This window comes from Pelagerythrobacter rhizovicinus (assembly GCF_004135625.1).
GTDB classification, from domain to species: domain Bacteria; phylum Pseudomonadota; class Alphaproteobacteria; order Sphingomonadales; family Sphingomonadaceae; genus Pelagerythrobacter; species Pelagerythrobacter rhizovicinus.
On the sequence record NZ_SDPV01000001.1, the window covers coordinates 1,563,516 to 1,619,555 of the forward strand.

A 56,040-nucleotide genomic window follows, 5' to 3' on the forward strand; every position below is an offset into this window, starting at 1 on the left:
ATCTGGTCGTCGAAGATGATGCCCTGGCCGCGTTCGCCGGGGATCACGCGGACCTTGGCTTCACCGAACTGGCCCGAACCACCCGACTGCTTCTTGTGGGTGTAGGTGACCTCGACTTCCTTGGCGAGCGACTCGCGGTACGCCACCTGCGGCGCGCCGACGTTGGCCTCGACCTTGAACTCGCGCTTCATGCGGTCGACCAGGATGTCGAGGTGAAGCTCGCCCATGCCCTTGATGATCGTCTGGCCCGACTCGTGGTCGGTCGAGACGCGGAAGCTCGGATCCTCGGCGGCCAGGCGGTTGAGGGCGACGCCCATCTTCTCCTGGTCGGCCTTGGTCTTCGGCTCCACCGACAGCTCGATCACGGGCTCGGGGAACTCCATCCGCTCGAGGATGATCGGATGCGCCGGATCGCACAGCGTGTCGCCGGTGGTCGTGTCCTTCATGCCGGCGAGCGCGACGATGTCGCCCGCGAACGCCTCTTCGATGTCCTCGCGGTTGTTCGAGTGCATCAGCAGCATGCGGCCGATCTTCTCCTTCTTGTCCTTCACCGAGTTCAGGACCTGGCCCTTGGCCAGCTTGCCCGAATAGATGCGGGTGAAGGTAAGCGAGCCGACGAACGGATCGTTCATGATCTTGAACGCCAGCGCGGAGAACGGCGCGTCGTCGCTCGACGGACGCGTCTGCTCCTCGTCGCTGTCGGGCAGGACCCCCTTGATCGCCGGAACGTCGAGCGGCGACGGCATGTAGTCGACCACCGCGTCGAGCAGGGGCTGCACGCCCTTGTTCTTGAACGCCGAGCCGCACAGCACGGGCACGAAGGCGCGCGCCATCGTGCCCTTGCGGATCAGCCGCTTGAGCGTCGCCGCATCGGGCTCGTTACCCTCGAGGTACTGCTCCATCACGTCGTCGTCCTGTTCGACGGCGGTCTCGATCAGCTTCTCGCGGTATTCGGCGGCGCGGTCGGCCATGTCCTCGGGGATGTCGACGTAGTTGAACTTCGCGCCCAGGCTCTCGTCTTCCCAGACGATGCCGCGGTTGTTCACCAGGTCGACGACGCCCTTGAGGCTGCTCTCCATGCCGATCGGCAGGTAGAGCACCAGCGGCGTCGCGCCGAGACGGTCGATGATCGACTGGACGCAATAGTAGAAGTCGGCACCGGTGCGGTCGAGCTTGTTGATGAAGCACATCCGCGGCACGCCGTACTTGTCGGCCTGGCGCCATACGGTTTCCGACTGCGGCTCCACGCCGGCGACGCCGTCGAACACCGCAACCGCGCCGTCGAGGACGCGCAGGCTACGCTCGACTTCGATGGTGAAGTCGACGTGGCCGGGGGTGTCGATGATGTTGATCCGGTGCTTCGGGCCTTCGCCGTCTTCCGCCTGCCAGAACGTGGTCGTGGCGGCCGAGGTGATGGTGATCCCGCGCTCCTGCTCCTGCTCCATCCAGTCCATCGTCGCGGCACCGTCGTGGACTTCGCCGATCTTGTAGGACTTGCCGGTGTAGTAGAGGATACGCTCGGTCGTGGTGGTCTTGCCGGCATCGATGTGCGCCATGATGCCGATATTGCGATAGCGCTCCAGCGGATAGTCGCGGGCCATGTGGAATTCCTCGGGTTCGTGGGGGACGGCGAAAGTCGCGCCCCATATAGTTAACTATGTGACCGGTTGAAGTCCTTCGAGACGGGCTCTCGACTTCGGCCTGCGGCCTCCGCCCGATCCTTCGATGAGACGGGCGGAGGCAGTTCGGCAGCCGGTTTCCCGCCTTACCAGCGGTAGTGCGAGAACGCCCGGTTGGCGTCGGCCATGCGGTGCGTGTCTTCCCGCTTCTTGACCGCGTTGCCCCGGTTGTTCGCCGCGTCGAGCAACTCGCCCGACAGGCGCGCCGCCATGGTGGTTTCCGCACGCCCGCGGGCGGCGGTGATCAGCCAGCGGATCGCCAGCGCCTGGGCACGCTCGGGGCGAACCTCGACCGGCACCTGGTAGGTCGCACCGCCGACGCGGCGGCTGCGGACCTCGACCTGCGGCGCGACGTTGTTCAGCGCGTCGTGGAACAGCGCGATCGGATCGGTCTTGGCCTTCGCCTCGACGGTGTCGAGCGCGCCGTAGACGATACGCTCGGCGACGGACTTCTTTCCGTCGAGCATGAGGTTGTTCATGAACTTGGACAGCACCTGATCTCCGAACTTCGGATCAGGCAGGATCTCCCGCTTCTCGGGACGACGACGACGTGACATTGCACGAATTCCTTCTCTTGGAGCCTTCCCTTCCCTCCGCCGTCACCCTGAACTTGTTTCAGGGTCCATCTTGCGGTGTCGGACGGGGCTCTTAAGCTTCCTGGACCTGCGCTGGCGGAGCCATGGATCCTGAAACGAGTTCAGGATGACGGCCCGGGCGCAACGGCCGCGATTACTTCGGCCGCTTGGCGCCGTACTTCGAACGGCTCTGCTTGCGGTCCTTCACGCCCTGCGTGTCAAGCACGCCGCGCAGCACGTGGTAGCGCACGCCGGGAAGGTCGCGCACACGGCCGCCGCGGATCAGCACCACGGAGTGCTCCTGCAGGTTGTGCCCCTCGCCGGGGATGTAGGAGATGACTTCGCGCTGGTTGGTCAGGCGGACCTTGGCCACCTTGCGCAGAGCGGAGTTCGGCTTCTTCGGCGTCGTCGTGTAGACGCGGGTGCAGACGCCGCGCTTCTGCGGGTTCTGCTCCATCGCAGGGACCTTCGACTTGGTCTTCTGCAGGACGCGGCCCTTGCGGACCAGCTGGTTGATCGTCGGCATTGAGTTCTCTCTTCACCTACTTGTCCGAATGGGCGGTATTGCCCATTCGGGCCGACCCTTCCGGGCGGAAAAGTGGCGTCCACTTTTCCTGAAGGGATCGGATGTCGGTGCCACTGAGGCCAGGGTGGAGAGAAGGTTCGTGCGCTCTACCGTCATCCCCGCGAAAGCGGGGACCCAGCGAACAAGGACGCCCGCGAAGCGGACAACCAGCGCACGAGCCGAAAAACACTCCACCCGGGTCACGGACACCGGGTTACTTTGACGGCTGCCCCAATGATCCCCATGCGCGAGTCCCAGCGAAGGCTGGGACCTCAGGCCGCAGGCGGACCCTCAATAGAAAAGAGCCTCCAGCGCTCAGCACTAGGGCCCCCGGGACATGACCGGCAATGTTCAGCTCTATCTGACCGACGCGGAGCGCACCCCGTTTCGGATGAGCGCGCCCTTAGGGGGATTCGGGCTGGTGGTCAAGAACCGGCGCACCGCCGCCCTTCCCGGCGTCGGATCGCTGCGTTCTAGTCACTACATCGTTACACCCCGCCGTCATCCCAGCGAAAGCTGGGATCGCGCGCCGCGAAGTCGGACGGTGCCGACAGCGATCCCAGCTTTCGCCGGGATGACGAAGGGTAGTGAGGCGACGCCCGACAACCCCAAAAATGCCTCTTGCTTCACTTCTCACAATTCTATATTTCGACAATTATCGAATCATCGAAAGTGCCCATGGAAGCCATTGACACCATACGCGCGCTGTCCGCTCTCGCTCAGGAGCATCGCCTCGCCGCGTTTCGCCTGCTGGTGCAGGCCAGCGAGGAGGGAATGGCAGCCGGCGCGCTCGCCGACAGTCTCGACGTGCCGCCTTCGTCGATGAGCTTTCACCTCGCCCAGCTCGCCAACGCCGGCCTCGTGACCCAGCGGCGCGAAAGCCGGTCGATCATCTATTCGGCCGACTATGCCGCGATGAACGCGCTGATGAGCTACCTGACCGAGAATTGCTGCGGCGGCGTTCCCTGCGCCGACGACGCCTCCACCTGCCCTCCTCAAGCAACGAAAAGGACCGCGTGATGAAGCGCTTTCATGTTCATGTCGGCGTGACCGATCTCGACCGATCGATCGCCTTCTACAACGAGCTGTTCGGCGCCGAGCCGGCGGTGGTGAAGAGCGACTACGCCAAGTGGATGCTCGAGGACCCGCGGATCAACTTCGCCGTCTCGCTGCGCGAGGGTGCATCGAAGGGTATCGAGCACGTCGGACTGCAGGTGGAGAACGGCGACGAGCTCGCCGAAGTCTATGCCCGCCTCAAGGCGGCCGACCGCCCGGTGCTGGAGGAAGGCGCCACGACCTGCTGCTATGCGAAGTCGGAGAAGAGCTGGATCGCCGATCCCGATGGCGTGATGTGGGAAGCCTTCCTGACCGACGGCGAAAGCACGACCTACGGCGGCAACCCCGATCTTGCGCAGCTCGCCTCGGCGAATGCGGCTTCGGATGCCTGCTGCGCGCCGAAGGCGGCAGACGCCCCGGCTCCTTCCCCGTCTTGCTGCTGAGACCCACGATGCCGACCCAGCCGCTGAACGTGCTGTTCCTCTGCACGGGCAATTCCGCCCGCTCGATCCTGGCCGAGGCGATCCTCAACCGCGACGGAGGCGGCCGGTTCCGCGCCTTCAGCGCCGGCAGCAATTCGACGGGAACGGTCAACCCTTGGGCGATCCATACGCTCGACAAGCTGGGCTATCCGGCCGAGGGATACCGCTCCAAGAGCTGGGACGAGTTCGCCCAGGGGCCGCAGTTCGATCTGATCTTCACCGTCTGCGACAGCGCGGCGGCGGAAACCTGCCCGGTCTGGCCCGGTCGACCGGTCAGCGCCCACTGGGGCATTCCCGATCCCGCGGCGGTCGACGGAAGCGATACCGAGAAGGCCGCGGCTTTCCTCGATGCGTTCCGCATGCTCAAGCGGCGGATCGATCTGATGCTCGCCCTGCCAGCCGACAGCCTCGAGGATGTCGCGCTGCGCGAACAGTTGCACGCGATCGGGCAGGAGGCGGACGGACGATGAGCGCATCCGCTGCCAGTCCTGCCGCGCCCATCGACACCCGCGCCGCGGGTCTGGGCCTGTTCGAGAAATGGCTCTCGCTGTGGGTCGCCGGCGCGATCCTTTGCGGCCTTGCGCTCGGCAGTCTCGCGCCGGACGTCTTCGGCGCGCTCGCCGCGGTGGAATATGCCTCGGTCAATCTCGTCGTTGCGGTCCTGATCTGGGCGATGATCTTCCCGATGATGGTGGCGGTCGATTTCTCGGCCGTGCGCCGGGTCGGCGACAAGCCCAGGGGCCTCATTATCACGCTGGTGGTGAACTGGCTCGTCAAGCCCTTCACCATGGCGGCGCTCGGCGTGCTGTTCTTCGAAGTCGTCTTCGCCGATCTGATCGCGCCGGCCGACGCGAGGGAATACATCGCCGGGCTGATTCTGCTCGGCGCCGCGCCCTGCACCGCCATGGTGTTCGTCTGGTCGCAGCTTACCAAAGGCGATCCGGCCTACACGCTGGTGCAGGTGGCGGTGAACGATCTGGTGATGATCGTCGCCTTCGCGCCGATCGTCGCCATGCTGCTCGGAGTCGCCGATATCGCCGTACCGTGGGAGACGCTGCTTCTCTCGGTCGCGCTTTACGTCGTCGTGCCGCTTGCGGCGGGCGCGTTCGTCCGCCGCCGCCTCCTCGCCGCGCACCACGGCGATCCCGGTGCGGTGGAGCGCTTCACCGGCCGGCTCAAGCCGCTGTCGATTCTCGGGCTGCTCGTGACCGTGGCGCTATTGTTCGGCTTCCAGGCCGAAACCATTCTCGCGCGGCCGCTGCTCGTCGCGCTGATCGCCGTGCCGATCGTGATCCAGAGCTACGGTATCTTCCTCATCGCTTACGGCGCGGCCAAGGCCTGGCGGGTGCCGCATGCGATCGCCGCGCCCTGCGCGCTGATCGGCACTTCGAACTTCTTCGAGCTCGCCGTGGCGGTCGCGATCGGAATGTTCGGGCTCGGCAGCGGTGCGGCCCTGGCAACGGTGGTGGGCGTGCTGGTGGAAGTGCCGGTGATGCTCTCGCTGGTCGCGCTCGCCAACCGGACGCGCGGCGCATTCCCGTGAGCCCACGGGCGGCGGATCACGGCCCCGCAGAAAACATTTTCCTACATCGGATTTTTGTGCATTCTGTGGGCGGTCATGAACGACCGATCCTCCCCCGCGTCCGCCCGCCTTGCCGCACTCCTGCGCGAGTCTGCCCACCCTTATGAAGTTCGCCGCGCCGGCAAGGCTCACGCCGTCATGCCGGTCCCGGGTCGAGGCGCTCTCCCGGCGGCGCGGCGCACCAGGATGGAGGGCTCGCGGAGATGCCACAAGGTTACACATGACACGCAAGGTGACACTTGCCCCAAGCACCGTGTCACTCGTGTCAACACGCCCTCCGGCCGCCCGGCGATCGGGAACCCGCCCCGCCCGTTCGGCCGTTGGTGCAGCGAGGAGACGAGCGATGAGCGAACCCGAACGGGACGAGGCGATCCATATCGATGCGCGGGACGCGCGCGGGGCGGAGGTCATCCTGCGCAAGCGGCGCAACCGGATGATCTTCATCGCAGGGCTGGTGGCCTTCGCCGTGCTGGCGATCGCGCTGAGGCTGTTCGGTTGACGATGGCGGGCGCGGCGGAGGACGCGGGCGCGGCGCTCTACCTGCTGTGGATCGATCCGGCGGAGGAGGTTCCGGCCGCGCTCGACCTGCACGGCGACGGGCATCCGCTGGCCGACGGGTTGTGGCTGGTCCGCAGCGGGCTGACCCGCTCGCGGCTCTACCACCGGATCAAGTGGCAGCTCCCCGATGGCGCGCCGCTGCTCGTCGCGCCGCTCGCCGACACGCGCGACGGCTGGCCCAAGTTCAAGGGGATGGATGCCGGCGCGCTCGCCTGGCTGCGCGGCGGGGGCGGCTAGCCGGCGGTGAGGAAGGCGACCAGCGCCTTGACCTTCTTCTGCCGCCACTGGGGCAGCGGAGCGACCAGCCAGTACGCGCGGCGGCCTTCGTCCGGCCCTTCGAGCACGGTGAGGCGGCCGTCCTCCAGCGCGTCCTCCACCAGCAGGTAGGGGAGCACGGCCTTGCCCAGCCCGGCGATCGCGCTCGACAGGGCCTGGCCGGCGTTGCCGACCTCGACCGTCGGCTCGGCGCCTTCGGGCAGCGGGGCGCCGGGCCAGTCGATCCAGGCCTCGAGCACTTCCTCGGGCGCGTCCTTCGCCGCCACGACCACGCGGCGCGCCGGGGCGAGCTCGACGCCCTCCAGCTCGCCCGGGCCGTCGACCAGGCGCACGGCGACGTCGAGGTTGGTCTCGGTGAAGTCGGCATGCTCGTCGGCCACGAAGCGGAAGCGGATGCCGGGGTTCGCCTTGCGGAAGGCGGCGAGGCGCGGGGCGAGCCACTGGGCGTAGAATTCGCGCGGGGCGGCGATCGTGTAGCGGTCGCTCGCCTGCCCGGCCTGCATCGCCTGGACCGATTCCTCGAACCGCAGGAACCCTTCGCGCAACGCGTCGAGCCCGGCGAGCCCCTCCTCGGTCAGCTCGAGCCCCTTCGAGGTGCGGCGGAACAGCACGGTGCCGAGGTGATCCTCGAGCGCGCGTATCTGCTGGCCGACGGCGGCCGGCGTCACCGCCAGCTCGTCCGCGGCGCGGGTGAAGGAGAGGTGCCGCGCGGCGGCGTCGTAAACGCGCAGGGCGTTGAGGGGCAGGTGCGTGCGCTTCATCGTGCCGGTGCGGATAGCGGCAAGCTGCCGCTGCCGCAATCGGGGCCGCAATCGCGCACCGTGTCACACAAGCGTAACACGCGGCTTGCAAGTGGGTCTGCGAGGGCTTGGCACTTCCATGGACGTACTCACGCAAGGCGCGGCCGAGCGGGCCGATGGCGGCAGCGCGGCGCCCGCGGAGCGGTACGTCAACCGCGAGCTTTCATGGCTTTCGTTCAACCGGCGCGTGCTGGCGGAGGCGGAGAACGAGCGCTATCCGCTGCTCGAACGGCTACGCTTCCTGTCGATCTCGGCCAGCAATCTCGACGAGTTCACGATGATCCGGATCGCCGGGCTCGAGGGCCAGGCGACTCGCGGGATCGAGACCACCGCGATCGACGGGCTGGACCCGCGCCAGCAGCTCGCCGCGATCCGCGAGCAGGTGCTCGCGCTCGACAGCCGGCAGCAGCGCACGCTGGAAACGCTGCGCGGCCTGCTCGCCGAGCAGGGCATCCTGATCGCGGAGATCGACGAGCTGGACGAGTGCCAGCGCGACTGGCTGGAGACCTATTTCACCACCGACATTCTGCCGCTCATCACCCCGCAGGCGATCGATCCGTCGCACCCGTTCCCGTTCGTCGCCAACCTCGGCATGGGCGTGCTGTTCCGGCTCAAGCGCGGCAAGCGCCAGCCCGACCTGGTCGAGATGGTGCTGATCCCCAGCGGCGCACCGCGCTTCGTGCGGGTGCCGGGCGAGGAGGCGATCTACGTCGCGATCGAGAAGCTGATCGTGCGCTACGCCGACCAGCTCTTCCCCGGCTTCCGCATCCTGGGCGACGGGCTGTTCCGCGTGCTGCGCGACAGCGACATCGAGGTGGAGGAAGAAGCCGAGGACCTCGTCCGCCTGTTCCGCACCGCGATCCAGCGGCGGCGGCGCGGGCGCGCGGTGCTGCTGGAGCTCGACGAGGACTGCGACCCCGCGGCCGAGGCGCTGCTGCGCGAGCAGTTCGACGTCGACACGGCGATGGTCACCAAGACCGCGGGCATGCTCGGCCTGCGACACCTGAGCGCGATCTGCGCCGAGCCGCGCCCGGACCTCAAGTTCGCGCCCTTCGCGTCCCGCTATCCGGAGCGCATCCTGGCGCACGACGGCGATTGCTTCTCCGCGATCCGCGAGAAGGATATCGTGATCCAGCACCCCTACGAAAGCTTCGAGGTGGTGGTCGACTTCCTCCATCAGGCGGCGATCGATCCGGCGGTCGTCTCGATCAAGCAGACGCTCTACCGCGCGGGCGACCAGTCACCGGTGATCGCCGCGCTGATCGACGCCGCTCAGACAGGCAAGGCGGTGACCGCCGTGGTCGAGCTCAAGGCGCGCTTCGACGAAGAGCGCAACCTGCAGTGGGCAGCCGAGCTCGAACGCGCCGGGGTGCAGGTGATCTACGGCTTCATGGACTGGAAGACCCACGCCAAGGTCAGCCTGGTCGTGCGGCGCGAGGAGGAAGGCTACCGCACCTACTGCCACTTCGGCACGGGCAACTATCACCCGATCAACGCGCGGATCTACACCGACCTCAGCTATTTCACGGCCGACCCCGCGCTGGGGCGCGACGCCGCCAAGCTGTTCAACTTCGTCACCGGTTATGTCGAGCCGCGCAGCACCGAATGCCTGGCGATCTCGCCGCTCGGCCTCAAGCAGAAGCTGTTCGAGCTGATCGACCGCGAGATCGAGAACGCGTGCGCCGGCAAGCCCGCGGGCATCTGGGCGAAAGTCAACGCGATCACCCACAGCGAGCTGATCGATCGGCTCTACGCCGCGAGCGCGGCCGGGGTCGAGATCCAGCTCGTGGTGCGCGGCATCTGCTGCCTGCGCGCCGGTGTGCCCGGCCTGTCGGAGAACATCGAGGTCAAGTCGATCATCGGCCGGTTCCTCGAGCACAGCCGGGTCTGGGCCTTCGCCAACGGGCACCGGCTGCCGAGCAAGCACGCCGCGGTCTACCTGACCTCCGCCGACGCGATGAGCCGCAACCTCGACCGGCGGGTGGAGGTGCTGGTACCGCTGGCCAACAAGACGGTGCACGACCAGGTGCTCGAACAGGTCATGCTGGCGAACATACTGGACACCGAACAGAGCTGGCAGTTGCAGCCGGACGGGGAGTACACGCGGATGCGCATGGGCGAAGGCGGCTTCAACTGCCATGACTACTTCATGAGCAATCCCTCGCTCTCGGGCCGCGGCGCGGCGCTGAAGGCGGGCGCGGTGCCCAAGCTGCGCCTGGAAGGAACCGCAGAGTGACGAGCCTGCGTGCCTTTGCCTGGCGTGGCCTGCGCGTGGCCCCCGCCGATCGCCGAGCGGTGATCGACATCGGATCGAACACCGTGCGGCTGGTCGTCTACGATGGTCCCCAGCGCGCGCCGCGCACGATGTGGAACGAGAAGGTCGTCGCGCGGCTGGGGCGCGATCTGGCCGAGACCGGGCGCATTCCGGACGAAGCGAGCGAGCAGGCGCTCGCGGCCCTCGCCCGCTTCGCGCTGCTGACCCGCGAGCTGGGAGTGACCGACGTGCAGACGGTCGCCACGGCGGCCGCGCGCGAGGCGGAAAACGGCGGCGAGTTCCTCGAACGGGTGCGCGAGTTAGGCCTCGCGCCGCAGCTCCTGAGCGGAGAGGAAGAAGCGGTCGCCGCCGCCTACGGCGTGATCGGCGCCTTTCCCGATGCGCGCGGCGTGGTCGCCGACCTCGGCGGAGGCAGCCTCGAACTGGTGGCGGTGGAGGACGGCGCCTGCCGCGACGGCGCCACGCTGCCGCTCGGCACGCTGTGCCTGCCCGCCCTCCGCGCGAAGGAAGCGCCCGGCTTCAAACGCGCAGTGAAGAAAGCGTTCATGAAGGCCGGCGGGGCTGCGGCACAGGCCGGGCCGCTCTATCTCGTCGGCGGGACCTGGCGTGCACTCGCCGCCTACGCCATGCGCAGCACGCGGTATCCTGTGACCGACCCGCACGGCTACCAGCTCGACGTGCAGGAGGCCGACCGGATCGCGCGCGCCCTGACCCGCACCGATCCGGCGAAGCTCGTGGAGATCGAGGGGATCGGGGCGATGCGCGCGCCGTCCCTGCCCCACGCCGCCGCATTGCTGCGGATCATGCTCGCCGAGATCGAGCCGGAGGGCCTGGTGTTCTCGAGCTGGGGCCTGCGCGAAGGGCTTCTCTTCCGGCGGCTCGATGCGCTGGAGCGAGCGAAGGACCCGCTGATCGTTGCGGTGGCGGACTTCGCCGCGCCGATGAAGAGCGCGATCACGGACGCGGCGCTGATGTCGGCCTGGGTGGTCGGCGTCGCCGAACCCGGCGGCAGCAAAAGCGAGCGGCTGCGGCTCGCCGGCGCACTGCTGTCGCTGACGCTGCACCGGGTCGAGCCGAACTTCCGCACGAGCCAGGCGGTCGAATGGGCGCTCGACAAGCGGTGGATCGGCCTCGACGCGCACGGTCGGGCGATGCTCGCTGCAATGATGCTCGGAAGCTGCGGGAAGACCTCCTGGCCCAAGCGCGTCGCTGCGCTCGCGCCGGAGAAGGATCTGAGGCAAGCGGTGGGCTGGGGCCTGGCCATGCGCCTCGCCCGCCGCATGGGTGCGACTTCGCGCGTGTCCGTGACCACGAGCGCCCTCGAACGCGACGGAACCAGTCTGGTGCTCCGTCTCGACCAGAGCCGCGCGGCCTTGGCAGGCGAAGGCGTGATGCGCGATCTCGCCGCACTGGCGGAGTGGCTGGAGCTGACCCCGGAGCTGCGGGTCGCCGAGTGACTCTCTGGCTGGCGCCTAGTCCGCGGTCGCGGGCGCGGCGAGAGGGAAGTAGGGAATCCGAACTTCCAGCGGCGTGCCGTCGGCGCGGTGGAAAGTGTAGAACCCCTCCATCGATCCGTGCGGCGTGCCGAGCGGGCAGCCGGAAACATAGTCGTGGCTGTCCCCCGGCGCGAGCACCGGCATCTCGCCCACGACGCCCTCTCCGTCCACCAGGTTGACCCCGCCGCGCGAGTCGGTGATCCGCCAGTGGCGGGTGATCAACTGCACCCGCTCGTCCGAGCCGTTCTCGATCCGGATGTGATAGACCCAGAACCACTTGCCCGCCTCGGGCTGCGACTGCTCGGGCAGGAAGTTCACCGCCACGCGGACGGTGATTCCTTCGGTGATCGCGGCGTGCTGGAACAACTGTTTCATCGCGTGGCGAGAATAGAGGCAATGGGCGGGCCCGGTAAAGGGCGTGTTTGGGGGTGACTTGGCGGTTTTCCCGCCACCGTCCTCGCAGTGATGGAAATCAGAACCCCGCGGCCGAGAAAGCGCGGTCGAGGTCTTCCTTCAGATCTTCCGGATCCTCCAGCCCTACGTTGAACCGCAGGAGGCCTTCGCCCACTCCCATTTCGGCGCGCGCTTCCTCGGTCATACCGGCATGCGTCGTGCTCGCCGGGTGGCACATGAGGCTGCGCGCATCGCCGATATTGTTGGAGATGTCGATCAGCTCGAGCGCGTCGAGCAGTGCGAAGGCCTTTTCGCGGCTCTCCACATCGAAGGCGAAGATCGGTCCGAACGCGTCCATCTGCTTCGCGGCAATGGCGTGCCGCGGATGGCTTTCGAGCCCGGGATGGAGCACGCGCGGCAGGCGCCCTTCGACGAAACGACCGAGCTCGAGCGCAGTCTCGCTCTGCCGGTGCGCGCGAAGGAGCAATGTCTCGAGCCCCTTGTGGACGACCCAGGCATTGAAGGGCGAGAGATTGGGCCCGGTGTTTCGCTGAAACGGCAGCAGGACCTCGTCGATGAATTCGCGCGTGCCGCAGACCGCGCCGGCAAGCACCCGCCCCTGCCCGTCCATCAGCTTGGTCGCCGAGTACGCGACGACATCCGCGCCGAACTCCAGCGGGCGCTGGAGGACGGCGGTGGCAAAGGCGTTGTCGACTACGGTGGTGATGCCGTGGGCCTTGGCGAGCCCGCAGACGAGCTCGAGGTCGACCACGTCGAGCGTCGGGTTGGCCGGGGTTTCGAAGAAGAATACTTTGGTGTTGGGCCGGATCGCGGCTTCCCACGCGGCATCGTCGGCGCTGTCGATCACCGTCGTCTCAATCCCGAAGCGGGGGCACAAGTGATCGACCAGCCAGCGGCACGATCCGAACGCGGCGCGCGCGGCCACGACGTGATCGCCGTGGGAGAGCTGGCACAGAAGCGCGGCGGTCATCGCCGCCATTCCGCTTGCCTGCGCACGGCAGGCTTCCGCGCCTTCCATCAGCGCGATCCGCTCCTCGAGCATCGCGACCGTGGGGTTCTGCAGGCGGGAATAGGTCATCCCCTCGGCCTCGCCCGCGAACCGCGCGGCAACCGTCGCGGCGTCGTCGTAGCTATAGCCCGAGGTGAGGAAAAGCGCCTCGCTGGTTTCGCCGTGCTCCGAGCGCCAGACGCCCCCTCGCACGGCCCGCGTTGCGGGACGCCAGGTGCGCGTGATGGCGCGGTTCATTCCGGTGGTCTTCTTCATTGCGGCGCCGCTCTAACGGCGGGCCGCACCCCGGCGCAACGAAAAAGGAAAATCCGTTACGGAACCGCGCCTTTCACACGGAAAGCGGCAATCAGACGCTCACAGGATCTTCGTCATCGTCGTCGGTGACGAGCAGAGCGATCATGCCCGCCGCGGCGATCGCGACGATGATCAGCGCTGGCCCGATGCCGCCGGCGAGTTCGGACTCTCCGCTCACGGGCTCCGACGCACGCTCGGCCATCTGAGCCTGGGCCGCAACGGGCGCGGCGACGAGCGATGCGGCCGCCATGGCCGGCAGGAGACTACGAAGTTTCATAAACAAATCACCCTTCAGTTCGGAATCGAGGTTCCCAGCACAAGACGGGCTTTAGGCGAGAATGTTCCCGGTTCTCATTTCCCTAAATCAACTTTCGTCATGCTTTCACCGCAGACGAATCACGCTTCACGGAAAGCAGATCATCCTGCGGAGGCGCGAGATCCTGAGGAAGCCCTTCCTTCCAACCATCGTCGGAGCGCCACATGCGTGTGCGGCACCACCGGCAGCGGCCGACATAGATCGTGCCTTCGCGGCGAATGCGGCGTCGCCGGACCTGGTGACCGAAGAGCGAGCAAACAACGTGACGAGCCATAGACGCACTCCATTCTCTGCGCCCCCGACAGTTGTTTCTTCCGAGTTCTCCCCCGCCCGGTTAGCCATGCCTATACACCAAATGTTACGACTTGTTCCATAGTCGGCCGACTTGCCCCATCGCGGGACGAACACTATCCATCCCGCCGATGAGCCGCCCGCCCGATCAGCCCTGTGACCCGATCGGGTGGAGCGCGACGATAGCGCTCGTCTTCCTCGCGCTCTGCCTCCTGCGAATCGCCATTCCAAGCGGGCCCTACTTCGACGAGATTCACTATCTTCCCGCGGCACGGGCGCTGATCGAGGGGAGCGAGTACCTGAACCGCGAGCACCCGCTGCTGGGCAAGGAGATCGTCGCGCTCGGCATGGCGCTGTTCGGCGACAATCCATGGGGCTGGCGACTGTTCTCCGCGCTCGCCGGGGCGGGAGCCCTCTTCGCCGGAATGCGGGCGCTGTGGTTCGCGAGCCTCTCGCGCTTTGCCGTCGTCGCATATGGTGTGCTGCTGGCAAGCGGGTTCGCGCTGTTCGTGCACAGCCGGATCGCGATGCTCGATGTCTTCTTCGTCGCGTTCTTGGCGCTTGCGTTGTGGCAATGTGCCGCGGCGGCGCGCGAGCCGGAGACGGGGCGGCGGCGCCTCGCGCTGGCGGGTGTCGCGCTCGGGCTGTCGATGGCGGCAAAGTGGAATGCGGTTCCGCTGGCTGTCGTGCCCGGCCTGGCTTTTCTCGCGGCGCGGCTGGCGGCCGGGCGGCGGCGGTTGCTCACCAGTCGCAGAGGCATTCCCGTGCCGGGCGTGTCGCTGCTCGAAGCCGCGCTGTGGCTCGGGCTCGTGCCGCTGGCGGTCTACTGGCTGACGTTCCTGCCCGCCTACGGCTTCGACAAGGGCGCGCTCGAGCCGGGCGGCTTCATCGAGCTTCACCGCCAGATCATCGCCCTGCAGGAAAGCGTGGTCGAACCGCATCCCTACCAGTCGCGCTGGCCCGAATGGATCTTCAACCTGCGCGCGATCTGGTACCTCTACGAGCCGGTCGACGAGGCCCAGCGCGGGATCCTGCTGATCGGCAATCCCCTGACCATGCTGCTCGGCCTGCCGGCCATGGTCTGGGCGATCTGGAGAGGCATCGGGGGCGACCGCGCGGCACTGGCGGTCGCGGTTCTCTACGTTGTGAGCCTGGGCTTCTGGATGGTCGTGAACAAGCCGGTCCAGTTCTACTATCACTACTTCCTGCCGAGTTGCTTCCTCCTCGCGGCGCTGGCGCTGGCGCTCGACGAGCTCCGGCAGCGCGGCTGGCGGCGGCTGACGACGGCAACGCTGCTCGCCAGCGTAGCGCTGTTCGCCTGGTTCTACCCGATCCTCAGCGCCGCGCCGCTCGCGGGAGAGCAGAGCTTCGCCTTCTGGATGTGGCTCGACGGGTGGCGGTGATCCGGCTCGTCAGCGCCGCCGCCAGACGAAGCGGCTCGACAAGGCGTAATTCCACACCGCTCCGACTACGATCCCCGCGCCCGCGGCGAGGAGCCAGTGGAGGCCCTGCTGCTTCAGGAGCCCCGCGACCGCGATGTTCGCGACCGCGCCGACCGAGCAGGTGGCGCAGAAAGCCGCCCAGCCCCGCAGGAATGCGGCCGCACCCGTTAGCCGCCGGTCGCGGTAGGTGAGCCAGTTGTTGAGCCAGAAGTTGAACGTCATTGCGGCGAAAGTCGCCGCCGCCTGCGCCGGCAGGAACGCCGTCCCGAGTGCGCGGTAGAGCAACGCCAGCACCGCGAGGTGGACCAGCACGCCGAGGCCACCCACGGTGCCGAATAGCGCGAAGCGGGTCGGAACCACGCGGCCGAAGCTCTTGTCGTAGAGGCCGACGAGGAAATCGAAAGCGATCGCGCGGTCGAGCTTGCTGGTGCCGCTGCGGCGCTCGCCGAACTGCAGCGGGAACTCCTTCACCCGCAGCGGCGCGGGAGCGCTCGCGAGCAGATCGAGCAGGATCTTGAAGCCGATGCCCGACAGGCGCGGCGCGAGCGCGCGCGCTCTGGCAGTCTTCATCAGGAAATAGCCGCTCATCGGATCGCTTAGTTCGACTCCGGCGATCCGCCGCGCGAGGCGGTTGGCCAGGCGGGAGCTCTTCTCGCGGCGTGCGCTCAGGAGCCCATCGAGGCTGGCGCCCTCCACGAACCGGCTGGCGACGGCCACGTCGCATACCCCGCGCTGCATCGCATCGAGCATCGCGGGAAGCAGCGCGGGATCGTGCTGGTGGTCGGCGTCCATCACGGCGACAAACGGCGCCGCAGTGGCGCAGATGCCTTCGACCGCGGCCGAGGCGAGCCCGCGCCGCCCGATCCGCTCGATCACCCGCACCCGCGGGTCCGCACGCGCGAGCCGCCGCGCTTCTTCCGCCGTGCCGTCGGGGCTCGCGTCGTCGACCACGATCGCCTCCCATCCCGCGGGCCCGAGCACGGCGTCGATCCGCGCGATCAGCGGCGCGAGGTTCTCGCGCTCGTCGAGCGTGGGGAGGACGATGGCGAGAGTGGGAAACGGCTGCGCCACGTAATTCGCTCGTCACGCCTGCCGAGCGCCGATGCGGTGGCAAGATGCCGAGGCATGGAGGTCGTGATTGGCGGCCGCGCGGCACATCGGCGCCGGATAGGCCCCTGCCTGCGCAGGGGCGATGGAAATCTTGAAACGGGTCGGCTTCAAAGCCGCTCCAGCACCGCGTCACCGACGGCTTCGGTGCCTGCATCGCCGCCGAGGTCCGCGCCGCGGACGCCCTCGGCAAGCGCCTTCGCCACCGCCGCCTCGATCCGCACCGCCTCTGCCTCGCGGCCGAAGCTGTGGCGCAGCATCATGGCGGCGGATAGGATCGTCGCCATCGGGTTGGCCCGGCCCTTCCCCGCAATATCGGGCGCGCTGCCGTGGATCGGCTCGTAGAGCCCGAAGGTGCCGTGCGCGGTCCGCCGCTCGCCCAGCGAGGCGCTGGCGAGCAGACCGATCGACCCGACGCACATGCTCGCCTGATCGGAGAGGATGTCGCCGAACAGGTTGCCGGTCACGACCACGTCGAACCGGCCGGGATCGCGCACGAGCTGCATCGCGGCATTGTCGACATACATGTGCTCGAGCGCAACCTCGGGATAGTCGGCGGCGACCTCGTTCACCACGTCGCGCCAGAGTTGGCTGGTTTCGAGCACGTTGGCCTTGTCGACGCTGACCAGCCGCCGGTCGCGCCCCCGCGCGGCGCGGAACGCGACGTGCGTGATGCGGCGCACCTCGTCCTCGGCATAGGCCATCATGTCCCAGCCCTGCCGCCGGCCATCGTCGAGCGTGCGCGTGCCCTTGTCGCCGAAATAGACGTCGCCGTTGAGCTCGCGCACGATCAGCAGGTCGATCGCGCGGGCGATCTCCGGCCGCAGCGCGGACATGGCCTCGAGGCCGGGGAAAGTCGTGGCGGGGCGGAGGTTGGCGAAGAGGCCGAGCTCCGCCCGCAGGCCGAGTATCGCCTGCTCGGGCCGCAAATGCCGCTCCAGCCCGTCGCAGGCCGGATCGCCCACCGCGCCGAACAGAACGGCGTCGGCGGCGCGCGCCATCTCGAGCGTCTCGGCCGGCAGCGGGTGGCCATGGCGATGGTAGGCCGCGCCGCCCACATCGCCTTCGAACAGCACCATGCCCGGCAGGTCGAACGCCTGGAGCACGCGCACGGCCTCGCGCGTGACTTCGGGGCCGATCCCGTCGCCGGGGAAGATAGCGATCTTCATGGTGCTGGATTTCCTCCGTCTTGCGCGCGCAACAGGCCGCGCCTGCCGACGGCCGGGGAACGGCGCTCACCCGGCCATTTTCGCCAGCCGCTCGCACAGCATGGTGCGGGCGGCCATAACATCGCCCCGGCGGTCGGCAAGCAGGTAGCGCTCCAGCAGAGGCCCCTGTGCGGCAAGGATTTCGAGCAGCGACTCAAGCCCGGCTTCGGCAGGCGGCGGCCCGCCGCCATAGCCCAGCTCGCGCAGCAGCAGCGCCTCATACGCGACCAGCGCCCGCAGCCACCCGCGCGCCGAGGGTGCGTGACAGATCGCGTCAAGAAGTGCGGTCAAGGCGCTGTAGAGATTGGGATAGGCATTGCGTTCGGGCAAGGCCGTGGCGGTCAGGGCGGTGACCCAGCCGATCGCTGCGGCCGGAAGCGGCTCGGCCAGCCACGGCCCGCGGCTTTGCACCAGTTCGAGCCTGGCGAACGGCAGCTGGCTCTCCGACCGCGCGCGCAGGTCGACCTCGACCACGTTGCCGGGGATCACCACCGGCCGCAGCTGCCGCCCGCGCCCGCCCGCGACATAGCCGGCGACGAGCCCATGCTCCTCCGTCAGCATCCGCGCGATCACCGCCGTCTCCCCATGCGGCCGCGCGGCGAGAAGAATGGCGGGTGCGCGAAAGTTCATCGCGCGCGGCGGATCACCCGCCGCCGATGCGGGCTTCAAGGGCGGCGATGCGGTCGGCCAGGGCTTCGTTTTCCTCGCGCGCGCGGGCGGCCATGGCCTTGACCGCGTCGAACTCCTCGCGGCTGACGAAGTCCATCCCGCCCATCGCTTCCTTCACCCGCTCGCGTGCGCTTTCGCGGGCCTCGCGGGTCATGCCGGCGAACGTGCCGGCCGCCCCGTTGAGGAGCTTCACGAAATCGGCGATCATCGGGTTCTGGCTCTGCATGCGCCCTATTTGGGCGCGGGAGGCGCGAAGCTCAACTCAAATTTCGATCCGCTGGACGGCGCCGCGGCTCTCGCCCGCGCCGTCTGCGGCGGGGTTGAGGCGCAGGAACTCGTAGTTGAGCGCCGTGGCGAAGAGTATCCACGCCAGGTACGGCAGCAGGAGCAGCGCGGCGAGCCGGCGCACGCGCCAGAACAGCACAATCGTCACGATCACCAGCACGTCCAGCGCCACCAGGATGCCGAGCGCGACGGTCATCTGATGCAGGCCGAAGAACACCGGGGTCCAGGCGAGATTGACGACGAACTGCAGCCCGAACGCCGCCACCGCCGCCGTCCGCCCGCGTGCCCCCCAGGCGGCGCAGACGAGCGCGAGCGCGAACCCCATGACGGCATAGAGGATCGTCCACACGATCCCGAACCACATCGGCGGCGGGAAGATGGTGGGCTTGGTCAACCCTGCAAACCATGCGTTCTCCGGACCGCTCTGCGCAAGATTGCCCGCGAGAAAGCCTAGCAGCATGCAGGCGGGAACCGTGAACAGCGCCCAACGCACGACACTGGCGCGCAATTGCCCGCGCGAGGCAAGAGTAGTCATCGAGTCCCCCGACAGCCGGCTGCCGGTCGATTCGGCAGAGGAGGTCATATTGGCGAGCGGGCCCGGGCCGCGCAAGCAAGCGGGCGCGTGGCGTGCCAGTGCGGGATCGGGTGCGAAAGGGTCGCAGCATTTCCGCTCGTCATCCCAGCGAAAGCCGGGATGGCGAGGATATCAAGGCGCGTGCTCGTCCTCTGTCGGCAAATGCGGCTCGCCCCGCGCCGCGGAGATCAGGAACTCGACGTTGCCCTCCGGCCCGGTGATCGGGCTTTCGACGACCCCCTGCACCGTCCAGCCCTCGCCTTCGAGCCACGCGCGCACCTCGCCGCAGACGCGCGCATGCAGCGCCGGATCCCGCACGACGCCGCCCTTGCCGACTTCCTCACGTCCGACTTCGAACTGGGGCTTGATCAGCGCCACCAGCCGGCACTCGGGTGCTGCAAGTTCCAGCGGCCTTTCCAATACCTTGGCGAGCGAAATGAAGGACGCATCGCAGACGACCCAGTTGCACGAGCGGTCAATCTGCGTGCGCGTGAGAATGCGCGCGCTGGTCTGCTCGAGCACCGTGACGCGCGGATCCTGCCGCAGTCTCCAGGCGAGCTGATTGGTGCCCGAATCGACCGCAAAGACGTGCTCCGCGCCGTTCTGCAGAAGCACGTCGGTGAAGCCGCCGGTGGAGCTGCCGATATCCATCGCCACGGCCCCCGCCGGGTCGAGCGCAAAGTGCTCCAACGCATGCGCCAGCTTGAGGCCGCCCCGCGAGACCCACGGGTGGTCGCGACCGCGTACTTCCAGCGGCGCATCGTTCGGCAGTTGCTGACCGGCCTTGGCGAGCCTGGTTTCGCCCGAGAACACGAGGCCCGCCATCACCAGCGCCTGCGCGCGGGTGCGGCTTTCCGCGAGGCCGCGGGCGACGAGCAGTTGATCGAGGCGTTGTTTGGCCGGCATGGACCCAAACCCCGTTACCGGTCATTGTCGTTTTGAGAAACCGGGAGATTCGCTTGACTGTCCGCTCGACCCGCCGCGCAGCCCTTATCGCCGCCACCTGCGTCGCCCTCGCTTCCTGCGTCACGCCTGCGCCGGAGCCACCTCCGCCGGCGCCCGCTCCGAGCCCCGCACCCGAACCCGCCCCACCTCCGGCAGCGGCGCCCACTTACGACAATTGGGCTGACGCGCCGCAAACACCGGGCAACTGGTATTTTCGTAACAGGCCCGGCGGCTCGCAGGCGGTGTTCGGCCCCGCCAACAGCGAGGCAATCTTCACGCTCACCTGTAACCTGCCCGAGCGGACGGTCACGATGACCCGCGCGGGTCGCGCAAGCGGCGAGACGGCAATGCGCATCCGAACCGAGACGCGCGACCGCACGGTCGCCGCGCGCCAGGTGAGCACGGAACTGCCGATGATCGCCGGAACACTCCCCGCAACCGACCCTCTGTTCGAGGCGATGGCGTTCTCGAAGGGCCGTTTCGCCGTCGAAACGCAGGGGCTCGCGACGCTCTATATCCCGAGCTGGCCCGAAGTGACGCGGGTGATCGAGGATTGCCGGTAAATCCGGTGCTGCGCGCGCAGATCGAGGAGGAGAATGGAACCCGTTAATTCTCACGGGCCACAGCGATCAATTCTGACTTGGGAAAAGTTTTTTTCAAGGCTTGTTTTCGCGGACTCGCTGACTCACATTCGCAGGTGAGGCCAGCGGCGAGCGCGGCTCTCACCCGGCAGTGAAACGCAGGGTTCGGCTAAATAGCGCGAAAGGAGGTGATCCGATGTCTCATGGTTCAGCAGGGAGGTCGGTACGTTTCCGCGCGAGGCACTATCGCTGAGCAGACAGCGATAGAGGTTTCGTGAGCGGCGCTATCGGCCGCTGACCATGCGAAAGGTCGTTTCGGCTCAGGCCGAAGCGGCCTTTCTCATTTTTTGGGCGTCTTTCTCGCAGGGTACCTGCCCCACCCGACGTGCGCCCGGAGGATCGGCCTTGCTCTGCCCGCTTCTCCACATTACGCGGCGCTCCATGGATTTCGAACACATCCCCCACGCCGCCCCGGTTCCCTCCGCCACACGCGACGAGGCGCTTGCCAACCCCGGTTTCGGAACGCTGTTCACCGACCACATGGTCGAGATCGACTACGACGCCGACAAGGGCGGCTGGTATTCGGCCCGGGTCTGTCCGCGCCAGCCGATCAGCCTCGATCCGGCGGCGGCGGTGCTGCACTACGCGCAGGAAATTTTCGAGGGGATGAAGGCCTACCGCCAGGACGACGGCGGGATCGCCCTCTTCCGGCCCGAGGCGAATGCACGGCGCTTCAACCAGTCGGCCGACCGCATGGCCATGCCGCACCTGCCGGAGGAGCTGTTTCTGGAATCGATCCGCCGCCTGCTCTCGGTGGACAAGGACTGGTTTCCGACCGTCGAGGGCGGATCGCTCTACCTGCGGCCTTTCATGTTCGCGAGCGAGGCGTTCCTCGGCGTGCGCCCGGCGAGGCAGTACAAGTACCTTCTGATCGCTTCTCCTGCGGGCAACTACTTCAAGTCGGGTGCGCCGGCGGTGAAGATCTGGGTCAGCCGCGACTACGTGCGTGCGGCCCCGGGCGGCACGGGCGCGGCCAAGACCGGGGGCAATTACGCCGCGAGCCTGGTCCCCCAGGCCGAGGCGATCGAGAAGGGCTGCGACCAGGTCGTGTTCCTCGACGCGGCCGAGCGCAAGTGGGTCGAGGAGCTGGGCGGCATGAACCTGTTCTTCGTGTTCGACGACGGCAGCGTCGTCACACCGCCGCTCAGCGGCACGATCCTGCCCGGCATCACCCGCAACAGCCTGATCGCCCTGCTGCGCGAGGAAGGGCTGGAGGTGCGGGAGGAACTCTACTCGATCGACCAGTGGCGCGACGACGCGAACAGCGGCCGTCTGATCGAAACCATGGCCTGCGGCACCGCGGCGGTCGTCACCCCCGTCGGCACGGTCGCAGGACCGGACGGCGAGTTCACCATCGGCAGCGGCGGTCCGGGCCAGCTCACGACCAAAGTGCGCGAGAAGCTCGTCGGCATCCAGCGCGGGCGGGTGGAGGACACCTACGGCTGGGTGATGCGGTTGTAACGACGGTGTGAGTCCCCGCGAAGGCGGGGACCTCAGGCCGCAAGCGGAGCGCCAGATTGCCTGAGGTCCCCGCCTTCGCGGGGACTCGCGAGCGCTCACATCGGCGGGTTTTCCAGGCCTCAGCGTCGCGCGCTCGTTCCCTTCTGATCCTCCCCATTTTCGCCGCAGGCGCAAATGGGGAGGTGGCAGACGCCGCAGGCGTCTGACGGAGGGGCACTGGCAACGAATAACCCCTCCACCCCGAGCCGCTTCGCGTCTCGCGGTCCCCCTCCCCATTTGTCCTGCGGAAAAATGGGGAGGATCTTGGCTGTGCTCACATCGGCGGCAGGGCGCGGCGCAGTTCTTCCAGCCACGCGCTGGCCACCGCGTCGCTCGGGGCGCGCCAGTCGCCGCGGGGGCTTAGCGCGCCGCCGGCACTGACCTTCGGGCCGTTGGGCAGCGCGCTGCGCTTGAATTGGCTGAAGGCGAAGAAGCGCTTGAGGAAGTTCTCCAGCCACTTCGCGATCGTGGCGAGATCGTATTCGTTCTTCGCCGCTTCGGGGAACTCTACCGGCCACAGTCCAGCGCTGGCATCCTTCCAGGCGTGCCACGCGAGGAAGGCGATATGGCCCGGCGCGTGGCCCCAGCGGATCGTGTGGTGGAGGAAGAAGTCGTTGAGTTCGTAAGGGCCGATCACGCTCTGCGTGCTCTGGATTTCGCCGTCCTCGCCGGCGGGCACGAGCTCGGGGCTGATCTCGGTCGCGAGGATCGCCTCGAGCACCGCGTCGGTCTCCGAATCGAACTGGTCGGTGCGCGTGGCCCAGCGGATCAGGTACTGGATCAGCGTCTTGGGCACGCCGGAGTTCACGGCGTAGTGGCTCATCTGGTCGCCCACGCCGTAAGTGCACCAGCCGAGCGCGAGCTCCGATAGGTCTCCAGTGCCGAGCACGAAGCCGGAATGCTGCCCGGCGAGACGGAACAGGTAATCGGTGCGCAGGCCCGCTTGCACGTTCTCGAACGTCGTGTCGTAGACCGGCTCGCCCTTCGCGAAGGGGTGCCCGATGTCCTCCAGCATGCGCTGCGCGGCGGGGCGGATGTCGATCTCCTCCGCGGTGATCCCCATCGCCTCCATCAGTTTCCAGGCGTTCGACTTGGTGCCCTCGGAGGTCCCGAAACCGGGCATGGTGTAGCCGCGGATCGTGGTGCGCGGCAGGTCGAGCCGGTCGCAGACCTTGGCCGCGACGAGCAACGCGTGCGTGCTGTCGAGCCCGCCCGATACGCCGAGCACCATGTGCTGGCCGCTGGTCGCCTGGAAACGGCGCATGAGCGCGTCGATCTGGATGTTGAACGCCTCGTAGCAATCCTCGTCGAGCTTGTGCGGCCGGTTGGGGACGAAGGGAAAACGGCGGATCGGGCGGATCAGGCCGCTGTCGCCCGGCACGGCGGCATGTTCGAAGCGGACGCGGCGGTAGAGGTGTTCCGGCCGCCCGGCCGCCTCGGCGCCATCGTTGAAGGTCTGCATCCGCATCCGGTCACCTAGGATGCGCGGAATGTCGACGTCGGCCATGCAGAGTTCGGGTTTGAGGTCGAAGCGCTGGCTCTCGGCGAGCAGATCGCCGAGTTCGTAGATCATCCCCTGCCCGTCCCACGCGAGATCGGTCGTGCTTTCGCCGTGGCCGCTCGCCGAATAGGCATAGGCGCAGACCGCCCGGCTCGACTGCGACCGGCACAGCATGTGCCGCTCGTCGGCCTTGCCGATGGTGATGTTCGAGGCGGAGAGATTGAGTACGATCGTCGCCCCCGCCAGCGCCGCGCGCGTCGACGGAGGTTCGGGCGCCCAGAAGTCTTCGCAGATTTCCAGCGCGAAGCAGAAGCCGGGCAGGTTCTCCGCTTCGAACAGCACGTCAGTGCCGAACGGCGTGGTCTCGCCGCCGACCGTGATCTCCAGGCCGATGCAGCCGCGCCCGTGGGCGAACCAGCGCTTCTCGTAGTACTCGCGGTAATTCGGCAGGAAGCTCTTGGGCACGACCCCGAGCAGCCGCCCCCCCGCGATCGCAAGCGCACAGTTGTAGATGCGGCCGTTCCGGCGCAGCGGGGCCCCGATGACGGCAACCGGCGACAGCTCGGCGCTCGCCGTCACGATCTCGCCCACGCCGCGCTCGACCGCATCCAGCAGCGCCGTCTGCATGTGAAGATCGTCGATCGCGTAGCTGGACAGCGAGAGCTCGGGAAACAGCACCACGTCCGCCTGCCGTTCGTGCGCCTTGCGCAGTTCGTCGAGGATGCCTTCCACATTGGCCGCGACGTCGGCGGTCCGCGTGCGGGGCGTGGCGGTGGCGACCCGCACGAACCCGTGGGTGCGGCGGTCGAAGAACGGGTGATCGGTATGGTCGGTCATGCGCGGAGCGCGTTGTCCACCATGTCCAGCGCGACTGCAAGCGCGGCGATGCGCACGCCGTCCCGGCCGATCGCGCCAAAGTGCTCCTCGCGGTGGGCGACCTCTCCGTCGTGAGCGCCGCAGGCGAAGTGGACCAGGCCTTCCTCATCGCCGTCTCCGCCCGGCCCCGCGAAGCCGGTAATCGCCACCCCGATGCCCTTGCGCGAGCGGTGGAGCGCCCCTTTCACCATCGCGATCGCGATCTCGCGGCTCACCGCCCCGCACCGCTCAAGCTCATCACGGTCGACCATCAACAGATCGCACTTCGCATCGTCCGAATAGACAACGAAGCCGCGCTCGAAGATGTGGCTGCACCCAGGCACATCCGTCAGCAACGCCGCGAGCAGGCCGCCGGTGCAGCTCTCGGCCGTGATCAGCGGAATTTCGCGTTCCGCCGCCAGGCCGAGGACTTCACGCGCCTTCTTCGACAGGTCTTCCGGCAGAATCGGATCGAGCGTTTCGGTCTTGCTCACGCGGCTAGCAGCTCCTCGGTGCGGGGCGCCGCCTCCAGCAGTTCGATGAGCCCGCGCTCCTCGCGGGCCAGCCACTGCGTTGCACGCGGCAAGGTCAGCTCGGCGCGCCATTCCTCCTGCCGCTCGACCAGATCGATCACGGCGGGATGGACATAGCTCCTGCGCGTCACTGCAGGCGTGTTGCCGAGATGCTCGGCGACGACATCCAGCATGGCCTTGAGCGTCAGTCGCTCGTCCGCCTCGGCCAGCATCTGAAAGCCCAGCGCGCTCGCGTGCCAGGTGCGAAAGTTCTTGGCGGTGAAGTGCTCGCCCATGGTCTCGCACAGGTATTCGTTGACGTCGTGCGAGCCGACAGCGTGCAGTTCGCCCTCGTCGTCGACATACTGGAACACATGCTGCCCCGGCAGGTCCTGCATCATGCGCACGACACGTGCCAGGGCGCCGTCGGTCAGCGAAACCTCGCGGAGCTTTCCGGACTTGCCCTTGTAGCGCAGCCGCAGCGTCCGCCCGGTCACCTCGGCATGGCGCTGGCGCAGCGTGGTCGCGCCGTAGCTTCGGTTCGCCTTGGCATAGCCCTCGTTCCCGATCCGCATTGCGCCGAGATCGAGCAGCCGCACGACGCTCGCGATCGCGCGCTCGCGCGTCAGCTTTCGACCGGCAAGATCCTCCTCCACCCGCTTGCGCACCAGCGGCAGCAGGTTGCCGAAGGCGAGGCAGCCGTCGAACTTCTCGCACTCGCGCCAGCTGCGGAAGTCGGGGTGATAGCGATACTGCTTGCGTCCCTTGGCATCGACGCCGGTGGCAAGGATGTGCCCGTTGGGCGCAGGGCAGAACCAGGCGTCCTGGTAAGCCGGTGGCAGCGCGATCGCGTTGAGCCGCTTGCGCTCCTCGGGGTCGCGGATCAGCTCGCCGTGGGGATCGTAGTAGGCCCAGCCTTTCCCCGCCCGCCTGCGCGTGATGCCCGGAAGCTCGTCGTCGACATAAATGAGCTTGGGCGCGCAGGTGGCCATGGCACAAGGAACCGCGCTTGCCGCTTGCGGTTCCGCGCTCCCCGACCCATTTCGTGCGCTCGACGCACAACAGGGAGCCCGCAATGGCCGATCCGACCTACACCCCGCCCGCAGTCTGGACCTATATCGAAAGCGGCGGGAAGTTCGCCGGCATCAACCGCCCCACCGCCGGCGCGCGCGAGGAGCGCGATCTGCCGGTGGGCGAGCATCCGTTCCAGCTCTACTCGCTCGCCACGCCCAATGGGGTGAAGGCCGGCGTGATGCTCGAGGAATTGCTAGAAGCCGGTCACGCCGCGGAATACGACGCCTGGACGATCCAGATCTCGGACGGCGACCAGTTCACCAGCGGCTTCGTCGACGTGAACCCGAACAGCAAGATCCCCGCCCTGCTCGACCGCAGCGGTCCCGAGCCCGTGCGCGTGTTCGAAAGCGGCGCGATCCTGATGCACCTCGCGGAGAAGTTCGGCGCGCTGCTCCCCACCGACCGCACCCGCGCCGAAGTGCTGAGCTGGCTGTTCTGGCAGGTCGGCAGCGCCCCGTTCATCGGCGGTGGCTTCGGCCACTTCTATGCCTATGCGCCCGAGAAGTACGAGTATCCGATCAACCGCTACGCGATGGAGACCAAGCGCCTCTTCGATGTCGCGGACCAGCGGCTGGCGCAGAGCGAATACCTCGGCGGAAAGGACTACACGATCGCCGACATTGCGACCTGGCCCTGGCTCTCCCCCTTCGTGCTCGGCGGGATTTACGGCGAGGCACGCCAGTTCCTCTCGATCCACGAGTACCGGCACGTGGAGCGCTGGGTGAAGCAGATTTCCGAGCGTCCCGCCGTCAGGCGCGGCCGAATCGTCAACAAGACCTGGGGCGAGGACGACGAGCAATTGCGCGAGCGCCACTCGGCCGCCGATTTCGCGGGAAAGAAGGTCTGATCGCCCCCTTCCCTTGGCGGCTCAAGCCGCTATAGGGGCCGGCGCCTGCTGGGGCGTAGCCAAGTGGTAAGGCAGCGGTTTTTGGTACCGCCATGCGCAGGTTCGAATCCTGCCGCCCCAGCCAACCGCGTCCTCAAGATTCGGTTCCTTTGCAAAGCCTTATGGCAAAATCGAGCGACTAGCGAGATCGACAGAGCTGGCCCCAGCTAGATCGGGTTCGACGGCTATTTTGTCACGATCTCCGTCATGATTTTATCTGCGCCGGGGAGCCGACTGGAGTCGGTCGATGGCAAGAAAAGTTGCGCTTACGCCGCCTGCATCGACGCGTTGAAAACGCGACTACTGTCCGATCTTCTGACGCCTGGCCTCGCCATTGAGGTTCTCGGTGGCGGCAAGAAGCGGTGGCGATATCGCCGGCAGGGAGCCGGCACGAAGATCGTCGCGCCGATGTTCGGTGGAGTGTCCGAGAGCGGAAATGGCCGCCCTGAGTGCCGGCATCATAGGAGCGGACGGCCGCTTGGAGAAATTCCTGCTGGAGCTCTTCGACTATGCGGCGGGATTTCCAAGCCGCTCTGCAAGAAAATCGACGAACACGCGCACGCGCGCTGGCGTATTGGCCCCGCCGACGAAAACCGCGTGGATTGCTTCGACATCGCCGGGGTTGAACTCTTCGAGCAAAGGAACGAGCTGACCGGTCGCGATTTCCTCGGCCACGCTGAATGCGCCCACTCGTGTGATGCCAACCCCCGCGGCGGCAAGCTGGCCAAGCGTTTCGCCGTTATTGGCCTCGATGCTGCCCGCAACCGACAACGCGCAGTCGCGCCCATCCTTGCGGAACGGCCAGATCGGCTCGGCACGGCGGAAATTGAAGCTAAGGCAATTGTGGCCGTGCAGATCCTCGGGCACGAGCGGCGTGCCGTGGCGCGCCAGGTAGGTCGGCGAGGCGACAATGACGCGGCGGGTCTCGCCCAGCTTGCGCGCGGTCAGCGGACTGTCCGCCAGCGGTCCGAAACGAACCGCAACATCCGCCTGGCCAGCGGCCACGTCCACGAGCGTGTCGGTGAGACCGATATCGACCAGAATGTGTGGGTATCGCTGCACGAACTCACCGAGCAAGGGGACGACGCAAAGCCGCCCGTGCGACAAGGCAGCGCTGACGCGGAGCCTGCCACGCGGTGCGCCTTGATCCGCGATCTCCTGCTCGACGTCGTCGAGGTCTGCCAGGATGCGACGCGCGCCGCATAGGTAGGCATGCCCTTCGGCGGTGAGCGTTAGCGCGCGGGTCGATCGCAGCAGCAGGCGGACGCCGAGCCGCTCCTCGAGCCGGTCGATGGCCCGGCTGATGGCGGACGGAGTCAGCCCGAGCAGCCGGGCCGCTGCCGAGAAGCTGCCCTCGGCCACAACGATGGCGAACATCTCCAGCGCTCGAGCGCGATCGTCCCGTGCAGTCTTTGCCTTCAAGTCAAAAGTCCTTCGCTTACGACCGGGCTACCCAGCCCCGTGCGCGCCTTCCACTTATGCATCTCTATCGCAACTGACAGGATGGATCATGGAATATCGGCAACTGGGATTCTCGGGCCTGCGTGTTCCGGCGCTCAGCTTCGGAACAGGCACTTTCGGCGGGAAGGGCCCGCTATTCAGCGCCTGGGGAAGCAGCGATACGGCAGAGGCGCGGCGTCTGATCGACATCTGCCTCGAAGCTGGCGTGAACTTGTTCGACACGGCAGATGTTTACTCCAGCGGCGCATCCGAGGAGGTGCTCGGCGAAGCGATCCGCGGACGACGCGATGAAGTGCTGATCTCGACCAAGACCGGCTTGCCCATGGGCAACGGCCCGGCCGACTGGGGCGTGTCGCGCTCGCGGCTGATCGCTGCAGTTGAGGCGTCGCTCAAACGGCTCGGCACCGACTATATCGACCTGCTTCAGCTCCACGCGCTCGACGCCCATACACCGGTCGAGGAGTTGCTTGCGACGCTCGACATGCTGATCGCGCAGGGCAAGCTGCGCCACGTCGGCGTTTCCAACTATCCCGGCTGGCAGTTGATGAAAGCGCTCGCCGCGGCGAACCGGCATGGCTGGCCGCGCTTCGTCGCGCACCAGGTCTACTATTCGCTGATCGGTCGGGCTTACGAGGCCGATCTGATGCCGCTCGCGGCCGATCAGGGTGTCGGTACGCTTGTGTGGAGCCCGCTGGGCTGGGGCCGCCTCACCGGCAAGATCGGCCGCAACCGGCCAGTGCCCCCGGGTAGCCGGCTGCACGACACCGAACAGTTCGCGCCGCCGGTGACCGAAGAGCATCTCTACCGCGTGATCGATGCGATCGAGGCCGTCGCCGAAGAGACGGGCCGGACGGTGCCGCAGGTCGCGATCAACTGGCTGCTCCAGCGCCCGACCGTGTCGTCGGTGATCATCGGTGCGCGCAACGAGGAGCAACTGAGGCAGAATCTCGGTGCGGTCGGCTGGTCGCTGACACGCGAGCAGATGGCCGCCCTCGATGCGGCAAGCGACGTGCTGCCGCCTTATCCCCACACCCCCTATCGCCAGCAGGAGGGCTTTGCCCGCCTGAACCCGCCGCTGGTCTGACCTGGAAGCCCCCACATGAAACTCAATCCCCCGCTGCTCGCGCTTGCCGCGGGCGCCTTCGGCATCGGTGTAACCGAGTTCGCGCCGATGGGCCTGCTGCCAGTGATCGCCACCGATCTCGGCGTCTCGATCCCCGCCGCCGGATTGCTGGTCAGCGCCTACGCACTCGGCGTGCTTATCGGTGCGCCACTGATGACGCTGACCACCGGACGCGTGCCCCGGCGGACGCTGCTGATCGGACTTGCGGCGATCTTCACGCTCGGAAACCTCATGTCCGCAGTTGCTGATGGATACGCCATGCTCCTCACGGCACGGATCATCACCTCGCTGAACCACGGCGCCTTCTTCGGTGTCGGATCGATTGTTGCGGCGAGCCTGGTGCCGGCCGAACGCAAGGCCGCGGCGGTCGCTGCAATGTTCATGGGCCTCACAATCGCCAACGTTGTCGGCGTGCCGCTCGCCACCTGGGCGGGCGAGCATCTCGGCTGGCGGACGTCCTTTTGGGGGATCGCCAGTCTCGGCATGGTGACAGTGGCGGCGCTGCGGCTGACCCTACCGGCGATGCCCGCGCCCGCCGGCGGCGATGTCATCAGGGAGCTGCGCGTGCTGGCACGCCGCCCAGTGCTCGGCGCACTCGGCCTCACCGTGCTCGGATCAAGCGCGATGTTCACCGTGTTCACCTACATCGCACCGATCCTGCAAATCGAGACGCACGCATCCCTGGCGTTCGTGACGGCGATGCTGGTGACCTATGGCCTCGGCCTGACGGTCGGCAATTGGCTTGGTGGGAAGTTCGCCGACAAATCGGTGGACATGACTCTGATCGTGACGCTCGGCTCGCTCTCGGCGATCCTGGTCGCCTTCGCGCTATTGATGCCATTCCAGGCGCCGGTTGCCGTGCTGGTGTTTCTGTGGGGCGTAGCGAGCTTCGCGCTGGTGCCGCCACTGCAGGTGCGGGTGATGGCGGCCGCGGGGGACGCGCCGAACCTCGCCTCGTCGGTGAATATCGGAGCATTCAACCTCGGCAATGCAATCGGCGCTGCGCTGGGCGGCGCCGTGATCGCAGGCGGGTTCGGCTACCCGGCGGTCGCGCTGGCGGGCGCCGCAGCCTCGGCGCTCGGGTTGGCGGCGATTCTCTTTTCCTGGCGCGCCAAGGCCCGCTGTGCAGACCGGCTGCTCTGCGAGAGTGCGAGCCAGTGGATATAATTTCCGCAGCAAGCGAACGAGTGACCGGCAGACGCTGGGCCGCTCGCTGATTGCTAAGTCTCGATAGGCCGATGGTCCATGCCCAATCCGGTCTTTCGAGTTTGGGGCCCTCAGCCGACACGCAGCTTTCGGCGGCGTAATGGCAAAACCGAACGTCGCCAGATCTGTACTCAGCGGCCTCGTACCTAATCTGCGCCGCATTCACCTTCCCAGCAGCTGCCGGGCGTCTACGAGGCGGTCGGCTGATAGGCCGCTTTGCTGCCTAAAGCCAACAGGCCGGCCGACGGCCCGAACAAGAGGCTTCCTGCCCTGCCGCACCAGACCCAGCGCAGACGATTGCCGTGGGGCGGAGGTGTTAACGGTTGCTGGTCGTGCCGAGCGGACCGGACCCGCTCCACTAGCGACGCGCCGTCTCGTGTGAAATGTGGAGTCCGCATTCGGCCTACAGATCTTCTACGTTCCGCAAGCTCAGAGGAAAACGGATATACATCATCACGACGAGGTGGATTACATCAGCCGAACGGTTGAAGTGCCGGAAGAGGCTTGCTGCCTCGGGAAGCACGAGGGAGGTAGCCGCCCTGCCCCGCCACTACTTACCAGGTAAGCTTTGTCTGACAGAGCGCCGATCAGCCTAGCTGCGCCCAAATGAGAAGCGTCGCGATGGCGATCGGTATCACGTAGCGCATAGCAGGCAACCAGAATGCCTTCGCAATCGGGCCACCGATGGAGAGCTCTTCTGCCCAGAACCTACGGTTGGCGAACCATCCAGTGAATATGGCTGTCAGCAGGGATCCCACCGGCAACAGCACATTCACCGCGATATAGTCTTGGACAACATAGATTGTGCTCTCGGCGAAGGGTGCGAAGACCGATAGTGGATAGACGCCGGCCCATTCGTTGAAAGACAGGACCGTGCCGAGACTGGCCACGAACACGAGAAGGCCCAACATCGCAGTCGCCGCGGGAAGGCGCATACCGAGCACCGCGCGCACGCGCTTCGCAAGCGGCTCCAGCAATCCGACACACGATGTGATGGCCGCGATGAAGAGGAGGAAGAAGAAGGCGAGGCCGACCAGTTCCCCCGCCGGCATCGCGCCGAAGGCGACCGGAAGAGTCTCGAAAACGAGACCCGGGCCCGAAGTCACCTCAAGTCCGTAGAGAAACACGAACGGAAATATCGTCAGACCTGCGACCAGCGCGACAGCGGTGTCGGCAGCAACGATTATTGCCGCGGTCGAGCCTATCGAAACATCCTCTTCCAGATAGGAACCGAAGCTGACCATCGTGCCGAATCCGACGCCCACCGAAAAGAACGCCTGCCCCACCGCCATTGCGATTACCGCGCCGTCGATCTTCGAGAAGTCGGGCACGAAGAGAAAGCGCATCGCGCTTGCCGCATCGCCGACCAACAAGGCGTATCCTGCAAACAGCACCAGACCGACGAAGAACAGCGGCATCAGGATGCCCGTCACCTTCTCGATACCTCCCTGCAGTCCGCGGCCGACCGCAAGCCCCGTGACGCCGATCGTGATCGCTCCCCAGACGATCATCCGCCAGGGACTGTCCATAAGCGACTGGAAGACAGCCGTTGAATCCTGCCTCCCAATCCCAGCGAAAGTGCCGGTCGTGGCCCGAACCATGTAGTCGAGCGTCCAGCCGGCGATGACCACGTAGTACGACAGGATGGCGAAAGTCGCGAGAAGGGCGAGTTTGCCGATCCAGCCCCAGCGTTCGCTGGCGCCGCTTTTGGCCGCAACCGCCTGCAGCGAACCGACCACACCCCTTTTCCCGCGGCGTCCCAGCATCAGCTCGGCCATGACCAGCGGGAGCCCTATCCCGAAGGCGCACGCAAGATAGACCAGTATGAAGGCGGCGCCCCCGTTCTCGCCGGTCAGATAGGGAAAGCGCCAGATATTCCCGAGGCCGACGGAGAACCCGCTTGCCGCAAATATCAGCGCCAGGCGCGAAGACCAGCGGAACTGGGGTTGGATCTCGGAAGACGTGGTCATAGCGAAATCTCTCGGTTCGCTTCGGTCGGGGGATCGCAGCGGCGGCGGTGAGCCCCGGCCTAGGGCGCAATCCAGCGATCGGGGGCCGTCAGTTCGACCTCTGCCGGCCAGAATCCCTGGGGGCTCTCGTCGACTATCCGTCGCAAGAGTTGAGCGGCAGCATCCTCGTTGCCGGAAAAGCGCAGCTCCATGGCCAGGGCAAACTTGACGAGAGCGCTGTCTCTATCGGTGACTTCTGCCCGCTGAACCCTCCCCTGCATCAACTGCACCGCGCGATGATAGTCCGCGTTCTCGGTCAGGGCGAGGTCTGCCGGAATCTCGGACACTGCGCGACGGGCCGCCGCATGGTTGCCCATCTTCCTGTATGCCAGATAGGTCCAGTACGCGGTGGGAGGGAGCATATCGTCGCGCGCGAACGCGGGCACGAGACCGAAGGCGCGCGCCATACCCTCGACCACCCGGTTATAGTCGCCGACCGCAAAGCTCGTCTGGGCATGGTAGTATATGATGTTCGATTTATAGGTCCCCAATGTGAGACCCAGCGCATTCGGCAATCCGTCCGGTTCGAAAACGTCGGGCTTGCCGCTCATCAGCTCCATCGCCCGTTCGTAGTCGGCCAGCCCAAGCGCGAATTGCCGGACCCGTGTCAGGTGGCGGCCGCGATAGCGAAGCAGCCGATAGCTGTCGGGAAAGGCGGTCAGCCCGCGCGTGAACACGTCGATCGCCTCGCAGAAGCGACCTGCGTAGCCCAGCCTGCGGCCCAGCCAGAAGAAGCTTTCCTCCCGATCAGGCGCGATTTCGAGCGCAGACCGGGCGATCGCGATATCTTGTTCCAGGCGCTTGCGAACCGGCGGGGAGAAGTCCGGTTCGCGCAACGGTGTGCCAATTAGCGTTTCGTCGCAGTACCCCGCCGCGGCGGTGTCGCCCGGAACATTGCCCTGTGCGGCCGCGGGTATCGACAGGAACAGGGCAGCACCAAGAATGCGCAAAGGGGCCATCATCCGACCACCTCGCTGTAGAGGCGATGAAGATTGCCGCCCATTACCTTGTCTGCGGCGGCGGCGCCGTGGCCCAGCTTGCGCACCCCATCCCAGACGACTTCCATCCGTCGGGGCCCATTAAGCTCATCGATAAAAAGGGGCCAATCTGCCGGATTGAAATTGGCGCCCTCTTCCCGCTTCAGTTCCGCCAGATATTCATCGGTCATTTCGATGCGCCGGTGATCGCGGTCGCTTCCGATTGCGACGTGATCGACGCCTGCGACCCGTATGGCATGATCTATGTGGCGAAAGTAATCGGCCAGCGCGCCCTGCCGCTTTTCGGTCAGGAAGGGGCGTATCTGGCAAATACCGACAACACCCCCTTTCTCTGCCAGGAGCCGCAGATTGTCGTCGGTCGTATTCCGCTCGCTCGCATGCACCGCCATACAGCCCGTGTGCGATATGATAGCGGGAGCTTTCGAATGCGCGATTGCATCGGCCATCGTCTGCATGTTCGCATGTGAAAGGTCGATCAGCATCCCTGTCGCATTCATCCGCTCGACGAGAGCGCGCCCGAAGACGGTCAGGCCGTTCGTCCCCAGCTCCTTGCACCCGGAGCCCGCCCAGTTCTGATGATTGTACGTGATCTGTGCAGTTCGAACGCCAAGGTTGTAGAACAGATCGACGTTGTCGAGTTCGACGCCGAAATGGGTACTGTTCTGAAAAAGGTAGAAGATCGCGATCTGCCCGCTCTCCCGCGCCAGTGCGAGATCCGCCACACTGGTGGCTTTACAGAAAAGAGCCGGATGACGGGCGATGTGGCGGTCATGGGCGAGCACTGCCTCCATCGCCAGATCATAGGCGGCCTCGCCCATGGGCTTCGGATCGCATAGCGTGACAGCGATCGCATCGAGGCCGCTTGCGTGCATCTCTCGAACAAGCTCGGGCGTGTACGAGAAGCGCACCTCGCCCATCGCGTCGAATGTCAAAGGCCGCTTCGTGCCGGGCGCCGCCGCGTGCCCCGCCCCGGCCAGACCGATCGCACCGAGCGCGAGGCCCGAACCAAGGAATGTTCGACGCTCCATACATCATCCCCCCCTTTTCCTTGAGGAAGGATATGGCGTATCGGAAAAATTATAGCAAGTCCGCTATTCGCCCGTGTTGATCCACATCACCACGGCGTCTTTCTCGCTCGTGGAATAGCAGACGTGGCGCATGCTGGCGTCGATATAGATGCTGTCGCCGGGTCCCAGAGCGACCGGCTCGTAATGTTCGGTGCAAAAGCGCACTTCCCCTTCGAGAACGTACAGAAACTCCTCGCCCTCATGGCTGGCCCACTCGGAAAATTCGTCGACGCTCCGGGCCTTGATCGAGCTGATGAACGGCAGGATCTTCTTATGGCTCAACTCCGAGGCCAGCAGACGGTGCCGGTACACCGGCGTTTCCATCATCCGGCCTTCGCTTTTCAGGGTAACACTCCGACGGCTACCCGGGCGGTGTCCGCTATCCGTCGCGAACAGCTCCGTGATATCGATGTCGAAGCCGTGCGCCAGCTTCTGCACGACGTCGAAAGTCGGCGACATCTGGTCATTCTCGATCTTCGACAAGGTCGAAGCGGCGAGCGAGGTAAGCCGTCCCGCCTCCTCTAGCGTCAGCTTGCGCTCGCGGCGCAACTGCCGGATGCGGTCTCCGAGATGGAACGACGTTCCGCGCCGGCGGCGAGGGCCGCGAAGCTCCTCGAGATAATCTGTCGGGCCTATCTTGGTAGCAGTCAAAATAGCCTCCGCATCTCCATCTTTCCCGCGCCGATCACAGCGAGCCCAGGTGGCCCCACTCGATCTTGGAGCCCACCCAGCATGAGCAGAAAATTCCCCGATCGGCAAGGCAGGCCTGCAATCAGCAAGGCCCGCCAAGCCGACCGGGGCTCAGCTCTAAACAGGATCAAAAATCGATCTTGGCATTCAAATAGTAGAAACCGCCACTCACGCCAAAGACACTGTGATTGTCATAGATCAGCCCGACCGCCTTAAGGGCTTCCCCGCGATCGGGGGGAAACTTGTTGAATATATTTCTGGCGCCGATGCTGAGATCTACGTTGTCGATCCCCGAATAGGTTATTTCGGCATCGAACAGCATCGCGGGTTCCCGATCGAGAAAATCATCGCCATTCCGCCGTTTCCAGCTACCGTAGTAATTTGCCCGCGCCATCAGATTGAAGTCGCCAAGCCGATTGTTGGCGGTGAGGTTGCCACGCCACCGCGGAAGGCCGCGCTCGAACTCGATCACGGTCCCGGGGCCGAAGAAAGAGGACGGGTCCGTGCGAAGTTTCTGTTCGTTATAGTTTACGGCGAGGCTGAGGTTGGTGGAACCCTCGTCCCCCCAGTCGAAGCCGTACGTCGAGACAAGATCGAAACCTCTCACGCGCGTATCGAGCTTGTTCTGGAAGAACCGGACCTGTTCGACCGAAGCGCCGTTGGGAAATCCGATCGCCTCCAGCTGAGCCCTCTGTGCGGGCGTGGTCGCGATGGGCGGCGTCAACAGCAGTCTGTCGTCGACGTCGATCTGATAGAAATCGAGTGTCGTCGTGAAGCCGCTATCGGCGGTCACCACCACACCGGCCGACATGTTGAAGGAGGTTTCCGGCTTGAGCTGATCGGAGCCGAAGATCTGCGCAGCAGGCGAACCAGGAATAAGAACCGCGTCGAGAATGAACTCGTTCTGCGCATTGATCTGCGAGGTCTGGCTCGTTCCGAAGAGCTGGCCGGCGGCCGGCGCGCGGAAGCCCGTGCTGATCGACCCGCGCAGCGCCAGGAGGTCCGACAACTCGAGCCTCGACGCCGCCTTGTAGCTGAAGTTGCTGCCGAACTCTTCGTAATCCTCGTAACGACCGGCAAGGCCAACATTGAAGCTTTCGGTCACATCGATGTCCGTCTCGGCGAACACAGCATAGCTGCTGGAGGTGAATTCACCGGCAATATCCGGGCTGAAGCCCTGGAAGCCATTCGATCCCACAGGAAGGTCGCGAAGCGGTCCTACAGCGTAGGACGCCTCATCGCCGGCGGTGATCTTGTAGGTTTCCTTGCGGTAGCTGACGCCGCCGAACACCAGAATGTCGCTGGCGAAAACGTCGTTCGCGATCTCATAGGACACCTCGCCGTCGAACTGCACTTCGCGCTGCGTCAGGCTGCCGGGCTTGAAGCGCGTCGGCGAAGCGGCGCCGAGCGAGGGATTGATAGTATTGTAGATCGTGTAGTCGACGACATTGTTGCCGAGACGGGCGGAGATGTCCCAGTTGAACGCGCCTTCGCGATCTCTCAGCCCGCCCACGATGCTGAAATCCTCGGTTTCACCCGCGAACTCCGGCGTAAAGCCGCCGGGATAGATGGTGCGCAGGTCGAACGTCTCCGGATACGCAGGCGCATTGTCGAATGCGGAATCCGCGAAGGTCGAGTGTGCCGGCAAGCCGCCCGCCGCCATCGACTGGCGATAGAAGAAAGTAACGGAACTGTCGGCCTTCATGAAGTTGCCGAAGGTATAGGCCTCGACATCGCCGCCCAGGCCGATCCCCGCGTTCCAGACCGTTTTCACCGCTTCATAGAACGGCTCCCCGTTTCCAGCGGTGTGAACGGGAACGTCCTCCACGCCCATCGCCCGCAGCGCCTCGGCGCCGACGTTCTTTCCGCCAAGCCAGGTCTTGTCCTGATGCGTATACTGACCACTGATGTTGAGGTAGCCGGTATCGCCGAGACCGAAGGCCAGATGGCCTTGCACGTCGTACGTCTCGCCGCCGACGTCGTAGTATTTGCCCGCCTGCGCCATCACCGAGCCGCCGCTGGTGTCGTCTTTCAGGGTGACGTTGACCACGCCGGCTATCGCGTCGGAGCCATACTGCGCCGATGCGCCGTCGCGCAGAACCTCGACGCTTTCGAACGCGATCGGGGGAATGACGTTGAAGTCCTGCCCCTGCGAGCCGGAGGTGGTCGCGTGACCGGTTCCGATCTGGACGATCGCCGCGCGATGCCGCCGCTTCCCGTTGAGCAGCAGGAGAACGTGGTCCGGCGGCGAGCCGCGAAGGGTCACCGGGCGCACGAACGATGAACCGTCATTGCCCTGCAGGCGCTTGACGTTGAAAGCCGGCACGAGAGTACGCAGAGCGTCGTTCAGGTCGCTGTATCCGGTCGTACTGATGGCTTCGGGTGCAATAACGTCGACAGCAACCGAACTGTCGGTGATCGTTCGGTCCTTCCGCCGCGATCCGATGACGGTTATCGGCGCGCCGATGGTGGCATTGTCTGCGGATGTGGAATCGTCGTTTGCTGTCGCGTCTTGCGCAATGGCGCCGGTTGGGACGGTGACCGCCGCGATCATCGTCGGCAGGACCAGTTTGGACAGTAGCTTAGCCATTATACCCCTCCATTAAACGGCATGCGGGCGGAGATCGGGTTTCGATCGGCGTCCGCGATCTGCCATATTTCCTATCAGCAATATTTTTATGGGTCTACACTCAATTTTCGCATCGGGGCGTGATCCCGCGTTGGTCGGAGAATGAGGGGGCCAAGCTCATCTGCATGCCTACGCTATAACGCACACAATTTTTCGAGTATTTATAGGAAGATGCAATCTAACCTGCCAGCCTCGCACAGCCCTAACCGTTGATGGAGAGAATTTTCCTATATGCAATTTCCTTCACACCTGTATGCTCATGGGACGCGACCGGGATGCACCACGCCGCGTTCCCGGTCACAGAGATTACGAACAGCCGGAGGGAAATATGAGATCAGGTTTGTTGAATTTGGCGCTGGTCGCAGGCTTGCTGGTCGCAGCGCCCGCGGTGGCCCAAACCGATGGCAGCTTCCAAGGCACCTCGTTGCTGGGCGAACGTATGGTCACCCCGCACAACGGCAACAAGAACGTCGGCGACCCTGCACTGCTCGCGCGGGCGGCCGCCGACGCGAAAGCAGCGTTCGATGCGAACATGACGATCGATACGGCCACCTGGTACGGTCGTGTGCTCTTCTACCAGGGCTACGCACGCGAATCCGCCGATGTGTATCGCCAGGCGCTGAAGAAATATCCCGATTCGCCCAAGCTCCTGCGCCATCTGGCCCATCGGCAGTTTTCCTTGCGCGATTTCGACGCTTCCATCGAAACGGGGCTGCGGGCTGCAAAGCTATACGAAGGTTTGCCGCTCGAACGCGAGAAGCTGGGGCCGGATTACTTCCCAAGTACGCCCGACATCGTGCAGTATTATCTCTACTATCATCTCGGCCAGGCCTATTTCGCCAAGCACGATTTCGACAATGCCGCCAAATGGTTCGCAAGATCCTCGCAAGCGGCAGCATTGGGATTTGATCCCGAAGCGCGCACGGCGAACACCTATTGGGAGTTTCTCTCGCTGGCGCGAGGGGGGCGCATGGCGGAAGCCCGCAAGGTACTCGACGACTACGATCTGACGCTGTTCCAGGTTCATCCCGAAGGAGGCTCGGACAATTATTTTGACGGTATCCAGCTCTACAAGGGGCACCGTGACGCAAAGTCGTTCTTTACCAATCAGGACAGTGGACGCCCCTTCGCTGATGCTGACGGCATGGCCGCCTCGACCGCGTACAGCCTAGCCAACTACTATATGCTCCGCGGAGAGCGCGACGCCGCGCGCACCTGGCTGAAGCGCGCGATCAATGTCGATAGCTGGAGCTATTTCGCACGCATACAGGCGGAGGCCGACTGGGCCGCCCTGTTCCCCGGCGAGGATTACCGCCTCGACGCACAGTAGATCGATTGAAAATTTCTACGGCGGGCGCTCTGGAACAGCGCCCGCCGCGAGCATCCGAAAATGCTCGAAGGGGAACAACTGAATATGACGAATCACGAGTACAGGGTTGCATTTGCCGCTGCCGGGATTGGCGATGCGGAAATCGAGGCGGGCGATCTCGCGGTGACCACGCCGGTCGACGGCACGGTCATCGCCCATGTCGCCACCTGCGGATCATCCGATCTGAAGGACATGATCGAGAGGGCCCACCGAGCGTTCGAAGCGTGGCGTATGGTGCCCGCGCCGCGCCGCGGCGAATGGGTGCGGTTGCTGGGTGAGACGCTGCGCGAGGAGAAGGAGACGCTTGCACGCATCGTGACGCTCGATTGCGGCAAGGTCCTGCAGGAAGCCCGGGGCGAAGTGCAGGAAATGATCGACATCTGCGACTTTGCGGTCGGCCTCTCCCGGCAACTATACGGCCGGACCATCGCTTCCGAGCGCCCGGGCCACCGGATGCTCGAAGCGTGGCACCCCCTTGGCCCCGTCGCAGTGATATCGGCCTTCAATTTTCCGGTGGCAGTGTGGAGCTGGAACGCGGCCCTTGCGGTCGCGTGCGGCAATCCGGTCATCTGGAAGCCTTCGGAGAGGACGCCTCTCACGGCAATGGCCGTGCAGAAGATCTGCGATCAGGTAAGTTCTGCCTTTGGAGACGATGCTCCCCCGGGCCTGTGCCAGATAGCCGTCGGAGGCCCTGATCTCGGTGAAGAGCTGGCGCGAAACCAGCGTATTCCGCTTGTGTCGGCAACCGGCTCAACCCGCATGGGACGTCAGGTTGCCGGCACCGTCGCCGCGCGCTTTGGACGATCGATCCTGGAACTGGGGGGCAACAACGCCATGATCGTGACCCCGGCGGCGGACCTCGATCTTGCCGTCCGCGCAATCGTGTTCTCGGCCGTCGGAACGGCCGGCCAGCGCTGTACGAGTCTGCGACGGCTGATCGTACATGAGGATATCTACGACGCGCTTGTTCCACGTGTTCGCGAAGCCTACCGCAAGGTGCCGATAGGCAGCCCTTTTGAGGAGGGAACTCTTCTTGGGCCGCTCTACGATCGAGATGCGCGGGATGCCATGCGTAGCGCACTCGAGACAGCTCACCGCGAAGGCGGAATCGTCTCGGGGGGAGAACCCGCCTTGCTCGACCGGTATCCGGACGCGGCCTATGTCACGCCCGCGATCGTCGAAATGCCGGCGCAAAGCACCCTCGTGGCCACGGAGACTTTCGCCCCGATTCTCTACGTCCTCAAATACCGCGAGTTCGATGAAGCGATCGCGCTCCAGAACGGGGTCCCGCAGGGATTGTCGTCGGCCATCATGTCCACCGATCTGCGTGAAACCGAACGATTCCTTGCGGCGGCAGGATCGGATTGCGGCATCGCTAATGTCAACATCGGTCCATCAGGAGCTGAAATCGGAGGCGCATTCGGAGGGGAAAAGGAAACCGGGGGAGGTCGCGAGAGCGGTTCGGATGCCTGGAAGAGCTATATGCGACGTCAAACCACCACCATCAATTACTCGACTGATCTGCCGCTGGCACAGGGCGTAACGTTCAAACCGGACTGACCCCATCGGAACGACGGCAGTATTCTGCCACCAGCATATTCTCAGTGAGGTCCTGCCTTCGACAGACACTCGACATGATCTGATTATCCTGGCTGGATTCAGCTGGAGCGACTCCTGTCCACCGCCGATTGCATCATAAAATTGATGTCTGATCTGGCGGCGAGCGTCAGATCCGGCACCGCCTGTCTTCGATCTGCGGGAGATGCCGGGACGTGCAAGCGTCATCGGAATGCATCAGGGCCGCGCCGGCACCGGTTGTGGAACACGTCTCAACGACAGCCGGCGCCACCACAGCAACCAACCGGTAATCACCAGGGTGGTGCAGCGCGCGAGCGGACGGCAGGATCGTGGATGCGGGCGGACAGGCGGCGGGCCGCGGCGGCCCGTTCGGCGGCCGCCAGCTCATCGGCGACGGTTTCGGGGCCGTGGTTCAGCGCACGCTTGAGCAGGTCGAGCTCCTCGATCTTCTGCACCGCAAACGCGAGCCATTGCCGCACTTCGTCGTCCAGTTTCGTTTCGAGAGCGAGATCGACCGGCACGTGGAGCAACGAACATGAAGGAGCGAGCACGAGATCGCGCGCCGCCGCAACCGGGGCGAGCCGGTCGAGCACAGTTGATATATCCGTGCGCCATACGTTGCGCCCGTCGACAACTCCCAGCGACAGAAGGCGGTCTTTCGGCACCGCCTCGACCACTGCGTCGAGTTGATCGGGCGCCCGGACGAGATCGATGTGGAGCCCGGCGACCGGAAGCGATGCTGTCAGCCGGAGATTGTCTCCCAGGCCCCCGAAATAGGTCGTCAACATCAGCTTCGGGCCGGCAACCGCCAGCCTGGCATAGGCCCGCGTGAACGCGCGCCGCTGGCGCTCGGTGAGGTCGGTCACGAGGATCGGCTCGTCGACCTGCACCCACGCAGCCCCCGCCTGTGCAAGCAATCCGAGCAGGGTAGCATAGTGCCCGAGAACGTCGTCTAGGAGATTGAGCGGATCGACATCGTGGCCCTTGGCGAGGCTCAGCCAAGTGATTGGGCCGAGCAGCACCGGCCGCGTCTCGAACCCCTGCGCCCTGGCTTCGCGGTATTCCTCGAGCGGCTTGAGATGGCTGAGCTGAAGCGCGCAGCCGGGCTCGATCTCGGGCACGATGAAGTGGTAGTTGGTGTCGAACCATTTGGTCATTTCGCCGGCGGTGACGCTTGCCTGCGCATTGCCGCAGCACTCCGCCGGGCCGGCAGCGCCTCTGGCCATTGCGAAATAGGTCTCCAGTCCGGCAGTATCACTGCTGGCGGCGCCGTAGCGCGCCGGAATCGCACCGAGCATGATGCTGGTGTCGAGCACGTGATCGTAGAGCGAGAAGTCGTTTGAGGGCAGCCAGTCGGCGCCCAGCCCGTTCTGCCGGGCCCAGTTGGCAGTACGCAGGCTGGCGGCCGTCTCCTCAAGCTCCGTTCGGGACAACGTCCCGGCCCAGAACTTCTCGAGTGCGAACTTGAGTTCGCGGCGCGGGCCGATACGCGGAAATCCAAGCGTGGCAAGGGTTACGGTCATCTTCATAGAACCCCGATGAAGGCGGGGCGACCGATCGGCACGCGCGCCGGACGCGCAGCGATAGATCTGGCCGCGCGCCATGCAAGCGGCCAGACCGGGCACCCCGCCGGTGGACGTTATCGCGTCGGAGGCAGGTCTCCTGGCTCGCGGTTCATCGCAAACGGTCAGGCCTTCCCGGCGGAAGTTCCGCCAGTGACACATCTTGACCGCCTGCTCGCCGCTTACAGTTGCGGGGGCAGCGCCGGCATTGCACCGGCTTCCCATCTTAGCTTCGCGCCGGCAGGCACCGTCGCGAAGAACCTCGACACACGCTTACTCGGGGTTCTGCGGCGCCGGGTCAAGCATAATATAAAGGAATCTTTATATCTCAGGATTCGACCTGCGAAGACTGGAGCAAGGCCGCAGTCCGGCACCAGGCCGGCCAGGATCAGCGAATGAACCTGCTCCAGTTTCCGTATTCGTTGCGAATGGCGCCTCGCCGGATCGAGAGCGCGATGAGCGCCACGCCGCACGCGATGCTTGCCACCGCGCCTTCCGTGTTCGTGGCCCAAAGCCACGGCGTCACGAAGAGCGTCGCACCGAGAGGCACCAGGAGCCAGCGTATCACGCGGGCCACCTCTGCCGCAGCGACGGAGACCACGGTCAGCACGAGCGCGCCGATCAGGTGGTCGGCGTTCGCCATGCCCCCTTCCGCTCCGAGCGTCAGGCGCGTGAACATGAGCCACACACCGATTGCCGCGCACAGGGCCAGGTTCCAGGGCAGGTTCACTCCGCCCGAGACCATGTCGCGTACGATCTCCCCCAAAGGCGCGCCGAACTCATCTTCCCTCCGCTCGGCTGCCGCGCAGTTCGTACCGGGCTCGTCGGTGTCGCCCTTGAACAACACTGTCAGCCAGTTCCTTCCCGCGCGGGCGCGGCGGACCAAGAACTGGACCGAGGCGAGCAGCTCGTCGAGCGAATAGGGGATCTGGATCAGCATCGCCGCCGCCGCGATCAGAGTCAGCGTACTCCAGGTGCCGATCACGATTCGCTGGATGATGATGAACGAGATCGACACGATGCCCAGCGGCACGATCAGGATGCCGAACAGGATGACCATCCATGGCATCGTGCGCCAGCGCACGCGCGAACCAATGGCGCCCGTGACGATCTCGATCGCGTAGACCACAGCGCCCAGGCCCGCATCGGGAACGGGAAAGGCTTCGGAGACGTCCGAGGTGATGATTTCCTCGGTGCCGTTCTGCGGGTCTGCCGGCGACCCTGCGAAGAACGGCTCCCACACGCCAGGGATCTGGTCCATTTGATAGGCCGCGAGCCAGCGCGAGATGTAGAGGCCCAGCACCGCGAACGCGACGATCGGCAAGCGCTGACGCCAGGTCGAGGGGTTGTAGTTCCATCCGGGCGGCATATCGGGACCGGTCTGCGCAGCGACCGGTGAGACGCCCGGCTGGGGCCTTGTGGCGACCGAAAGGGCGAAGACCAGCATCCCCACGAGGGTATCCGACAGGTAGGCGGCCGCATTGGGAGTCCAGAAAAGCAAGGGCCCTGCCATGATCAGCATCCCGATCGCAGCACTGACCCAGCGCGCCCACTGCAACCGCGCCGACAGCGACAAGCTGGCAAAGACGATCAGGGCGGCACCAAGCGCGCTCTCGAGCAGCGCCAGCCCGGGCTCCACCACATTGATCATCGGCGGCTGGACCAGCAGCCATGCCCCCAGGCCGATGTTCACGAAATGAGCCCAGCGGAATCGAGCGTGCTCGCGGCGAACGAAGCTCTCATGTCGGCCACGCAGCTCGGTAGGGTCGCAGCCAAGCTCTGCCGCCTCGTCGAGCCAGTCGGGAGGCGTGATGCCGTTGGCCCGGTACCATGCGAGCGGATCGCGCTTGAGCTTCGCGATCATCGCCGGAAGCTCGTACTTGAGCCTGTGTCGCGGTTCCCACCCGAGCAGCGCACGCGCCCGCGAGATGTCGAGCGCGTAGTGATCATCGGCCATGCGTACCATGAACGGCTTGATGAAGGGCTGTTCGCCCTTGTCGATCATGTCGGGAATGACCGGTTCCAGCTTGTCCTGCGCCCATGCCCCCGCCGCTGCAACGGGCTTGGGGAGGCGCAGCACGGGCCAGTCGTCCTGCCCGTGGATCAGATAGCCGATCTCGTCCTGCAACGGGTCATACCCGATCGCTTCGGCTTCGCCGATCAGCAGCGCCGTTCGGCGCGGAAGGTCCGCCCGGCGATCGACCGTGCGGCGCACGGCCTCGATCATGTCCTGCCGGTGCAGCATCGACTGCCCGGCGTCCCGCCGGCCGGAATAGAAATAGCTCTGGAAGTCACGTTCGTAGACCCGCGCGATCTGCTGCGCGAGCGTGGGAACCATCGTCTCCTCGTCGTAAACGCCTGCGAGGCGGAGGATCGCAACGGGGATGTCGCCGGCCTCCTCCTCGATCACCCGCTCCGCCTCGGCCTTGGAGCGCGGATAGGCCCATTGCGGATCGATCGGCCAGTCCTCGTCGATAACCTTACCCGGCACCCCGGGCCGATGGACCAGCATCGTGCTGGCATGGAGGAACTGTCCGACCTCGAACGCGCTGAGCGCGCGAAGCAGGTGACGCGTGCCCTCGACGTTCAGCTTGCGGTACAGCGGGTGCTCCTCGCCCGTGAAGTCGAAGTAGGCGGCGAGATGGATGACGCTGGCGATGGTCTCGCCGTACCGCTCCCGGACTTCCTCCAAGGCGTCCTCGACAGCCTCGGCCGAGGTGAGATCCGCCTCGATGATCGGGAAAGGATCGTCCTCCGCCGCACGGTCGAGGCCGACGACGGTGTAGTCGTCCTGAAGAGCGGCAGCGATGGATTTCCCGAGGTTGCCTGCCGCACCCGTGATAAGCACCAGTGGTTTGGCGCGGCTCATGCCGGCTCTCCAATGGCTCTCCTGTCGCGTTTCTCGCGAGTGCGCATCGCGCCCTTCCGGCTGAGGCAATCTTTCGCGGCACTGGATCAGGCGCGCCAGTGCCCATTTCTCCCGAGTCCAATGGCTCCGCCGGACGTTCGTTCCGGTCCTGCGGACAGGCGCGAAGTGGCGATCCTACCAGTACGGCATGGCGCCGTGTGCGCCGTAGTAATCGTAGATGGTGGAGCCGTAGGTCCGGTGATCGGGCCCCCCGAGCAGCCGTATTTCCTGCGCCTCGTAGTGCGGCGCATCCTTCAGCATCTCGGCGGTGAGCGGCACGACATAGCCGTCGCGCTCCAAGTCATAGTCAAGCAATGGCCACGGGACCGGATGAAATCTGGCTCCGATGCCGAGGAACCCGCCGAACGACATGATTGCGTAGACGGTCTTGCCGCTCTTCTTCTCGATCGAAAGGTCGTCGACATGGCCGAGCCGGTTCCCTGCCCGGTCGAATACCGGTGTCCCGGTGACGCGGCTTGAAAAAATAAGTGGATGATGGAGGTCCCGTGGCGCCTCCTGCGCTGTCTCGGGCATGAGGTGTTCTCCTGGCTTAGTCGCACCGGATAAACGCGCGAGGCACTCGTGAGGTCCATGGCTCGCTTCGACGGCAGCCCCGGGGCTTGCAGGCGTTCCAGGTCGATTGTTCATTTTCTGCACTTTCATTGACATTGGGTCAGGAGATAAACATATCTCTCGTGAAAGGAGATCGCCGATGGCCAAGGCCTCGATCGTCAGGGCGCGGGATCGCAGGAATCTCACCGGACCTGCCCTGCGGACATTCTTTCGGATCGCGGACGCCTGGGGGCTTCGGGAGCAGGAGCAGATGCGTCTGCTGGGGCTCGAAAGCCGGTCCACCTTCCAGTCGTGGAAGCGTGGGGCCGTGGCGGCTATCCCCAGAGATGCCCTGGAACGCATCTCCTACGTGATGGGGATCTACAAGGGCCTGCGGATTCTCCTGCCCCGAACGGCCGACGAATGGGTACGCAAGCCTAACAAGGCCCCCATATTCGGCGGGCGTTCGGCGCTTGAGCGGATGACTTCCGGCAATGTCGCCGACCTCTACGTTGTGCGTCAGTATGTCGACGCGCAGCGCGGCTGGCGGTGAACATTCCCGTCAGTGCCGTTCGGTGGCGCCCCTGCTACCGGATCATCCCGAGCCGCTTCCCGCCAATCGCAGTGTTCGAGGAGGTTGCAGACCCGGAAGACCTGGAGGCGGTGTTCGAGATCGAGGCGATCACCAACGACCGGCTTCGCGAGGAAGCGGGCGATCTCGCGCTCGTGCCGGCCGAAGACCGCGTCGCGGGCCCCGGAACCTCGGCAATCATGGCCTCCTTCACGCACCTGAACCCCGCCGGCAGCCGTTTCACCGACGGCACCTTCGGCGTCTTCTATGCCAGCCGCACGATCGAGACGGCGATCGCCGAAACCCGCTACCATCGCGCCGCTTTCATGGCAGCGACGGACGAGCCGGCGCAGGATCTCGACATGCGAGTCTACACGGTCGAACTCGACGCGCACCTGCACGACATACGCGGGATGCGCGAAAGTCACCCGGCGTATTATCACCCGACCAGCTACGCCGCATCGCAAGAGCTTGCCGCCGGGCTGCGCGACACAGGCTCCGACGGTATCGTCTACCTTAGCGTTCGTGATGAGGCGGGCGAATGCGCCGCGGTGTTCCGGCCAAGGCTTTTGTCGAACTGTCGCCAGGAACGGCACCTCTGCTACGTCTGGGACGGCCGCGCGATCACGCAGATCTACGAGAAGAGGGACTTCAGCTGACCCTCGGCGCGGAGGCTCGGCCGGTGGGGGAAGCGCTCACTCCACTCGCGGGGCGCCCGGTGAGCCCGGCGGCGTGCAGGCCCGCACCCGCTCGAGGAGAAACGCTCGCTCGCGGGCATTGCGGGTGAGCCCCGCCGCAATCTCGAACTGGCGCCTGGCTTCCGGCAGCCGGCCCGCCCGGAACAGGAAATCGCCCTTCGCGGCAGGCAGGGGCGCATAGTTCCGCAGGGCTGCGGCGCCGGAGATCTCGTCGATCATCCGCAGCCCGGCTTCGGGGCCGTAGGCCATGCTGCACGCCACCGCCCGATTGAGGTCGATCACGGGTGAGGGTGCGACCTGGCGCAGGCGGTCGTAGAGGGCGGCAATGCGCTTCCAGTCGGTGTCACCGGCGGCGCGGGCACGCGCGTGGCAGGCGGCGAGCGCCGCTTGCAGGGCGTAAGGGCCGTCGGCGCCGCCGAGCGCCTCCGCACGGGCAAGCGCGGCAAGGCCGCGGCGGATGAGCAGCTGGTCCCATCGGGCGCGGTTCTGCTTGGTCAGCGGGACGAATCCGCCGTCGGGCGCGCTACGCGCGGAGAGCCGCGAGGCCTGCAGTTCCATCAACGCGAGCAGGCCGAGGACTTCCGGTTCGTCGGGCATCAGCCCGGCCAGGATCCGCCCCAGCCGCTGCGCCTCCGCGCAGAGCGCCGGGCGAACGAGATCGTCGCCGCTAGTCGCCGCGTAACCTTCGTTGAAGATCAGATAGATGACCTCGAGCACCGAAGCGAGCCGCCCCGCACGCTCGCGGCCGCGCGGCACCTCGAACGCCAGTCCCGCCTCGCCGATCGCCTTCTTCGCGCGCACGATCCGCTGCGCGATCGTCGCTTCGCTGGAGAGGAACGAGCGTGCGATCTCCTCCGTCGTCAGGCCTCCAACCAGCCTTAGCGTCAGTGCGGCGCGCCCGTCCGGAGAGATTGCCGGATGGCACGCGGTGAAGATCAGGCCGAGCAGTTCGTCGCCCAGGTCGTCGTCCATTTCCGCCTCGAGTGCTTCGATCGGGGCGTGGCGCCCATCGTCGAGCTCGCGTGCGATTTCCGCATGCTTGCGCTCGAGCATCTGCTCACGACGCCGTCCATCGATCGCCCGGCGCTTGGCGACCGCCATCAGCCAGGCCCCGGGATTGCGCGGAACGCCGCCGTTCGGCCAGTCGGTCAGCGCCGCCAGCAGTGCATCCTGGGCCAGCTCTTCCGCCCGGTCCACGTCGCACGTGTACCGCGCCAGGCCCGCAACGAGCCTGGCCCGCTCGATCCGGAAGACCGCTTCGATCGTCCGATGCGTTTCGCCCGCCGCCATACCTGCCTTCTTCCGCCAAACGGCCCGGAGAGACAAGCACGGCGGCGGATGGCGTTACGCGCCCGCGAGCCGCTGCTCGTTGCGCGCGTGGATCTCCGCACCTTCCGCAGTCATGTTCTCCGCGAAGTCATCCATCGAAACGACCGGCCGCAGTTCCAGTTCGCTGGGGCCGGGCATCGGATTGGGGCAGCGCTTGGCCCATGCAAGCGCCTCGTCCATGTCCTTGACCTCCCAGATCCAGAAGCCGGCGACGAGCTCGCGGGTCTCGGCAAAAGGTCCGTCGATCACGGTGCGGCTGGTGCCGTCGAACGCGATCCGCTTCCCTTCTGCGGAAGGTTTGAGCCCGTCGCCGCCGACCATCACGCCGGCATTGATCAGTTCCTCGTTGTACTTGCCCATTGCTTCGATCAGTTCGGCAGAGGGCATGGCGCCCTGTTCGCTGTCCTCGGTCGCCTTGACGAAAACGATCACACGCATTGTTCATCTCCTTGTTTCACCGGGAGACCGAAAGGCCTCCGTCGACACGACGAGCGAGAGTCGACGAATTCGACACGCATACAAAATTTTTTTGCGTCCCCGCACAAGACCGTCCGCCCGGCGCCCGCATCCGCCCAGGCCAGCCGCTCCGTTCTTCAAGTGCTATTGCGAGCTAGTTGCAACACTGCTAGCGCGCCTCCCGCACAATTCAGGGAGTTCTCATGTTCGTCCGCGTTTCGTTGCCAGCTCTTGCCGTGGCGCTGGCCTGGCCCACTGTTGCCGCCGCTCAGCCGACCAATACCGATGATGCCGAGACGGATGCGGAGATCATCGTCAGCGCCGCACGCACCCGGCTCCCGGCCAGCGCACTGCCGCTGACGATCGACATCGTCGACGCGGAAGCCCTGCAACAGCAAGTGCAGATCTCCGGGTCGACAGTCGACGCCGTGTCCGCCCTCCTGCCGTCTTTCTCCCCAACGCGGGAGAAGCTCTCCGGCTCGGGCGAGAGCCTGCGGGGCCGCTCGCCGCTGTACGCGATCAACGGCATCCCGCAGTCGACGCCGATCCGCGATGGTTCGCGCGACGGGTACACGATCGATCCGTTCTTCATCGATCGGGTCGAGGTCATCTACGGCTCCAATGCACTGCAGGGGATCGGCGGCACCGGCGGGGTGGTCAACCAGGTGACCGTGGGCGCACCCAAGGAGGACGGCGTCGCCACGCGGACGCTGCTTCAGGCCACCGCGGCTGACGGCTTCGACGGCGCGGCGATGGGCGGCAAGCTCGGCACGCTGGCCGGCTATCGCTCGGGCGCGTTCGACGCGGCGGTCGGCGCCACGTTCGAGCGGCGCGGGGCGTATCGCGACGGACACGGCAACAATATCGGAGTGGATGGCACGCAGGGCGAAGTCCAGGACAGCGACTCCTGGTCGGTGTTCGGCCGCTTCGGCTATCAGCTCAGCCCGAGTGCGCGGCTCGAACTGATCGCCAACCGCTTCGAACTCGAAGGCAACGGTCACTATGTCCTCGTCCCGGGTGACCGCGACCGGGGAATCCCGGCCAGCAGCGAACGCGGCACGATCGAGGGCGATCCGCCGTCCAACCGCGCCGAACTGCTTTCTGCCGCCCTGACGGACGACGATCTCGGCGGCGGCACGTTCGCGCTGCAGGGCTTCTTCAGCCGCACGCGCGACGTGTTCGGCGGCGGCGCGTTCGCGACGTTTCAGGATCCGGCGATCGATCCCAACGGCCAGTTGTTCGACCAGTCCGCGAACCTGTCGCGCAAGGTCGGCGGCAAGATCAGCTACGAACGCGCGGTGCCGGGGGTCGAGGACCTGACGGTCACCGCCGGTTTCGACGCGCTGTTCGACCGCACCGAGCAGTATCTGGTGCAGACGGGCCGCACCTGGGTGCCGCAAACCGATTTCCGCAGCCTCGCACCGTTCGCCCAGGCGAACCTCGCGCTGTTCGACGGCGTCGTCCGGCTGGCCGGCGGTCTGCGGTACGAGGACGTGCGACTGAAGGTTGGCGACTTCGAAACCCTGTCCCACTACGGTCGCAATCCCGATCACGACGGTGACGGTCGTAACGATGAGGACGACAACGGGGACGGCATCCCCGACAATCTCGATACCTATCGGCCGGTCTTCGTTTCGGGCGGAAGCCCATCGTTCAACGACGTCCTGTGGAACGGCGGCGTAATCGTCGAACCGATCGAGGGTCTGCGCGCCTATGGCAGCTATGCCGAAGGATACACGATCGCCGACGTGGGTCGCATCCTGCGCGGAATCAGCGAGGAGAACGTCGACGTCGACAACTACCTCGCGCTCGAGCCGGTGATCTCCAACAACCGAGAGATCGGCCTGGAATGGAAGCGCGGCCCTATCGACGCAGGCATCAGCTACTTCTGGTCGTCGAGCGACCTCGGATCGTTGCTGGTTCTGGGCGAGGACGGTATCTTCAGCGTCTCGCGTCAGCCGATCCGGATCGAGGGGCTGGAGGCAAATCTGTCCTGGCGCACGCCGCTCCCCGGGCTGACGCTCAGCGCCGCCTACAGCGACATCCAAGGGCAGACAGCAGGCGACGAGGACGGACTGATCGACGACGATCTCGATGGCGCCAACATCTCGCCGGACCGGCTCAATCTCGCGGCCGACTACCGCAACGGGCCGTTCAGCGCCCGCCTGCAGTCGCGCTTCTATCTGTCGCGATCGTTCAATGATGCGAGCACGGAGACCGATTTTGAGGGCTACACGCTGCTCGACGCCTATCTCGCTTATCAGACCGGCGTCGGCGAGTTCGCACTGGCCGTGCAGAACCTCACCGATGCGTTCTACGTCACCTATGACAGCGATACCGTCCGGACGAACGACGACAGCCGCTTCTTCGCCGGCCGCGGCCGCACTTTCACGCTGAGCTGGCGCGGCGCCTTCTGATGCGCCTGCTCGCCCTCCTGCACCGCTGGGCCGGCGGGATCGTCGGCCTGCTGCTGGCCGTGATCGGCCTCAGCGGGACGGTGCTGGTGTGGGAGGAGAGCTGGATCGGCCTGCCCGGAGCGGACGATCCGCTGACCGCCGACCCGGCCGCGATCGGCGCGGCGGTTGCGACAGCGGTCGCGGAGGATCCGGCGCTTTCCCGCATTACCTTCGCCGACGACCGGCTGGGCCTCCATCAGGCGATCTACGCCGACGGCGGCGGGGCCTATCTCACCCAGGGCGGCGTGATCGTGGACCGGTGGGACAGCATGTGGGGTCGGCCGGAACTCTGGCTGTTCGACCTGCACCACTACCTGTTCATGGGGGAGACCGGGAAATACGCGACCGGCGCTCTCGGCCTGCTGCTACTGGCATTTTCGGTAACGGGATTGATCCTGTGGTGGCGGACGCGAAGGTCCTTTGAATTTCGCCTGTGGCCCGCGCGCTTCACGAAGGGTGCGATCATCCGCCAGCACCGCGACATCGGCGCGGTCGCTTCGCCGGTCCTGATCCTTGCCGCGCTGACCGGCACCTTCATGGTGTTTCCGGCCTTGTCGGACGCCCTGCTGACGCCCTGGGCGGAGCCGTCGGAAGCGTCCGCCACGCCTCCCAAAGGAGCGGGTCCGGTAGACTCCGCCACCGATTGGCCGGCGATCATGATCAATGCCCAGGCCGCGTTTCCCGACGCCCTGCCGCGCCGGCTGATGTTGCCGAGGGAGGCCGGCGCCCCGCTGGCGCTGCGGATGAAGCAGGCGTTCGAATGGACTCCCAACGGCCGGACCTACGTCTATCTCGACCCGGTTACCGCCGACGTCCTGGGAACGCAGGACCCCGCCAAGAGCGATGCGGCTTCGAGGATTGGCGAGAAGTACTACCCGATCCATGCCGGCAAGGTCGGGGGGATGGCCTGGCGCCTGGTCCTCACGTTCTCCGGCCTCGCGCTCGTGATGCTCGGCACGCTGGCTACCTGGAGCTTCTGGTTTGGCAGCAAACGAACCAAAGCGCGCAGACGCTCGCCGGTGCCGGCCATAGCCGATCCGGCGGAGTGATCGCCGCGCCTATCGCGCCACCTGCCCCTGCTCTCAGCCGAAACCGTGCGCTGCGATGTGCCTGATGCTCGCAAGCGTCTGCGCGTCTTCATCGAACCCGCCGTGCGAACGGGCATCGGTGTTCAGCCCGTCACCCGCGCTGCTGCCGGAAAACACGACACGCGCCGGTGCTGCGGCGAGAAAAGCCCTGATCGTGTTTCGGCTTGCGCGTTCGGCGCTGGTCAGGCGGTCGTCCGCAAGCCCCTCCAGATGCCGCTGCATGCCGAGAAGCGGCGCATCGGCCCATGAATCACCATCGTCGTCGCGCTCGAGCACGCCGCTGATCAGATAGAGCAGAGAGCGGGGATAGATGTTGACCGGCAGGACACCGTCGAGGGCATCGGTTCTTTCCCGTTCGTCTTTCAGGGCGAAGATCCGGAGGTTACCAATCCGCGCGTCGGCCGCAGCGAGGACGGCGGCCGCCTTGTCCATGCGGACGGCGGGTGCGAGAAAGACGAAATCGACCGTCACGTTGTCGGGCAGCGCGCCGGCTTCGGAGAGGAGTTCGCACGCAAGGACGCAACCTGCACTGTGCCCGACGAACAGCAGCCGCACGGGGCCGTCGGTTGCCTGCGCCAGCGCCGCGATCCGCGCGAGCAATTGCGTGCCCGCCCCGCCGGATCCGAAGTGCTCGGCAGCGTCCTGCTTCATCGCCCCCCAGATTCCGCTGCCTATCAGATCGAGATAGAGCGCGCGCGCGACCTCCTCCACCACCGTTGCCGGAAAACCGTGGTCACGCCCGGTGATTGCCCGCCTGAGCGCGCGATAGCCGGCACGCGCAGCGCGCCGGATGATCGGGTTCAGCAAGCTGGAGGCGATCAGCGCCGAACGTCCGGCATGCGTTGCCACCAGTTCCTCCCGTACCGCTGGATCGAGCCGCCCGAGTATGGCCAACGCGGCCTCGTCCATCGGCTGCAGCGCCATTGCGGCGGTCTCGCGCCGCGTGATCGCCAGGTCGATCTTGCGCGCGATATCCTGCAGCTCCGGATCGCTCGCCAGCGCGTCGTAGAGCTCGTCGCCCGGGCCGGGTTCGGCGTGGCCGTCCACGATTGCCCTTTCGGGCATGGTCAGGCCCGCCGCAATCGCCGGAGGAGGACGGAACTCGGCCCGGCGGTAGACGTCTTCGAGCTCGGACGTGGATACCGACTTCGAAACCAGCGCCTCCGTCAAACCGACGAGGTCGAGAGCCTTGCGCGCGAGCCACCGCCTAACGATCGCCTTGACGGCGGAAAACAGGGCGTCGCCGGCGAGTTCGTGCAGGTTGATGCGGATCGTCTGCAGCAGGCCGGTTCGCCAGATGAGATAGCTCGTCTCCCATCCTTCTGCCTTGAGCGGGCCGTAGCCGGCCTCGCTGTCGAGCCAGTATGCGTGCCGGCGGGCGACATCATCGTCCACCAGGCCACCGTGGACGTGGAGAATCAGCCTCGGTTCCGTAGCGCCGGAAAGACGGCCGAAGAGCCTGCCCAGCTCGTCCGCGCCCGAGCCGACGAAGCGCCCGTCGGCCGTTTCAAGAAGCGAGATCATGGCGGAAACCCCCTGCACGTGGCGACCCGTCCCACATGTATTGCAGAGTTTGGCGCGGCCCGCGGCCCAAAAGATTTCAGGTGATCGCTCTCGCGGGAGGCTCCGGCAGAGGCGAACCGAACTTCTTTGGGTTGTGCGATCGTCGTCCCGCTGCTCTTCCCTTTTCTGCGGGTAGTGAGGCCCGACTGGGGAGGAGGGGATTGCATGGGCGTGTGCAGACATTCGGCCTTGGTGGTCGTAGCGGCGTTGTTCGCCTTCGCGGTCTCGGCGGCGAAGGCGCAGGAAGCACCCTGCGGCTCCGACGCGTGGTCGACCGTATGCTTCGGCACCATCGATGCTCCGGACGATCAGGCGGCGGTCTTCTCGATGGCCGCAAGGCAGACCATAGATGTCCTCCACTCCCCGGAGTTCGCCCGGGATCTGCGCGATTTCGTCGCCCGGCATGGCGTCGAAGGCCCGCACGCGGCCGCATGGGCGGATGTCGATCCCACCGGGACGGTCGAGGCCCTCAAGGCGCACTTGCCCGGACAGAGAGTGGCCACCTACGGAGGCTTGCGAGGGTGGTTCCTCAAGACCTTCTTCGGCAATATCGCCTACGACGGATCGGCAGACGGGCCCATCCTGCTGAACCGGGCGGCATTGCCGCGCGAGGCGCCGTCGATCGCCAACACCTTCGCCCACGAGATCGCGCATCGCGCCGGGCTGCGCCACCCGCACAGCAGCGGCGCGCTGACGATCGCCCGGTGCGAGCCCCCCTACGTCATCGGATCGCTGGTCGAGAAACACGCCGCAGGTCCCACCTGGCAGCCGGGGAGCGACGATTGCCACTTGTTCGGGACCGTCCCCTGACGCCTCGCCTTTGTCCGCGCCGGGCACGGCAGCCGACCGCTCCGCTCCGTTAGGTGCCTCTCGGTACCGCCAGGTGCCACTTGGATGACCGAGAGGCCGTGGTGGTCATGCGGCCGCAAGGGCTGTAGGGGCCAGAAGGCGGAAGCCGAGGGAGGGGCGATTGCCGGCCGGGGATCGAGAACGGAATGAGGGGAGCGACGAAGGCACGCCCGCTCCACCGCCACGTTCCGGGCGCTGGAAGCTCATAGGCCCGGGCATCGTCGCGGCCGCCACTGGCGTAGGCGCCGGCGATCTCGTCGCCACTCTCGTGGCGGGTTCGCGGTTCGGCTATGCCCTGCTCTGGGCTGCCGTGCTCGGCTGCATCGTGAAGATCGCCCTTTCGGAAGGCGCCGCGCGCTATCACCTCGCGACCGAATCGACGATTTTCGACGGCTGGCGCTCGCTGGGTCCATGGACGAGCTGGTACTTCGGCATCTACATCGTGGTGTGGGGCTTCATCTACGGCGCGACGGCCATGAGCGCGACGGCGCTACCGCTGGCCGTCCTGCTCCCGATCCTGCCGCTTCCCGCCTGGGCCGTCATTGCAGGGGTGACCAGCTTCCTGTTTGTCGCGCTCAACCGATACGAGACGTTCGAGCGGGTGATGAAAGTTCTCGTCGCCGTCATGTTCGTGGTCATTACCGGGCTCGCCGTCCTCGTCGCGCCGCGCCTCGGGGACATACTGGGCGGCTTGGTGCCATCGCTGCCCGAGGGATCGGTGTTCTATACGCTCGGCCTGATCGGCGGTGTCGGCGGAACGATCACCACCGCCGCCTACGGCTATTGGGTGAACGCCAAGGGGTGGCAGGGGCCGGCATGGATTCCGATGATGCGCCTCGACAACTATGTCGCCTACATCATTACCGGCCTGTTTGTCGTCGCGATGCTGATCGTCGGTGCGGAGCTCCTGCACAGCGCGCAGATCGCTCTCGCGGCGGGTGACAGAGGCCTGCTCAACCTCAGCGACGTTCTCGAAGACCGGTTCGGCCGCGTAATCGCAATCGCATTCCT

At 65.9% G+C, this 56,040-nt stretch carries 49 protein-coding genes, 1 tRNA gene, 1 pseudogene and 1 riboswitch (2 of these 52 running past the window's edge); of the genes and pseudogenes, 23 read left to right on the forward strand and 28 right to left on the reverse strand.

What is annotated here, in order from left to right; all coding sequences use genetic code 11:
- From fusA to rpsL, 3 genes are all read right to left on the reverse strand, one after another.
- Positions 1 to 1,601: the 5' portion of an elongation factor G gene (gene fusA / locus ETX26_RS07485; protein WP_129523974.1), read on the reverse strand. 493 nt of this gene lie to the left of the window's left edge; the window shows 1,601 of its 2,094 coding nt (coding positions 1-1,601); it begins with the start codon at positions 1,599 to 1,601; its stop codon lies beyond the left edge, outside the window.
- Between the two features lie 164 nt (positions 1,602 to 1,765).
- Positions 1,766 to 2,236, reverse strand: a complete 471-nt coding sequence (rpsG, locus tag ETX26_RS07490; protein ID WP_129523975.1) for a 30S ribosomal protein S7 — start codon at positions 2,234 to 2,236, stop codon at positions 1,766 to 1,768.
- A gap of 172 nt (positions 2,237 to 2,408) precedes the next feature.
- On the reverse strand, positions 2,409 to 2,780 hold the full coding sequence (rpsL, locus tag ETX26_RS07495; RefSeq protein ID WP_129523976.1) for a 30S ribosomal protein S12: 372 nt from the start codon (positions 2,778 to 2,780) through the stop codon (positions 2,409 to 2,411).
- Between the two features lie 717 nt (positions 2,781 to 3,497).
- On the opposite strand from rpsL, the gene ETX26_RS07500 reads away from it, so the two are divergent.
- From ETX26_RS07500 to ETX26_RS07525, 6 genes are all read left to right on the forward strand, one after another.
- Positions 3,498 to 3,839 carry an ArsR/SmtB family transcription factor gene (locus ETX26_RS07500; RefSeq protein ID WP_129523977.1) on the forward strand — a complete coding sequence of 114 codons (342 nt, stop codon included), beginning with the start codon at positions 3,498 to 3,500 and terminating at the stop codon, positions 3,837 to 3,839.
- Positions 3,839 to 4,318 carry an ArsI/CadI family heavy metal resistance metalloenzyme gene (locus ETX26_RS07505; protein ID WP_129523978.1) on the forward strand — a complete coding sequence of 160 codons (480 nt, stop codon included), beginning with the start codon at positions 3,839 to 3,841 and terminating at the stop codon, positions 4,316 to 4,318. The genes ETX26_RS07500 and ETX26_RS07505 overlap by 1 nt, the downstream gene beginning before the upstream one ends.
- A gap of 8 nt (positions 4,319 to 4,326) precedes the next feature.
- On the forward strand, positions 4,327 to 4,827 hold the full coding sequence (locus ETX26_RS07510) for an arsenate reductase ArsC (RefSeq protein WP_129523979.1): 501 nt from the start codon (positions 4,327 to 4,329) through the stop codon (positions 4,825 to 4,827).
- The gene (gene arsB / locus ETX26_RS07515; protein ID WP_129523980.1) at positions 4,824 to 5,900 is read left to right on the forward strand and encodes an ACR3 family arsenite efflux transporter; all 1,077 of its coding nucleotides are present in this window, start codon (positions 4,824 to 4,826) and stop codon (positions 5,898 to 5,900) included. The genes ETX26_RS07510 and arsB overlap by 4 nt, the downstream gene beginning before the upstream one ends.
- Positions 5,901 to 6,282: 382 nt before the next feature.
- Positions 6,283 to 6,438 (forward strand): peptide ABC transporter permease, encoded by a 156-nt coding sequence (locus tag ETX26_RS07520; RefSeq protein ID WP_129523981.1) that lies wholly within the window; start codon positions 6,283 to 6,285, stop codon positions 6,436 to 6,438.
- Positions 6,439 to 6,440: 2 nt separating this feature from the next.
- A complete protein-coding gene (locus ETX26_RS07525) occupies positions 6,441 to 6,734 on the forward strand; it encodes a hypothetical protein (RefSeq protein WP_129523982.1) in 294 nt (97 codons plus the stop codon).
- Here the strand turns inward: ETX26_RS07525 and ETX26_RS07530 are convergent.
- Positions 6,731 to 7,534, reverse strand: coding sequence for a LysR substrate-binding domain-containing protein (locus tag ETX26_RS07530; protein ID WP_129523983.1), 804 nt, complete (start codon positions 7,532 to 7,534; stop codon positions 6,731 to 6,733). The two genes, ETX26_RS07525 and ETX26_RS07530, sit on opposite strands and share 4 nt — an antisense overlap.
- Positions 7,535 to 7,652: 118 nt before the next feature.
- On the opposite strand from ETX26_RS07530, the gene ETX26_RS07535 reads away from it, so the two are divergent.
- Entirely contained in the window at positions 7,653 to 9,809 is a 2,157-nt protein-coding gene (locus ETX26_RS07535) for an RNA degradosome polyphosphate kinase (RefSeq protein ID WP_129523984.1), read from the forward strand.
- Positions 9,806 to 11,305 carry a Ppx/GppA phosphatase family protein gene (locus ETX26_RS07540; RefSeq protein WP_225425537.1) on the forward strand — a complete coding sequence of 500 codons (1,500 nt, stop codon included), beginning with the start codon at positions 9,806 to 9,808 and terminating at the stop codon, positions 11,303 to 11,305. The genes ETX26_RS07535 and ETX26_RS07540 overlap by 4 nt, the downstream gene beginning before the upstream one ends.
- 15 nt (positions 11,306 to 11,320) lie before the next feature.
- Here ETX26_RS07540 and apaG read toward each other — a convergent pair whose 3' ends face one another.
- The 3 genes from apaG to ETX26_RS07555 all read right to left on the reverse strand — a co-directional run bounded on the left by apaG (position 11,321) and on the right by ETX26_RS07555 (position 13,338).
- The gene (gene apaG, locus ETX26_RS07545) at positions 11,321 to 11,719 is read right to left on the reverse strand and encodes a Co2+/Mg2+ efflux protein ApaG (RefSeq protein WP_119513551.1); all 399 of its coding nucleotides are present in this window, start codon (positions 11,717 to 11,719) and stop codon (positions 11,321 to 11,323) included.
- A 97-nt stretch (positions 11,720 to 11,816) separates the two neighbouring features.
- Complete coding sequence (locus ETX26_RS07550) at positions 11,817 to 13,022, reverse strand: trans-sulfuration enzyme family protein (protein ID WP_129523985.1); 1,206 nt, start codon at positions 13,020 to 13,022, stop codon at positions 11,817 to 11,819.
- Between the two features lie 91 nt (positions 13,023 to 13,113).
- Positions 13,114 to 13,338 carry a hypothetical protein gene (locus tag ETX26_RS07555; protein ID WP_129523986.1) on the reverse strand — a complete coding sequence of 75 codons (225 nt, stop codon included), beginning with the start codon at positions 13,336 to 13,338 and terminating at the stop codon, positions 13,114 to 13,116.
- A gap of 461 nt (positions 13,339 to 13,799) precedes the next feature.
- Between ETX26_RS07555 and ETX26_RS07560 the strand changes: the two genes are divergently transcribed.
- Positions 13,800 to 15,071 carry a phospholipid carrier-dependent glycosyltransferase gene (locus tag ETX26_RS07560; protein ID WP_129523987.1) on the forward strand — a complete coding sequence of 424 codons (1,272 nt, stop codon included), beginning with the start codon at positions 13,800 to 13,802 and terminating at the stop codon, positions 15,069 to 15,071.
- 9 nt (positions 15,072 to 15,080) lie between these two features.
- Here ETX26_RS07560 and ETX26_RS07565 read toward each other — a convergent pair whose 3' ends face one another.
- From ETX26_RS07565 to ETX26_RS07590, 6 genes are all read right to left on the reverse strand, one after another.
- Positions 15,081 to 16,181, reverse strand: a complete 1,101-nt coding sequence (locus ETX26_RS07565; protein ID WP_129523988.1) for a glycosyltransferase — start codon at positions 16,179 to 16,181, stop codon at positions 15,081 to 15,083.
- Positions 16,182 to 16,327: 146 nt separating this feature from the next.
- Positions 16,328 to 17,386 carry a 3-isopropylmalate dehydrogenase gene (leuB, locus tag ETX26_RS07570; RefSeq protein ID WP_129523989.1) on the reverse strand — a complete coding sequence of 353 codons (1,059 nt, stop codon included), beginning with the start codon at positions 17,384 to 17,386 and terminating at the stop codon, positions 16,328 to 16,330.
- A gap of 66 nt (positions 17,387 to 17,452) precedes the next feature.
- A complete protein-coding gene (gene recO, locus ETX26_RS07575) occupies positions 17,453 to 18,055 on the reverse strand; it encodes a DNA repair protein RecO (RefSeq protein WP_129523990.1) in 603 nt (200 codons plus the stop codon).
- Positions 18,056 to 18,068: 13 nt separating this feature from the next.
- Positions 18,069 to 18,320 carry an accessory factor UbiK family protein gene (locus ETX26_RS07580; protein ID WP_129523991.1) on the reverse strand — a complete coding sequence of 84 codons (252 nt, stop codon included), beginning with the start codon at positions 18,318 to 18,320 and terminating at the stop codon, positions 18,069 to 18,071.
- Positions 18,321 to 18,356: 36 nt separating this feature from the next.
- On the reverse strand, positions 18,357 to 18,914 hold the full coding sequence (locus ETX26_RS07585) for a TspO/MBR family protein (RefSeq protein WP_129524203.1): 558 nt from the start codon (positions 18,912 to 18,914) through the stop codon (positions 18,357 to 18,359).
- A 171-nt stretch (positions 18,915 to 19,085) separates the two neighbouring features.
- The gene (locus ETX26_RS07590; protein ID WP_129523992.1) at positions 19,086 to 19,859 is read right to left on the reverse strand and encodes a TlyA family RNA methyltransferase; all 774 of its coding nucleotides are present in this window, start codon (positions 19,857 to 19,859) and stop codon (positions 19,086 to 19,088) included.
- Between the two features lie 53 nt (positions 19,860 to 19,912).
- On the opposite strand from ETX26_RS07590, the gene ETX26_RS07595 reads away from it, so the two are divergent.
- Positions 19,913 to 20,461, forward strand: a complete 549-nt coding sequence (locus tag ETX26_RS07595) for a hypothetical protein (RefSeq protein WP_129523993.1) — start codon at positions 19,913 to 19,915, stop codon at positions 20,459 to 20,461.
- A 459-nt stretch (positions 20,462 to 20,920) separates the two neighbouring features.
- Complete coding sequence (locus ETX26_RS07600) at positions 20,921 to 22,000, forward strand: branched-chain amino acid aminotransferase (protein ID WP_129523994.1); 1,080 nt, start codon at positions 20,921 to 20,923, stop codon at positions 21,998 to 22,000.
- 313 nt (positions 22,001 to 22,313) lie between these two features.
- Here the strand turns inward: ETX26_RS07600 and ETX26_RS07605 are convergent, their stop codons facing one another.
- Genes ETX26_RS07605 through ETX26_RS07615 form a run of 3 tightly spaced genes read right to left on the reverse strand, consistent with a single transcriptional unit; the run spans position 22,314 to position 25,899 of the window.
- Positions 22,314 to 24,377 carry an NAD(+) synthase gene (locus ETX26_RS07605; RefSeq protein ID WP_129523995.1) on the reverse strand — a complete coding sequence of 688 codons (2,064 nt, stop codon included), beginning with the start codon at positions 24,375 to 24,377 and terminating at the stop codon, positions 22,314 to 22,316.
- Positions 24,374 to 24,889: a CinA family protein gene (locus ETX26_RS07610; protein ID WP_225425538.1), complete on the reverse strand. Its 516-nt coding sequence runs from the start codon at positions 24,887 to 24,889 to the stop codon at positions 24,374 to 24,376. The genes ETX26_RS07605 and ETX26_RS07610 overlap by 4 nt, the downstream gene beginning before the upstream one ends.
- Positions 24,886 to 25,899, reverse strand: coding sequence for a DNA topoisomerase IB (locus ETX26_RS07615; protein WP_129523997.1), 1,014 nt, complete (start codon positions 25,897 to 25,899; stop codon positions 24,886 to 24,888). The genes ETX26_RS07610 and ETX26_RS07615 overlap by 4 nt, the downstream gene beginning before the upstream one ends.
- Before the next feature lie 83 nt (positions 25,900 to 25,982).
- On the opposite strand from ETX26_RS07615, the gene yghU reads away from it, so the two are divergent.
- Entirely contained in the window at positions 25,983 to 26,828 is an 846-nt protein-coding gene (gene yghU, locus ETX26_RS07620) for a glutathione-dependent disulfide-bond oxidoreductase (RefSeq protein WP_129523998.1), read from the forward strand.
- Positions 26,829 to 26,877: 49 nt separating this feature from the next.
- Positions 26,878 to 26,952 (forward strand) — tRNA-Gln (locus ETX26_RS07625).
- A gap of 422 nt (positions 26,953 to 27,374) precedes the next feature.
- On the opposite strand, the gene ETX26_RS07630 is transcribed toward ETX26_RS07625, so the two are convergent.
- Entirely contained in the window at positions 27,375 to 28,244 is an 870-nt protein-coding gene (locus ETX26_RS07630; protein ID WP_191984706.1) for a LysR substrate-binding domain-containing protein, read from the reverse strand.
- A gap of 133 nt (positions 28,245 to 28,377) precedes the next feature.
- Here ETX26_RS07630 and ETX26_RS07635 point away from each other — a divergent pair, with 133 nt between their 5' ends.
- Entirely contained in the window at positions 28,378 to 29,412 is a 1,035-nt protein-coding gene (locus tag ETX26_RS07635) for an aldo/keto reductase (RefSeq protein WP_129524000.1), read from the forward strand.
- Positions 29,413 to 29,427: 15 nt separating this feature from the next.
- On the forward strand, positions 29,428 to 30,618 hold the full coding sequence (locus ETX26_RS07640; protein ID WP_129524001.1) for an MFS transporter: 1,191 nt from the start codon (positions 29,428 to 29,430) through the stop codon (positions 30,616 to 30,618).
- A gap of 626 nt (positions 30,619 to 31,244) precedes the next feature.
- Here ETX26_RS07640 and ETX26_RS07645 read toward each other — a convergent pair.
- From ETX26_RS07645 to ETX26_RS07665, 5 genes are all read right to left on the reverse strand, one after another.
- A complete protein-coding gene (locus ETX26_RS07645; protein ID WP_129524002.1) occupies positions 31,245 to 32,627 on the reverse strand; it encodes a sodium-dependent transporter in 1,383 nt (460 codons plus the stop codon).
- A gap of 59 nt (positions 32,628 to 32,686) precedes the next feature.
- Positions 32,687 to 33,628, reverse strand: a complete 942-nt coding sequence (locus tag ETX26_RS07650) for a tetratricopeptide repeat protein (protein WP_129524003.1) — start codon at positions 33,626 to 33,628, stop codon at positions 32,687 to 32,689.
- The gene (locus tag ETX26_RS07655) at positions 33,625 to 34,692 is read right to left on the reverse strand and encodes a dipeptidase (protein WP_129524004.1); all 1,068 of its coding nucleotides are present in this window, start codon (positions 34,690 to 34,692) and stop codon (positions 33,625 to 33,627) included. The genes ETX26_RS07650 and ETX26_RS07655 overlap by 4 nt, the downstream gene beginning before the upstream one ends.
- A 63-nt stretch (positions 34,693 to 34,755) precedes the next feature.
- A complete protein-coding gene (locus tag ETX26_RS07660) occupies positions 34,756 to 35,382 on the reverse strand; it encodes a helix-turn-helix domain-containing protein (protein ID WP_225425539.1) in 627 nt (208 codons plus the stop codon).
- A gap of 166 nt (positions 35,383 to 35,548) precedes the next feature.
- Positions 35,549 to 38,011, reverse strand: coding sequence for a TonB-dependent receptor plug domain-containing protein (locus tag ETX26_RS07665; RefSeq protein ID WP_129524005.1), 2,463 nt, complete (start codon positions 38,009 to 38,011; stop codon positions 35,549 to 35,551).
- A gap of 298 nt (positions 38,012 to 38,309) precedes the next feature.
- On the opposite strand from ETX26_RS07665, the gene ETX26_RS07670 reads away from it, so the two are divergent.
- Entirely contained in the window at positions 38,310 to 39,380 is a 1,071-nt protein-coding gene (locus ETX26_RS07670) for a tetratricopeptide repeat protein (protein ID WP_129524006.1), read from the forward strand.
- 60 nt (positions 39,381 to 39,440) lie between these two features.
- Positions 39,441 to 40,979 (forward strand): L-piperidine-6-carboxylate dehydrogenase, encoded by a 1,539-nt coding sequence (gene amaB, locus ETX26_RS07675; RefSeq protein ID WP_225425540.1) that lies wholly within the window; start codon positions 39,441 to 39,443, stop codon positions 40,977 to 40,979.
- Between the two features lie 308 nt (positions 40,980 to 41,287).
- On the opposite strand, the gene ETX26_RS07680 is transcribed toward amaB, so the two are convergent.
- The 3 genes from ETX26_RS07680 to ETX26_RS07690 all read right to left on the reverse strand — a co-directional run bounded on the left by ETX26_RS07680 (position 41,288) and on the right by ETX26_RS07690 (position 46,001).
- Positions 41,288 to 42,526 carry a hypothetical protein gene (locus ETX26_RS07680; protein ID WP_225425541.1) on the reverse strand — a complete coding sequence of 413 codons (1,239 nt, stop codon included), beginning with the start codon at positions 42,524 to 42,526 and terminating at the stop codon, positions 41,288 to 41,290.
- 106 nt (positions 42,527 to 42,632) lie between these two features.
- Positions 42,633 to 42,838: riboswitch (cobalamin riboswitch) on the reverse strand.
- Positions 42,839 to 42,947: 109 nt separating this feature from the next.
- Positions 42,948 to 45,428: an NAD-dependent epimerase/dehydratase family protein gene (locus ETX26_RS07685; protein ID WP_129524007.1), complete on the reverse strand. Its 2,481-nt coding sequence runs from the start codon at positions 45,426 to 45,428 to the stop codon at positions 42,948 to 42,950.
- 174 nt (positions 45,429 to 45,602) lie between these two features.
- Positions 45,603 to 46,001 (reverse strand): PRC-barrel domain-containing protein, encoded by a 399-nt coding sequence (locus ETX26_RS07690; RefSeq protein WP_129524008.1) that lies wholly within the window; start codon positions 45,999 to 46,001, stop codon positions 45,603 to 45,605.
- Between the two features lie 178 nt (positions 46,002 to 46,179).
- Between ETX26_RS07690 and ETX26_RS07695 the strand changes: the two genes are divergently transcribed.
- A complete protein-coding gene (locus ETX26_RS07695; protein ID WP_129524009.1) occupies positions 46,180 to 46,572 on the forward strand; it encodes an MbcA/ParS/Xre antitoxin family protein in 393 nt (130 codons plus the stop codon).
- Positions 46,569 to 47,249, forward strand: a complete 681-nt coding sequence (locus tag ETX26_RS07700) for an RES family NAD+ phosphorylase (RefSeq protein ID WP_129524010.1) — start codon at positions 46,569 to 46,571, stop codon at positions 47,247 to 47,249. The genes ETX26_RS07695 and ETX26_RS07700 overlap by 4 nt, the downstream gene beginning before the upstream one ends.
- Positions 47,250 to 47,285: 36 nt before the next feature.
- Here ETX26_RS07700 and ETX26_RS07705 read toward each other — a convergent pair whose 3' ends face one another.
- Together ETX26_RS07705 and ETX26_RS07710 are read right to left on the reverse strand one after the other, a co-directional pair.
- Positions 47,286 to 48,578, reverse strand: a complete 1,293-nt coding sequence (locus ETX26_RS07705; RefSeq protein WP_129524011.1) for an RNA polymerase sigma factor — start codon at positions 48,576 to 48,578, stop codon at positions 47,286 to 47,288.
- A gap of 126 nt (positions 48,579 to 48,704) precedes the next feature.
- Positions 48,705 to 49,055 (reverse strand): annotated as a pseudogene (locus tag ETX26_RS07710) (YciI family protein); the annotation flags it as partial.
- A 221-nt stretch (positions 49,056 to 49,276) separates the two neighbouring features.
- Here ETX26_RS07710 and ETX26_RS07715 point away from each other — a divergent pair.
- Entirely contained in the window at positions 49,277 to 51,490 is a 2,214-nt protein-coding gene (locus ETX26_RS07715) for a TonB-dependent receptor (RefSeq protein ID WP_129524013.1), read from the forward strand.
- The gene (locus ETX26_RS07720) at positions 51,490 to 52,578 is read left to right on the forward strand and encodes a PepSY-associated TM helix domain-containing protein (protein WP_129524014.1); all 1,089 of its coding nucleotides are present in this window, start codon (positions 51,490 to 51,492) and stop codon (positions 52,576 to 52,578) included. Before ETX26_RS07715 ends, ETX26_RS07720 begins: the two co-directional genes overlap by 1 nt.
- Before the next feature lie 33 nt (positions 52,579 to 52,611).
- Here the strand turns inward: ETX26_RS07720 and ETX26_RS07725 are convergent, their stop codons facing one another.
- Positions 52,612 to 54,141, reverse strand: a complete 1,530-nt coding sequence (locus tag ETX26_RS07725; protein ID WP_129524015.1) for a hypothetical protein — start codon at positions 54,139 to 54,141, stop codon at positions 52,612 to 52,614.
- Between the two features lie 204 nt (positions 54,142 to 54,345).
- Here ETX26_RS07725 and ETX26_RS07730 point away from each other — a divergent pair, with 204 nt between their 5' ends.
- A complete protein-coding gene (locus ETX26_RS07730; protein WP_129524016.1) occupies positions 54,346 to 54,990 on the forward strand; it encodes a hypothetical protein in 645 nt (214 codons plus the stop codon).
- Between the two features lie 160 nt (positions 54,991 to 55,150).
- Positions 55,151 to 56,040, forward strand: partial view of an Nramp family divalent metal transporter gene (locus tag ETX26_RS07735; protein ID WP_129524017.1) — the 5' portion only. The gene runs 397 nt beyond the window's last position; only the first 890 of its 1,287 coding nucleotides appear in the window; it begins with the start codon at positions 55,151 to 55,153; the stop codon falls past the right edge of the window.

What these genes read in the sequence shown, in the direction of transcription:
- arsB (WP_129523980.1), top strand. Translation starts at nt 4,824, where the DNA reads ATGAGCGCATCCGCTGCCAGTCCTGCCGCGCCCATCGACACCCGCGCC.
- leuB (WP_129523989.1), bottom strand. Translation starts at nt 17,386, where the DNA reads ATGAAGATCGCTATCTTCCCCGGCGACGGGATCGGCCCCGAAGTCACG.
- ETX26_RS07705 (WP_129524011.1), bottom strand. Translation starts at nt 48,578, where the DNA reads ATGGCGGCGGGCGAAACGCATCGGACGATCGAAGCGGTCTTCCGGATC.
- ETX26_RS07665 (WP_129524005.1), bottom strand. Translation starts at nt 38,011, where the DNA reads ATGGCTAAGCTACTGTCCAAACTGGTCCTGCCGACGATGATCGCGGCG.
- ETX26_RS07530 (WP_129523983.1), bottom strand. Translation starts at nt 7,534, where the DNA reads ATGAAGCGCACGCACCTGCCCCTCAACGCCCTGCGCGTTTACGACGCC.
- ETX26_RS07580 (WP_129523991.1), bottom strand. Translation starts at nt 18,320, where the DNA reads ATGCAGAGCCAGAACCCGATGATCGCCGATTTCGTGAAGCTCCTCAAC.
- ETX26_RS07550 (WP_129523985.1), bottom strand. Translation starts at nt 13,022, where the DNA reads ATGAAGAAGACCACCGGAATGAACCGCGCCATCACGCGCACCTGGCGT.
- apaG (WP_119513551.1), bottom strand. Translation starts at nt 11,719, where the DNA reads ATGAAACAGTTGTTCCAGCACGCCGCGATCACCGAAGGAATCACCGTC.
- ETX26_RS07720 (WP_129524014.1), top strand. Translation starts at nt 51,490, where the DNA reads ATGCGCCTGCTCGCCCTCCTGCACCGCTGGGCCGGCGGGATCGTCGGC.
- ETX26_RS07560 (WP_129523987.1), top strand. Translation starts at nt 13,800, where the DNA reads ATGAGCCGCCCGCCCGATCAGCCCTGTGACCCGATCGGGTGGAGCGCG.
- ETX26_RS07670 (WP_129524006.1), top strand. Translation starts at nt 38,310, where the DNA reads ATGGGACGCGACCGGGATGCACCACGCCGCGTTCCCGGTCACAGAGAT.
- ETX26_RS07500 (WP_129523977.1), top strand. Translation starts at nt 3,498, where the DNA reads ATGGAAGCCATTGACACCATACGCGCGCTGTCCGCTCTCGCTCAGGAG.
- ETX26_RS07655 (WP_129524004.1), bottom strand. Translation starts at nt 34,692, where the DNA reads ATGGAGCGTCGAACATTCCTTGGTTCGGGCCTCGCGCTCGGTGCGATC.
- ETX26_RS07520 (WP_129523981.1), top strand. Translation starts at nt 6,283, where the DNA reads ATGAGCGAACCCGAACGGGACGAGGCGATCCATATCGATGCGCGGGAC.
- rpsG (WP_129523975.1), bottom strand. Translation starts at nt 2,236, where the DNA reads ATGTCACGTCGTCGTCGTCCCGAGAAGCGGGAGATCCTGCCTGATCCG.
- ETX26_RS07585 (WP_129524203.1), bottom strand. Translation starts at nt 18,914, where the DNA reads ATGACTACTCTTGCCTCGCGCGGGCAATTGCGCGCCAGTGTCGTGCGT.
- ETX26_RS07690 (WP_129524008.1), bottom strand. Translation starts at nt 46,001, where the DNA reads ATGCCCGAGACAGCGCAGGAGGCGCCACGGGACCTCCATCATCCACTT.
- rpsL (WP_129523976.1), bottom strand. Translation starts at nt 2,780, where the DNA reads ATGCCGACGATCAACCAGCTGGTCCGCAAGGGCCGCGTCCTGCAGAAG.
- ETX26_RS07695 (WP_129524009.1), top strand. Translation starts at nt 46,180, where the DNA reads ATGGCCAAGGCCTCGATCGTCAGGGCGCGGGATCGCAGGAATCTCACC.
- ETX26_RS07645 (WP_129524002.1), bottom strand. Translation starts at nt 32,627, where the DNA reads ATGACCACGTCTTCCGAGATCCAACCCCAGTTCCGCTGGTCTTCGCGC.
- amaB (WP_225425540.1), top strand. Translation starts at nt 39,441, where the DNA reads ATGCTCGAAGGGGAACAACTGAATATGACGAATCACGAGTACAGGGTT.
- ETX26_RS07635 (WP_129524000.1), top strand. Translation starts at nt 28,378, where the DNA reads ATGGAATATCGGCAACTGGGATTCTCGGGCCTGCGTGTTCCGGCGCTC.
- ETX26_RS07615 (WP_129523997.1), bottom strand. Translation starts at nt 25,899, where the DNA reads ATGGCCACCTGCGCGCCCAAGCTCATTTATGTCGACGACGAGCTTCCG.
- ETX26_RS07725 (WP_129524015.1), bottom strand. Translation starts at nt 54,141, where the DNA reads ATGATCTCGCTTCTTGAAACGGCCGACGGGCGCTTCGTCGGCTCGGGC.
- yghU (WP_129523998.1), top strand. Translation starts at nt 25,983, where the DNA reads ATGGCCGATCCGACCTACACCCCGCCCGCAGTCTGGACCTATATCGAA.
- ETX26_RS07600 (WP_129523994.1), top strand. Translation starts at nt 20,921, where the DNA reads ATGGATTTCGAACACATCCCCCACGCCGCCCCGGTTCCCTCCGCCACA.
- ETX26_RS07535 (WP_129523984.1), top strand. Translation starts at nt 7,653, where the DNA reads ATGGACGTACTCACGCAAGGCGCGGCCGAGCGGGCCGATGGCGGCAGC.
- recO (WP_129523990.1), bottom strand. Translation starts at nt 18,055, where the DNA reads ATGAACTTTCGCGCACCCGCCATTCTTCTCGCCGCGCGGCCGCATGGG.
- ETX26_RS07505 (WP_129523978.1), top strand. Translation starts at nt 3,839, where the DNA reads ATGAAGCGCTTTCATGTTCATGTCGGCGTGACCGATCTCGACCGATCG.
- ETX26_RS07630 (WP_191984706.1), bottom strand. Translation starts at nt 28,244, where the DNA reads ATGTTCGCCATCGTTGTGGCCGAGGGCAGCTTCTCGGCAGCGGCCCGG.
- ETX26_RS07555 (WP_129523986.1), bottom strand. Translation starts at nt 13,338, where the DNA reads ATGAAACTTCGTAGTCTCCTGCCGGCCATGGCGGCCGCATCGCTCGTC.
- ETX26_RS07715 (WP_129524013.1), top strand. Translation starts at nt 49,277, where the DNA reads ATGTTCGTCCGCGTTTCGTTGCCAGCTCTTGCCGTGGCGCTGGCCTGG.
- ETX26_RS07680 (WP_225425541.1), bottom strand. Translation starts at nt 42,526, where the DNA reads ATGAAGATGACCGTAACCCTTGCCACGCTTGGATTTCCGCGTATCGGC.
- ETX26_RS07640 (WP_129524001.1), top strand. Translation starts at nt 29,428, where the DNA reads ATGAAACTCAATCCCCCGCTGCTCGCGCTTGCCGCGGGCGCCTTCGGC.
- ETX26_RS07605 (WP_129523995.1), bottom strand. Translation starts at nt 24,377, where the DNA reads ATGACCGACCATACCGATCACCCGTTCTTCGACCGCCGCACCCACGGG.
- ETX26_RS07650 (WP_129524003.1), bottom strand. Translation starts at nt 33,628, where the DNA reads ATGATGGCCCCTTTGCGCATTCTTGGTGCTGCCCTGTTCCTGTCGATA.
- ETX26_RS07510 (WP_129523979.1), top strand. Translation starts at nt 4,327, where the DNA reads ATGCCGACCCAGCCGCTGAACGTGCTGTTCCTCTGCACGGGCAATTCC.
- ETX26_RS07685 (WP_129524007.1), bottom strand. Translation starts at nt 45,428, where the DNA reads ATGAGCCGCGCCAAACCACTGGTGCTTATCACGGGTGCGGCAGGCAAC.
- ETX26_RS07730 (WP_129524016.1), top strand. Translation starts at nt 54,346, where the DNA reads ATGGGCGTGTGCAGACATTCGGCCTTGGTGGTCGTAGCGGCGTTGTTC.
- ETX26_RS07590 (WP_129523992.1), bottom strand. Translation starts at nt 19,859, where the DNA reads ATGCCGGCCAAACAACGCCTCGATCAACTGCTCGTCGCCCGCGGCCTC.
- ETX26_RS07525 (WP_129523982.1), top strand. Translation starts at nt 6,441, where the DNA reads ATGGCGGGCGCGGCGGAGGACGCGGGCGCGGCGCTCTACCTGCTGTGG.